We start from the raw sequence: 48,237 nt of genomic DNA on the forward strand, positions 1-48,237 counted from the left end.
AGCTAAGCGACTTCCATATCTCACAGGGGGCAACCCCCAACTACTTCCGGCGTTCTAGGGCTTAACTGCTGTGTTCGGCATGGGTACAGGTGTATCTCCTAGGCTATCGTCACTTAACTCTGAGTAATACCTACTCAAAATTGAATATCTATCAAATAATTAGAAAACCTCACGCTTCGTATCCTCAGTTACTTTGGATAAGTCCTCGAGCTATTAGTATTAGTCCGCTACATGTGTCGCCACACTTCCACTTCTAACCTATCTACCTGATCTTCTCTCAGGGCTCTTACTGATATATAATCATGGGAAATCTCATCTTGAGGTGGGTTTCACACTTAGATGCTTTCAGCGTTTATCCCTTCCCTACATAGCTACCCAGCGATGCCTTTGGCAAGACAACTGGTACACCAGCGGTAAGTCCACTCTGGTCCTCTCGTACTAGGAGCAGATCCTCTCAAATTTCCTACGCCCGCGACGGATAGGGACCGAACTGTCTCACGACGTTCTGAACCCAGCTCGCGTGCCGCTTTAATGGGCGAACAGCCCAACCCTTGGGACCGACTACAGCCCCAGGATGCGACGAGCCGACATCGAGGTGCCAAACCTCCCCGTCGATGTGAACTCTTGGGGGAGATAAGCCTGTTATCCCCAGGGTAGCTTTTATCCGTTGAGCGATGGCCCTTCCATACGGAACCACCGGATCACTAAGCCCGACTTTCGTCCCTGCTCGAGTTGTTGCTCTCGCAGTCAAGCTCCCTTATACCTTTACACTCTGCGAATGATTTCCAACCATTCTGAGGGAACCTTTGGGCGCCTCCGTTACCTTTTAGGAGGCGACCGCCCCAGTCAAACTGCCCGTCAGACACTGTCTCCGATAGGGATAACCTATCCGGGTTAGAGTGGCCATAACACAAGGGTAGTATCCCAACAACGTCTCCTTCGAAACTGGCGTCCCGATCTCTTAGACTCCTACCTATCCTGTACATGTGGTACAGACACTCAATATCAAACTGCAGTAAAGCTCCATGGGGTCTTTCCGTCCTGTCGCGGGTAACCTGCATCTTCACAGGTACTAAAATTTCACCGAGTCTCTCGTTGAGACAGTGCCCAAATCATTACGCCTTTCGTGCGGGTCGGAACTTACCCGACAAGGAATTTCGCTACCTTAGGACCGTTATAGTTACGGCCGCCGTTTACTGGGGCTTCAATTCATACCTTCGAGTTACCTCTAAGCACTCCTCTTAACCTTCCAGCACCGGGCAGGCGTCACCCCCTATACATCATCTTACGATTTAGCAGAGAGCTGTGTTTTTGATAAACAGTTGCTTGGGCCTATTCACTGCGGCTGACGTAAAGTCAGCACCCCTTCTCCCGAAGTTACGGGGTCATTTTGCCGAGTTCCTTAACGAGAGTTCTCTCGCTCACCTGAGGCTACTCGCCTCGACTACCTGTGTCGGTTTGCGGTACGGGTAGAGTATGTTTAAACGCTAGAAGCTTTTCTTGGCAGTGTGACGTCACTAACTTCGCTACTAAACTTCGCTCCCCATCACAGCTCAATGTTACAGATATAAGCATTTGACTCATATCACACCTCACTGCTTAGACAGACTCTTCCATTCGTCTGCTTTAGTTAGCCTACTGCGTCCCTCCATCACTACATACTCTAGTACAGGAATATCAACCTGTTGTCCATCGGATACACCTTTCGGTCTCTCCTTAGGTCCCGACTAACCCAGGGCGGACGAGCCTTCCCCTGGAAACCTTAGTCTTACGGTGGACAGGATTCTCACCTGTCTTTCGCTACTCATACCGGCATTCTCACTTCTATGCGTTCCAGCGCTCCTCACGGTACACCTTCTCCACACATAGAACGCTCTCCTACCATACCTATAAAGGTATCCACAGCTTCGGTAAATTGTTTTAGCCCCGGTACATTTTCGGCGCAGGGTCACTCGACTAGTGAGCTATTACGCACTCTTTGAATGAATAGCTGCTTCTAAGCTAACATCCTAGTTGTCTGTGCAACCCCACATCCTTTTCCACTTAACAATTATTTTGGGACCTTAGCTGGTGGTCTGGGCTGTTTCCCTTTCGACTACGGATCTTAGCACTCGCAGTCTGACTGCCGACCATAATTCTTTGGCATTCGGAGTTTATCTGAGATTGGTAATCCGGGATGGACCCCTCACCCAAACAGTGCTCTACCTCCAAGAATCTCTAATGTCGACGCTAGCCCTAAAGCTATTTCGGAGAGAACCAGCTATCTCCAAGTTCGTTTGGAATTTCTCCGCTACCCACAAGTCATCCAAGCACTTTTCAACGTGCCCTGGTTCGGTCCTCCAGTGCGTCTTACCGCACCTTCAACCTGCTCATGGGTAGGTCACATGGTTTCGGGTCTACGACATGATACTAATGCGCCCTATTCAGACTCGGTTTCCCTACGGCTCCGTCTCTTCAACTTAACCTCGCATCATATCGTAACTCGCCGGTTCATTCTACAAAAGGCACGCTCTCACCCATTAACGGGCTCGAACTTGTTGTAGGCACACGGTTTCAGGTTCTATTTCACTCCCCTCCCGGGGTGCTTTTCACCTTTCCCTCACGGTACTGGTTCACTATCGGTCACTAGGGAGTATTTAGGGTTGGGAGATGGTCCTCCCAGATTCCGACGGGATTTCGCGTGTCCCGCCGTACTCAGGATACTGCTAGGTACAAAGACTATTTTAAATACGAGGCTCTTACTCTCTTTGGCTGATCTTCCCAAATCATTCTTCTATAATCTTTGAGTCCACATTGCAGTCCTACAACCCCGAAGAGTAAACTCTTCGGTTTGCCCTTCTGCCGTTTCGCTCGCCGCTACTAAGGCAATCGCTTTTGCTTTCTCTTCCTGCAGCTACTTAGATGTTTCAGTTCACTGCGTCTTCCTCCTCATATCCTTAACAGATGTGGGTAACAGGTAGTACCTGTTGGGTTCCCCCATTCGGAAATCCCTGGATCATCGCTTACTTACAGCTACCCAAGGCATATCGTCGTTTGTCACGTCCTTCTTCGGCTCCTAGTGCCAAGGCATCCACCGTGCGCCCTTATTAACTTAACCTTATTTTCTGACCTTTCAGTCATAAACTCTTTTAATACTACAGCGTTTCGGTTTATTTTCTTGTTACTATTTGATATAGATATTCAATTTTCAATGTGCATTACTTGGTGATCTCTCACCAATGGAGCCTAGCGGGATCGAACCGCTGACCTCCTGCGTGCAAAGCAGGCGCTCTCCCAGCTGAGCTAAGGCCCCACAAGACCTCTCAAGACTAAACAAGACCAATGCGCAGTTCCTTATCCTTAGAAAGGAGGTGATCCAGCCGCACCTTCCGATACGGCTACCTTGTTACGACTTCACCCCAATCATCTATCCCACCTTAGGCGGCTGGCTCCTAAAAGGTTACCTCACCGACTTCGGGTGTTACAAACTCTCGTGGTGTGACGGGCGGTGTGTACAAGGCCCGGGAACGTATTCACCGCGGCGTGCTGATCCGCGATTACTAGCGATTCCGACTTCATGTAGGCGAGTTGCAGCCTACAATCCGAACTGAGACTGGCTTTAAGAGATTAGCTTGCCGTCACCGGCTTGCGACTCGTTGTACCAGCCATTGTAGCACGTGTGTAGCCCAGGTCATAAGGGGCATGATGATTTGACGTCATCCCCACCTTCCTCCGGTTTATTACCGGCAGTCTCGCTAGAGTGCCCAACTAAATGATGGCAACTAACAATAGGGGTTGCGCTCGTTGCGGGACTTAACCCAACATCTCACGACACGAGCTGACGACAACCATGCACCACCTGTCACCTCTGTCCCGAAGGAAAACTCTATCTCTAGAGCGATCAGAGGGATGTCAAGACCTGGTAAGGTTCTTCGCGTTGCTTCGAATTAAACCACATGCTCCACCGCTTGTGCGGGCCCCCGTCAATTCCTTTGAGTTTCAACCTTGCGGTCGTACTCCCCAGGCGGAGTGCTTAATGCGTTAGCTGCGGCACTAAACCCCGGAAAGGGTCTAACACCTAGCACTCATCGTTTACGGCGTGGACTACCAGGGTATCTAATCCTGTTTGCTCCCCACGCTTTCGAGCCTCAGCGTCAGTTACAAGCCAGAGAGCCGCTTTCGCCACCGGTGTTCCTCCATATATCTACGCATTTCACCGCTACACATGGAATTCCACTCTCCCCTCTTGCACTCAAGTTAAACAGTTTCCAAAGCGTACTATGGTTAAGCCACAGCCTTTAACTTCAGACTTATCTAACCGCCTGCGCTCGCTTTACGCCCAATAAATCCGGACAACGCTCGGGACCTACGTATTACCGCGGCTGCTGGCACGTAGTTAGCCGTCCCTTTCTGGTAAGATACCGTCACAGTGTGAACTTTCCACTCTCACACTCGTTCTTCTCTTACAACAGAGCTTTACGATCCGAAAACCTTCTTCACTCACGCGGCGTTGCTCGGTCAGACTTCCGTCCATTGCCGAAGATTCCCTACTGCTGCCTCCCGTAGGAGTCTGGGCCGTGTCTCAGTCCCAGTGTGGCCGATCACCCTCTCAGGTCGGCTATGTATCGTCGCCTTGGTGAGCCGTTACCCCACCAACTAGCTAATACAACGCAGGTCCATCTGGTAGTGATGCATTTGCACCTTTCAATCGATTATCATGCGATAATCCATTTTATGCGGTATTAGCTATCGTTTCCAATAGTTATCCCCCGCTACCAGGCAGGTTACCTACGCGTTACTCACCCGTTCGCAACTCATCCGCTCGGTGCAAGCACCAAGCTTCAGCGTTCTACTTGCATGTATTAGGCACGCCGCCAGCGTTCGTCCTGAGCCAGGATCAAACTCTCATTAAAAGTTTGAGTTCTCACTCATTTCTGTCACTGACAGATTTATTGTTTTTTTCATTGTTCAGTACTACAACATTAGTTGTAGTGCCCTGCACATTGGTTCGTCTTGTTCAGTTTTCAAAGGTCTTTGTCACTCAATCTCTCTCAAGCGACAACTATATTAGTATATCACAGCTGCTAACCTATGTCAACACTTTTTTTGAAACTTTTTTACTTTTTTCGTCCCTGTGATACACTCATAGTCCGTACGGGATTCGAACCCGTGTTACCGCCGTGAAAAGGCGGTGTCTTAACCCCTTGACCAACGGACCTTGAGCTTTTCAACTCTTTCTATTATACCTACTTTTCCTACTTTGTCAAGATCTTTTTTCAGTGAAGTTGATTTTTTCTTTTCTTCACTAACTTAACAACTGCTTCTGTTCGTGCAGTGTGGGGAAACATATCAACTGACTGGATATACTGGAGATCATAGACTTTTACCAGTTTAACTAAATCTCGTGCCAAGGTCGAAACATTGCAGGATACATAGACCATTTTTTCTGGAACATAGGTCAGAATGGCATCCAACAGCTTATCATCTAAGCCTGTACGAGGAGGGTCGACTATCAGTGCATCCGCTCGGTAGCCTTCTTTATACCAGCGTGGAATAATCTCTTCTGCTGTCCCCGCTTCGTAATGGGTATTGTCAAATCCCATTTTTTGAGCATTTCGCTTAGCATCTTCTATGGCTTCTGGAATAATATCCATCCCTCTGAGACTCTTGACCTTATTTGCGAAGGCAAATCCGATTGTCCCAACACCGCAATATGCATCAATCAGATGATCCTCTTCGCTGACATCCAGAGCCTTAACTGCTTCACTATAGAGAATTTCTGTCTGCTCAGGATTAAGCTGATAAAAAGCTCGGGGCGAGAGAGAAAACTCATAGTCAAGTACTCCTTCTTGAATACTCTCTTGTCCCCAGATAATTTCCGTCTTTTCACCATAGATTTCACTTGTTTTTGCTGCATTTGTATTGACTGCAACTGTGACGACTTCTGGAAAATCCTTGACTAGGTCTTTGACTAGTTGATTCAAATTTAGCTGGCGATTCGTGACGATGATTATCTGGACTTGTCCTGTTTTTCTTGCTCGACGTACCATGATGGTGCGAACGCCGAGCGTTTTTCTCTCATCGGTGATGGGGATTTGATGGTAAGTAAGAAGTTCAGCTAGGCGATTCGCAATTGTCTGGGTTTCCTTATCTTGCACCAAGCAGTCTTTCAACTCTACGAGGTAATGAGAGTTTTGCGCATACAAACCTGCCTTGACCTGATTTTTAAATTTTCGAGTCTGGAATTGAAGCTTAGCACGGTAGTACTTTGGTTCCTGCATTCCGATAGTTGGACGGATTTCATAGTTTTCATATCCTGCAGGAGCAAATTTTTTCAGGGCTTGATGGAGCAGATCCGTTTTAAACTCTAACTGTTTATCATAGTGGAGGTGCATGATTTGGCAACCACCACATTCATTATAAATGGTACAAGCTGGCACGACTCGAAATTTAGACTTCTTATTAACCTTTAGCAATTTAGCTTCGACAAAGTTACGTTTAATAGAAGTAATCTGACAATAGATATCTTCTCCTTTGAGGGCGCCAGGCACAAAAACGAGGGTTTTCTGGTAGAAACCGATTCCCTCACCATTGATACCCATCCGCTTGATTTTTAAAGGTATTTTTTGTTTGACTTTCAGATTCATACCCCTATCTTATCACATTTTAAGGTATAATAGAACTATGAAAATCACAAAACTTGAAAAGAAAAAACGCCTCTACCTGATGGAGCTAGATCATCAGCAAACCTCTTATATCACGGAAGATACTATTGTCCGTTTTATGCTGTCTCGAGATAAGGTCATTAGCAAAGAGGAACTGACCAAGATACAGGGCTTTGCTCAGTTTTCTTATGGTAAGAACCTCGCTCTCTACCATTTATCCTTCAAGGCTCGTACTGAAAAGGAAGTGAGAGAGTATCTGAAAAAGTATGATATTGATGAAACAATCACTAGTCAGGTTATCGCTAACCTTAAAGAAGACAACTGGATAAATGATCGTCAGTATGTCTACTCTATTATCAACGCAAATCAACTTTCTGGAGATAAGGGACCTTATGTGCTAGCTCAAAAACTGTCTCAAAAAGGGATTGTCAAATCAACGATTGAAGAGGTTTTAAAGGATTTTGATTTTTCAGAGGTTGCTCAACGTGTGGCGGAGAAACTTCTTAAAAAATACATGGGAAAGCTTCCCGCTCGTGCCTTGCAGGATAAGATCATTCAAAGCTTGACGAACAAAGGCTTCTCCTATTCTGATGCTAAAAATGCTTTTGATGACTTGGATAGTCAAGTCGGCCAAGAAACGACTCAAGAACTCATTTTTAAAGAGCTAGACAAACAATATGCTAAGTATGCTCGAAAGTATGAAGGATACGAACTTAAACAGCGTTTAACCCAAGTTTTAGCCCGAAAAGGCTATGATTTTTCGGATATAGCCAGCGCTCTCAGAGAATATCTTTAACATTTTCGTGTAAAATTCAAAAAAAATAGACCGATTTATGATATAATAGTAAACGATAAACTTATAAATTGTAGAAAGTTGGTTAGTTATGAAACTTCCAAAAGAAGGCGACTTTATTACAATTCAAAGTTATAAGCATGATGGGAGTCTTCACCGTACTTGGCGAGACACCATGGTACTAAAAACAACAGAGAACGCCATTATCGGCGTCAACGACCACACACTAGTTACCGAAAGTGACGGTCGTCGTTGGGTGACTCGAGAACCGGCTATTGTTTACTTTCACAAAAAATATTGGTTTAATATCATTGCTATGATTCGCGATAATGGGATTTCCTACTATTGCAATATGGCTAGTCCCTACTATCTAGATGAGGAAGCCCTGAAATACATTGACTATGATTTGGATGTCAAGGTCTTCACTGATGGTGAAAAGCGTCTCTTGGACGTTGAAGAGTATGAGCGCCATAAACGCAAAATGAAGTATTCTGATGATTTAGACTATATTTTGAAAGAGCATGTTAAAATCCTTGTTGATTGGATCAACAATGGACGCGGTCCTTTCTCAGAGGCCTATGTCAACATTTGGTACAAACGCTACATAGAACTAAAGAATCGGTAAAGTTGTCAAGCCGGGGTGAGAGCCCTGGTTTTTTTATTTGAAAAACCCAGCTTTTCGACTGGGTTGATTTCTATATATCTAATTTAGTCACAGTAAACTTGATGTGGGAATAGTCTTTTTCAACATCCTTATCCAACAAGAAAGCCGTGGCATCCTTCTTAACCTGAACAAGGTCAATGTTCTGAGCTTGAGCCGCATAGACGCATCCACAATAACATTGACGATAGATATCATACTCCTCGCACATCTCCACCGAGCGCTTATAGCCTTGATTTTTCTTGAAATCACTTGGAAGATAGTGGGTGGTATAAATCTTTTGCACATCGATTCCGATGCTGTTGATGGTTTGAGAGTTCTTATGGGGACTGATGGTCAAAGCTGAACCAAAGTAGTCAAAGCCCAAGTCCATAGCTACCTGTGCTGTTTTATCCAAACGGTAATCAAAACAAACCTTGCAACGATCGCCACCTTCGGGTTCTTCTTCCAGTCCTCTGACTAACTTCCGGTATTCATTGGGTTCATAAGGCGCTTCTAAATAGTGGACCGTATTTCCTGTCCTCTCATTGAAATCACTGACAAATTTCTTGGTGACGTAAGCTCGCTTGTGGTATTCTGCCTTGGGATGGATATTGGAATTGGCAAAATAGATAGTCACATCAGCGTATTTTGTCAGGTATTCTAGGGTGTAGGTACTACAAGGAGCACAGCAAACATGCATGAGAATAGTGGGACGTTCCTCATTTTTTTCCCAAACCTGAACCATTTTCTGCATGACACGGTCATAATTAATCTTCTGATTGGGATTCATCTTGCTCAGAATTTCTTCTACATCGATCATGTTCTTCTCCTTTTTCTAGTCTTATTTTATCATATAAGTTAGGAGAGCTCAATCCAATTTAGAAGTGATTATCATAAAAAGAAGGGATATGTATTCCCTTCTTTTGTGTTTTTTATAAGTTACTTTTACATCATCCCGCCCATCATGCTTGGATCCATTGTTGGAGCTGGGGCTGCTGGTTCCGGTTTATTGGCTACGACTGCTTCTGTTGTCAAAATCAAGCTGGCTACAGAGGCTGCATTTTGAAGGGCTGAACGGCTCACTTTAACTGGGTCGATGATTCCTTCTTCAATCATGTTGACCCATTCGCCAGTTGCTGCGTTGAAGCCTGTACCAACTTCAGCATTTTTCAAACGGTCAATAACAATAGAACCTTCGAATCCTGCATTGTGGGCAATTTGACGAACAGGTTCTTCCAAGGCACGGAGAACAATATTACGTCCTGTTGCTTCATCTCCTGTCAATTCCAAATCAGCTACGGCTGGGATGACATTTACAAGAGCTGTTCCACCACCTGCAACGATTCCTTCTTCCACAGCTGCACGAGTAGCGTTGAGGGCATCTTCAATGCGGAGTTTCATTTCTTTCAACTCAGTTTCAGTTGCAGCTCCGACCTTGATGACTGCGACACCACCTGACAATTTTGCCAAGCGTTCTTGCAATTTTTCACGGTCAAATTCAGAAGTTGTAGTTTCAATTTGAGACTTGATAATCGCAACACGGTGAGAAATAGCTTCAGGATTTCCAGCACCTTCTACGATAACCGTGCTATCTTTGTCCACAGTTACTCTCGCTGCTTGACCTAGCGCCTCAATAGTAGCGTCTTTCAACTCAAGACCAAGATCTTCTGTGATGACTGTTCCACCTGTCAAGATAGCGATGTCTTCTAACATAGCCTTACGGCGGTCACCAAATCCAGGAGCCTTGACAGCTACGACATTGAAGGTTCCGCGAATCTTGTTCAATACAAGAGTCGGAAGAGCTTCGCCATCTACATCATCCGCAATAATCAAGAGTGGACGATTGCTTTGAAGAATGCTTTCTAGAAGTGGCAAGATTTCTTGGATATTTGAAATCTTCTTATCAGTAATCAAAATGTATGGATTTTCAAGATCAGCCACCATTTTTTCGCTATCTGTCACCATGTACTGCGATAGGTAACCGCGGTCGAACTGCATTCCTTCAACAACTTCAAGTTCTGTTTCCATACCACGTGATTCTTCAATAGTGATGACACCATCTTTACCAACTTTTTCCATGGCTTCAGAAATGTATTCACCGACTTTCTCAGAACGAGAAGATACGGCAGCAACCTGAGCGATGGCTTCTTTATTAGCAACTGGAATGGCATTGTTTTTCAAGGCTTCTACAGCTGCGGCAACTGCTGCTTCAATCCCACGACGAATGCCGATTGGATTAGCACCTGCTGTGACGTTTTTGATTCCTTCGCGGACGATTGCTTGAGTCAAAACAGTTGCAGTTGTTGTTCCGTCACCTGCAATATCATTTGTTTTTGAAGCTACTTCTGATACCAATTTGGCACCCATATTTTCAAAATGGTCTTCTAATTCAATTTCTTTGGCAATAGTAACACCGTCATTGGTAATCAATGGTGAGCCAAATGATTTTTCAAGAACGACATTACGACCCTTTGGTCCTAAGGTTACTTTAACTGTGTCCGCTAGGATATCGACACCACGGACCATCGCTGAACGAGCATCAGATGAAAATTTAATTTCTTTTGACATACTTACTTTCTCCTTCTATTCTTCAATGATTGCCAAGATGTTGGCTTCGCCTACGATAATGTACTTTTCATCGCCATCTTTGACATCAATACCTGCATGAGCTTCAACTAAGACACGGTCCCCAGGCTTAACGCTTGGAGCAACCAAGTCACCATTCAAGGTACGAACACCTTGTCCAGTAGCTACAACTTGGGCTGTTTTTGTTTTTTCTTGGGCTGAGCCTGCAAGGACAAAGCCTCCAACAGTTTGTTCTTTTTCTTCGATTTTCAAGACCACACGGTCTCCTAATGGTTTCAACATCTGTTTTCCTCCATGATGAACTACATATTATTAGCACTCTTTGTAACCGAGTGCTAATTCATAGTTCTATTGTATCACTTGGTCAGAAATAGTCAAGAAAAAAGTCTGACTTTCTCAATATAAAAAAGCCTGAGACCAACTCAGACTTTTCAATGCTTAAAATGGCAATTCTTCCTCTTCCAAAACCAAGTCTGCCAAATCCTGTCCTGCGTTATTTTCACGCAAAGCACGTTGGGCGCGGCTTTCCAAAAGTTGGAATCCTGTGGCAAGGACTTCAGTCACATAGTTCATCTGGCCATTTTTCTCAAAGCGACGAGTACGAAGTTCTCCATCCACAGAGATAAGACTACCTTTAGTTGCGTAGCTTGCCAAGGTTTCAGCCAATTTTCCCCAAAGAACCAGATTGACAAAGTCAGCCTCACGTTCACCGTTTTGGTCTTTGTAACGACGATTCACAGCGATAGTTGCTCGCGCTACTGACTTGTCATTGTTGGTTTTGTGCAATTCTGGTGTAGACGTCAAGCGCCCGATCATGATAACTTTATTATACATATTTTCTTCCTCCTACTTATCTATTCGCAAGGAATCAAAAAAAGTTACAAAAATTTATAACTTTTCGAGAAAATTTTTTATTTTTTATGAACCATGAAACCTGTAGCTTGTTGATTGGCCATAATGGTCATATCTGTAATCTGCACACGACGAGGCTGACTGGTCACATAGACCACTGTATCTGCGATGTCTTGTGCCTGCAGGGCCTCAATTCCCTGATAGACGGTTGCAGCACGCTCTTTGTCACCGTGGAAACGTACCGCAGAAAAATCTGTTTCGACAATTCCAGGCTGAATGGTGGTCACCTTGATATCCGTTGCGATGGTATCAATTCGCAGTCCATCTGAAAAAGTCTTAACTGCCGCCTTGGTGGCTGAGTAAACAGCTGCACCCGCATAGGCATAAATTCCTGCGGTCGATCCCATGTTGATAATATGACCCTGATTGGCTTTTACCATTGCTGGCAAGAAACAGCGAGTAACTGCCATCAAACCCTTGACATTGGTATCCAACATGGTCAGCATATCCAACTCTTCATAGTCTTGATAGGGAGCCAAGCCAAGAGCTAGTCCAGCGTTATTGACCAAGATATCAATCTGCCCTATCGTTTCCAAAATATCGGAGCAGACAGTCTTGACCATGGTCATATCCGTCACATCCAGTGGAAAGGTCCAAACTGTTTGATTTGGAAAAGTTTCTGCAAACTCTGACTTGAGGGCCTCTAATCTGTCTGTCCGTCGCCCTGTTAGAACGACATTCTCCCCCTGCTCTAGATAAGCACGCGCAATCGCTTCACCGATTCCTGAGGTCGCTCCTGTAATCACTACATTTTTCGCCATCTTATCCCCCTCTATCTGGTGTATCAAATATTAACAATTTCCTAGGCCATCCAGTGTTTAGCTGGGTCAAATGGAGTTCCAACAACTTGGTCTTCTGATAATTCAATAACCCCACGTTTTTGCGGAGCATTTGGCAAATGCAATTCACGAGGGCTGCACATCATGCCAAAACTCTTTTCGCCGCGAAGTTCGCCTGGGAAAATGAGATTGCCTTTTGGCATCATAGCTCCAGGAAGAGCTACAATGGTTTTCAACCCAACACGCGCATTGGGAGCCCCTGCAACGATTTGCACTGTCTTATCACTTGCAACGGCCACTTGGCAGATGTTGAGGTGGTCACTATCTGGGTGAGCTACCATCTCGACAATTTCACCAACAACAAACTTAGGTTCCTTGTCATTGACAATTTCTTCCTCAAAACCTTCCGCCTGCAACTCTTGGTTTAAACGAGCGACTTGCTCATCTGTTAAAAAGACTTGACCACGCTCTGCAATTTCAAACAAACTTGAAACTTCGAAAATATTCCAAGCTACTGTTTCCCCATTATCTTTGAGAAAAACACGGGCTACCTTGCCTTTACGCTCCACGTCCAGTTTGGCATCTCCGCTGTTTTTCGCGATGATCATAAGGACATCGCCGACATGCTCTTTGTTATATGTAAAAATCATTCTTTCCTTTTTCTCCTATTTCAGTCCTGCTAAAAAGTCGTTAATTTGTTGCTTGCTTTTACGGTCACGATTGACAAATCGGCCGATTTCCTTGTCCTTTTCTAGCACAACAAGACTAGGAATGCCGTACACATCCCAGAGTTTGGCCAGATCCAGATACTGGTCTCGGTCCACTCGAATAAAGGTGAACTCTGGATTGGTTTCCTCAATCTCTGGCAAGGCTGGATAGATATAACGACAATCGCCACACCAGTCCGCCACAAAAAGGAAGACCTTCTTGCCATCTTGCTCTACAAAACCTGCTAGTTCTTCTATACTATTGGGAGTAATCATAAGACTTCCTCCTCATAGACCAGGTCTTCATTTTCATAGACAAAGGTATAGTGACGACCATCCTCGAAAACGACTCCTCCGACAAGTCGCTCTAGGCTACTCTCGTAGACTTGAACATAGAGAGTCGCAATCTCACCCATATCTGAGAAAAGTTCGCGCACGATAGCGGTCAACTCTTCCTGAGTCTTCATGAGCTTGTGATTATCTGCTGCTTTTTTAGCCCCCAAAGCAAGGGCACTTAGACCAGCCACAGTCAAGCCAGTCATCCATAATTTCTTAGCTTTCATACCATTCATTGTAACACAAAAAGGGCTCTAGGACAAATAGGGAAGCCGTATACGAGCAAGGAAAATCTCATCCATTACTGTAGAAAGAAAACTTCTGATTCTTTTCGCCAAGCGCCTGAGTTAACAAGAATTTCCTGAATGGATTAAAAAATCTCTGAGATTGCTCTCAGAGATTAGAAGATAACTAGTTACTATTTTCAACTGCTGCAGTGACAAATGCGGTGTAGAGTTCTTCTGGGCGGTTTGGACGGCTGGAAAGTTCAGGGTGATACTGACAAGCCACAAAGAATTTATTTTCAGGAATCTCAACGATTTCTACCAAACGATTGTCTGGAGAAACTCCTGAAAAGACAAAACCTGCTGCCTCAAACTGTTCACGAAAGGCGTTGTTAAACTCATAACGGTGACGGTGACGGCGTTGCACCACTTCTTGATTGTGATAAGCAGTCGCTGCCTTAGAACCACGTTTCAACTTAGATGGATAAAGTCCTAAGCGAAGGGTTCCACCCATATCTTCAACATCAACCTGGTCACGCATGATATCAATAATAGGGTATTTTGTTTCTGGCGCAAGCTCTGCAGAATTGGCCCCTTCAAGACCTAAAACGTTACGAGCAAACTCGATACAAGTCAACTGCATTCCCAAGCAGACACCCAACATTGGGACATCATTCTCACGCGCATAGCGGATGGCTTGGATTTTCCCTTCCGTACCACGTTGACCGAAACCACCTGGCACAATGATTCCGTCCGCATCAGACAAGAGCTCTGCTACATTCTCTGCTGTCACATCATTGGCATTGATCCAATTAATCTTCACTTCTGCGTCGTTGGCATACCCCGAGTGTTTCAAGGCTTCGACCACTGAGATGTAGGCATCTTGCAACTCCACATACTTACCGACAAGAGAAATCTTGACTTGTTTCTTCAGGTTCATGACCTTATCCACCATGGCTGACCACTCTGTCATATCCGCTGCTGGTGCATCTAGTTTCAAATGGTCACAAACAATTTGGTCCATGCCTTGAGCCTGCAAGTTCAATGGAATTTGGTAAAGGTGTTCAACATCCAAAGACTCGATAACAGCTTCTGGTGCCACATCACAGAACTGAGCTAGTTTGTTTTTAATGCCTTGACCAGCTGGTTTCTCCGTACGAATAACCAACATATTTGGCTGGATTCCCAAACCGCGCAATTCTTTTACAGAATGCTGAGTAGGCTTGGTCTTCATCTCACCAGCAGCCTTGAGATAAGGAAGTAAGGTTGTATGGATGTACATGACGTTATCTGCACCCACATCTGCCTTCATCTGACGAAGGGCCTCTAAAAATGGCAAGGACTCGATATCCCCAACTGTTCCACCAACCTCTGTGATAATAACATCAGAGTCAGTCGTTACAGCAGCACGCTTGATTTTTTCTTTCAAAGCATCTGTGATATGAGGAATAACCTGAACAGTTGCCCCAAGGTACTCGCCACGTCGTTCCTTACGAAGAACTTCACTGTAAATTTTACCAGTTGTCACGTTGGAATATTTGTTGAGATTGATATCGATGAAACGTTCATAGTGACCCAAGTCCAAATCTGTCTCAGCTCCGTCATCTGTCACAAAGACTTCCCCGTGCTGGTAAGGACTCATAGTTCCCGGATCGATATTGATATAAGGGTCAAATTTTTGAATGGTTACTTTGAGACCACGATTTTTCAAGAGACGGCCCAGACTTGCTGCGACAATCCCTTTCCCAATAGACGACACCACACCACCAGTTACAAAAATATATTTCGTAGACATAGATTCCTCTTTCTAAAATGCTCAAGGCCTTGTTAACTACGAGGGGAGATCGAAAACAAGACCCTTATGGATATCGACTTTTCAAGAAAACTTCCTGAAAAACAAAAATAGCTCCCTAGTAACTAGGGAGCCCCGACCTCTAAAAGAGGTGCCCGAACAATATGATACCTTAAAGAAGAACATTTGTCAACCCGAATTGGTAAAAGATAAAAAAAGAAGATTGTTTTCAGCAAACCAACTAAAAATCCGAATTCAAACGGACAACACGCTCAAAGAACAAAAAAGGAGATCAGGCGATCTCCTCTGTGAAGTCTTTTACTCTTCTTCACTCGTTTCAGCGTCATCGTCAGAAAACTCGTCATCTTCTTCGTTAAGATCCACATCTTCACCCAAGTCATCAGGAGCGATTTCGTTGATTTCTGCATCGTAAGCTTCCACTTCATTTTTCTCATCATCTGGATTTTCATCATCATATGAAAGAGCTGGATCGGCTTCGTATGCATCTTCGTCTTCTGGATCATCCGCATTGTAGTCAATGGCATCTGAATCACCATCCATAAAGGCATTGACACGTTTTTTCTTAGCTTTTGGAGCTACTTCATCGTCGTCACTTTCTTCAAGAGCGATGATTTCTTCGTCGATTTCGTCTACACCATACCATGAACGAAGGCCCCATTTGTTGTCTCCTAGTGAGATGAAGCTACCGTCAAAGTTCAACTCTGTGTAGAACAAAGGCAAGGCTTCACGGATATCGCTGTTTGATGTTCCAAGGTAGTTTTGAATTTCGTTTACAAGATCACTAAAATGCATCTCATGATCGCGACCACGAAGTTCCAAGATAGCACGCGCCACCTCAATCATAGATAGTTCACTTTTTTCTTGCCCAGCAAATACTTCTAATTCCAAAGCGTTTCTCCTCATTTTTACTACTATCGCCAGAGCGAACAGACTCTGACCTCATTTTATCATGTACTCTTTATTGTACGATAATTTTGCGGAATAGTCAAAGGTTAAGGGAGAGAAATCTATATCTTTTACTTTAGCTTTTATATGCCAAAAGACTAACTCTTGAAAAGAATAAATTACATTATGTTTATCTAATTCTTTCTAAGATTCATAATAATTCAATCTCTTACAATCAGTTTCTTATAAAATTTTGTTATTTATTCATTAATTCTTCAATCAGAGTTCGTGAGCTACCAAACTCATTTTCAAACATTTGATCAATAATATCTAAACACCTATCAGCAATATCGTCCCCCATATGTTTATCGTAAAGTTGCATCATCAATCTAGAAAGATATTCTTCTATTCGTCTATAATAATATGGTTCTAATTTCAATTTATTAGTTTTACTCACAATATTGCATACTGTTTCAAAAATGATGTTTTCATATTCTGAAATTGATTCTTGTTTTTCAAGAGATTCTAAAAAATAATAATATAATTTATCTCTATATTCAGAAGTTAGTAGATTAAATATTAAATCCTTATCTTCTTTAATATCTAATAAATCATCCCTGAATAGTTGTGGTAAAATTTTTTCTAAATTTGTAACATTCTTACCTAAATAATTCAGTACAATCTTCTTTGATTTGTCTTCATGGTTCTTTATCTTTAAATAATTAATAGCCATCTGACAAATACCTTCTACTTGAAATCCACTTCCACTATATACAGTTGATTCCATATCTCCTCTATTTAAGTAAATTTCTGTAATCAGACATGAAGCATTTTTTACAAGTAATATATCTTTTGAATCAAAAGCTAACTGCAATAGACATTGAATTTGTTCTTTCTCATCTTCGTATAGTCTATACAAAATGTAGTTACTATGCCAATGAGCTAACATCTTTTCATCCGTAAAAATCCCTCTAAATAACTCTCTAGCAAAATCCTTATCTAAATCCAAAATTATATACAGAAGAAAAATAGCATTTAAGCGTATGTAATCAGTCTTATCATTAGCAAGTGAAATGATAGTATTTTTGAAGTACGAAATGTTTGTTGGTGAATTTTCTATTAGTTTTGTTAAAGCATGTATTCCATGACCTCTTAAAGTTGAGTATGACTGTTGTAAATAATTTTCCATAGTTTGATTCTCGTTAAATTTATCAAGAGCATCTAAATCAGTTTTCTTAAGATAATAATTAAGCCTTTCCAAAACTTTCTCGGACCATTCTATGTTTGCGTGTTTCTCTATGACTCGGAAAAAATAATAAAGATTCTCCCAATTATTTTCATTTACAAAATTTAATAATATGAATTCAAGATCACTTAAAACAGTATCTGGAATTTTTTCTAAGTCTACAATCCCACCCAGTAGACCATCTATATAATGTTCATTGATTTTATGATTAGACGATAAGTTTAAAAATAAAGAAACGTACTCTTTAGGATTTTTAGAAACAGTACTTCTAAAATCAGTAGCCAATTCTCTAGGAGAAGACTCAATTAATATTTTTCTCTTACTATCCCATCTACATTTTGTCTCACCTTTTGGGCTGATAAGAATATTTCTCCAAGATTTAGCAGAAATATTCTTTCCTTGTAGCGGAGAAACTACACTTCCACAATGTGAGTCATAAAAAGAATCAGAAAAACTATTAGATCGTTCTAATACCTTTAGTAATTCGATAGCTTCTTTACTCATTCTTTTTTTCGGTAAAACTGATAGCAATCTATACTGTAAATCTCCCCAAAATGGCCAATAAACCCTATAATCATTTTGAGATTTATTTGTTTCAATTCTCCTTGCTAGTCTTTGTTTAGCCTTAGGTGAAACATAATGAATAATTTGTTCTTCAAGTTTATTATACATTTCTAACGAACATCTCTGTGAAACTTTTGAAATCAACCGTTTGGCTAAAAAAAAATTTGCTTGAATGGCCTTGAGATTTTTCAAAGAGTGTTTTATCAAAATCAGCCAGTAAATATTCAACACAAGTATTAAAATAGTTCGTAGGCAAGTGATACATTGAATCTAAAATAACTTCATTGTAGAGATAATCACCATTTCCCATATAATTACTATAAATTTCAAAAAAAATCTCAGGATGTTTCGAAACTAAACATTTATTTGCTTCATTTAATAAATGAAGGTAATATCTTTGTAAGCTATCGCGTTCTTTCAGGGTTGGATTGTATTTAGTAGAATTATTCTCGGAATACTTTTTAAGATAAGGCAATAATATTTTGACGATTTGTATACAATTTTTATCTATGTAATTATGGGAATCTTCGTCGAATTCCTTTGATTCACTATAAAATCTATTACTATTATCAGAGTCTTGAAATTTGTCAAGAAATAAACATATAATCTTAATTGTATATGCGTTTATATTTTTATAGAAGTCGTCCAACAAATCTGGTTCTTTTAGATAAGATTTCCAATAATGCAATCTTACCTTAAAAAATTCTTCTGAATCATTATGATAATCACTAAAGAAACAGCTCCGCCACTCATTTTTATTATTAGAATTTGCTATTGATAATTTGATAAATTTAATACTTTCAGTTGTGTAATTTGGAGAGATACTACTTAATAAATTAATTACTAATATTCTATTCTCATCAAACCACTTTTTAAAAATACCCTCTTCCACTAAAAAATTCACATATAATTGATGACTACTAATTACCGTTTGACACAAATGATTTCTATACTCTGTTTCCTGAATCAGCTCTGCTATATAATTTAAAATCTTTTTAGATGGTTCTTGAATACTTCCTAAGATTTCAAAAAAAACATATTTGAAATTAAACCTGACATTATCACTCTTTATTAATCTAGTTCCAAAATTTAAAAAATCTTTTTCTGATTCCTCTAATAATGATTGAAGAAAAATCTGAAATTGATAACGTCTTGTTGGATTCTGTTGTGTTTTATTTCCAAGAATGTCGTTTACATCAGAATTAGTATAGTAATCGAGAATCATTCGCTCTGCAACAAAACAGTCTAGGAATGACTGATGAACAAAAGAAACTTTGTTGGAATGTTCTGTTAACATCCCTTGACTAGTTAGATAACGCAAAGCCCTCTCATTACCCAGTAGTCTTCTCTTGCTAAATACAGTTTCACCTGTATCCGTAAATAGTTTTACAAATTTTTCTTTTAAATCACTCAGATTATCTTCAATGAGGCTAGCATCGTGACACTTCTCTGATAAATCTCTCCACCATTTATCTACTAGATTATATGTACTTGTTATTTGATAGTACTCCTCTTTATTATTAATTTGTTCCCATATGTAGAGATTGCTAGGAGTTCTTAGTAACTGTTTTAATTTATTTGGAAAGCTATGGTATTTACTTCCTAAAATTTCCTCAACCTCATTTTCCAATAATTCATTAACTTCAACTTTATGCCAAGATTCAGTATCATCTTTCGATTTATTTTCAAATAACGCCTTAATTCCGTTATCATTTTCTAAATCATAAGTTCTGCAAACAAAAATAATTGAGATTTTATTTTCTCTTTCCGAATTAAGGTTCCGTATCTCTCGAATCAACTCCAAACAAGTCGCAAGTGAACTTTTAGAATTTCTTGCTGTCCATCTTAATGCATCTAGTTGATCTAATATGAGAACAGTATTATCCTCTTTAGAAAAAGCGTTCAAACAATAACTTATGCTAGCAGGAAATCCTAACTTCTCCCCCCATTCTTGTGCTGTACCCTCAGGAATATAACAATCTAGTTTTAAATCTAAGTGTAAAATATTACTTTTATTACACCAATCAATAATATTTTCTGTTAAACCACTTTTACCATTCCCAGCTTTCCCGTGAATGATAATTGATTTTCCTTCTTGAATATATTTCTTACATTCATCAAATTGTTTGCGAATTTTTAGACCGGAATCCAATGTTTTAAAGCTGTTTTTATACTCATCATTTAAAATATTTATTCTAGGTATTATCCTATCATCACGTGCTAAATTTCTGAATTCAATTTTCTCATTTTTAATAAATTTCTCCAAATCCTGAAATGAAAGCCATCTTCCATAAATTTCACCTTGTAAAATTAGATTAATGAATTTTGACTTTATGCTAGCAGCATCACCAATAAAATATTGACTAATCATATCTTTTATAAATTCTTCATTTTCTGGAGATGGATCTTGTCTAATCACCGTTCTACTTAAAAAATTTATAATTTTTGGAATATCTTTTTCCTTAGAAAATCCCAAATTATTAACATAGTTATCAAATAAGTTTTTAATCTCTGAAGATGTATTAACTTGATAATCAATAAAAGACTGAGCATTATCATTAGTCTTAGCTCTATAAATTAAATCAGAAAAGTTTGTAAACGGAAGTGGACTAACTAATGAAACTTTAGTTGTCAAGTCTCTGCTTAGATGCAATTTCCAATATTTCAAAATTCCACGACTATTTAAATCTGATAAAGTCCAATAATCTTTACTAGCATTTCTTCCTTTACATTGTTGAGCTTCTGTTATTCCGTTAGAGTATCTAACCCAAACGTCCACCCCCACTTCTTCTTCACCTATAGCTTCAACTTTAATAGCATCTATTTTTTCGGAAATAATATCAATAAATTTTAAAACAATCCAGTTGAACTCATATTTATTACCTAATTTATCTGCTCTTCCACCTGATTCATAAGGCATATCTGTACCTCTTTTGGATAATTTATTTATACTGATTATACCAAAAAACACGGCTCATCACCGTGTTTCTGTGTTTATTTAACCAACTTCTTCATCTCATCAATACGTGCGACGGTCGCGTCGTACTTAGCTTGGTAGTCGGCTTGTTTGTCGCGTTCTTTTTGGACGACTTCTGGTTTGGCATTGGCTACGAAGCGTTCGTTAGAGAGCTTCTTGCCGACCATATCCAGTTCTTTTTGCCATTTAGCCAGTTCCTTGTCGAGACGAGCCAATTCTTCTTCGACATTGAGAAGTTCTGCCAGTGGCAAGTAGATTTCTGCTCCTGTGATGACGATTGACATAGCGAGTTCTGGTGCAGGGATGTTTGAAGCGATTTCCAAGTGCTCTGGATTTGTGAAGCGTTTGATATAGTTGACATTACTGTTAAAGAAGGCTTCCAAGTCGCTATCACTTGTCTTAACAAGGATGGTGATTGGCTTGCTTGGTGCTACGTTCACTTCCGCACGCGCATTACGAACGGCGCGGATCAAGTCTTTGAGGCTTTCTACACCAGTGTGAGCCGCAAGATCTTCAAAGGCTGGGTTGACAGTTGGGTATTCTGCTGTAACGATCGAACCTTCTGAGATTTGTCCAAAGATTTCCTCTGTCACGAATGGCATGATTGGGTGAAGGAGACGAAGGATCTTGTCCAAAGTGTAAAGGAGAACAGAACGTGTAATAACTTTCTCTTCTTCGTTGTCGCTATAAAGGACTTCCTTAGTCAACTCGACGTACCAGTCCGCAAACTCGTCCCAGATGAAGTTGTAGAGGATGTGGCCAGCAACACCAAACTCAAACTTGTCAAAGTTTTCAGTAACTTTTCCGATGGTTTCATTGAGGTTGTGGAGAATCCAGCGGTCTGTGACGTTTCCAGCTTCCTTGTTAACAACTTTTTCCACATTGGCAGTTGCTTGGTCAAGGGTCAAGCCTTCATTGTTCATGAGGATGTAACGAGAAATGTTCCAGATCTTGTTGATGAAGTTCCATGAAGCATCCATTTTCTCGTAAGAGAAGCGGACGTCTTGGCCTGGTGCAGAACCGTTTGAAAGGAACCAACGAAGAGCATCGGCACCGTATTTCTCGATAACATCCATTGGGTCAATCCCGTTTCCAAGAGATTTAGACATCTTGCGTCCTTGCTCGTCACGAATGAGACCGTGGATAAGAACGTTTTGGAATGGCTGACGACCAGTGAATTCCAAGGATTGGAAGATCATACGAGATACCCAGAAGAAGATGATGTCGTAACCTGTTACCAAGGTTGAAGTTGGGAAGTAACGTTTGAAGTCTTCTGATTCAACATCAGGCCAGCCCATGGTTGAGAATGGCCAAAGGGCAGAACTGAACCAAGTATCCAAGACGTCTTCGTCCTGAGTCCATCCGTCACCTTCTGGAGATTCTTCGCCAACGTACATTTCACCCTCAGCATTGTACCAAGCAGGGATTTGGTGACCCCACCAGAGCTGACGAGAGATTACCCAGTCGTGGACATTTTCCATCCATTGGAGGAAGGTATCGTTGAAACGAGGTGGGTAGAATTCTACCTTGTCCTCTGTGTCTTGGTTGGCAATGGCATTCTTAGCCAATTGGTCCATCTTGACGAACCATTGCGTAGACAAGCGTGGTTCAACCACCACACCTGTACGCTCTGAGTGACCAACACTGTGGACACGTTTTTCGATTTTAATGAGGGCACCGATTTCTTCCAACTTATCAACGACGGCCTTACGAGCTTCAAAACGGTCCATACCTGCAAATTCAAAGGCCAAGTCATTCATAGTTCCGTCGTCGTTCATGACGTTGACTTGTGGCAAGTTATGGCGTTGACCAACCAAGAAGTCGTTTGGATCGTGGGCAGGTGTAATTTTCACGACACCAGTACCAAACTCTGGATCAGCGTGTTCGTCTCCCACGATTGGAATCAATTTATTAGCAATTGGAAGGATGACATTTTTACCAATCAAGTCCTTGTAGCGTGGGTCTGCTGGATTGACCGCAACAGCAACGTCCCCAAACATGGTCTCAGGACGAGTAGTCGCCACTTCAAGGGCGCGTGAGCCGTCTTCTAGCATGTAGTTCATGTGGTAGAAGGCACCTTCCACGTCCTTGTGAATGACCTCGATATCAGAAAGGGCTGTGCGAGCTGCTGGGTCCCAGTTGATGATAAACTCACCACGGTAGATCCAGCCTTTCTTGTAAAGGTCCACGAAAACCTTACGAACAGCTTTTGACAAACCTTCATCAAGAGTGAAACGCTCACGAGAGTAGTCTACAGAGAGCCCCATCTTGCCCCATTGTTCCTTGATGGTAGTGGCATATTCGTCTTTCCATTCCCAAACCTTGTCGAGGAATTTTTCACGACCGAGATCATAGCGGGAAATGCCTTCACCACGCAAGCGCTCCTCAACCTTAGCCTGGGTAGCAATCCCAGCATGATCCATCCCTGGAAGCCAAAGCGTGTCAAAGCCTTGCATGCGTTTTTGACGGATGATGATATCTTGCAAAGTCGTATCCCAAGCGTGACCAAGGTGAAGTTTACCTGTAACGTTTGGTGGTGGAATAACGATTGAATAAGGCTTAGCTTTTTGATCGCCTGAAGGTTTGAAAACATCAGCGTCAAGCCATTTTTGGTAACGACCAGCCTCAACCTCGGCTGGATTGTATTTAGGTGAAAGTTCTTTAGACATGTGTGTGTCCTTTCTATATTTACGATATATGATTATATTTGTTTAAAATCAACAACGAAGTCTACGTTAATGGGGATATAAATTAATAGTTTTAACTTTAAGTAATACCAAATAGTAAAAAAACTATTTGAAAACATTATGGGAACTCTTATAAAAATATATTTCAAAAACTTACATTTTATCTTTTAAGTATTTCTCTAAATAAGTAATCTCTTTTTTATACAAACTCTTTTTCCATAAATTCTCCTTTTGTATGTCACTTATAACTTTTTCCCATTTCTCTTCAACTACCATGTCCTCCAGTTTTCTTGGATTTTTTTTAGCTAAAGATTTTTGAAAGCGACTAATATATTGATTTTTCCTAAGACCAGATGATTTATCTCCATTTTCAATTGCATTATTAATTTTCAATAAATTCTCAAAAATATCAGCGTTTTCCACAGCTCGAATTTCCTCTATGTATTGGCCTTTTTCATCGTCTATACTAAATAATAAGAATAATATTTCTAAAATAAATAACGATGCACGAATAATAAATACAAACTTTTCCTTATTAATATTTTCTAGAAAAGATATATGAGAGAGTGCTTCGATAGCATTCTCATTATATCGCTGAATAATTCCAAAGAATGGTAGTAAATAAAAGATTATAAATAAAATCATAAGAAATGAATTTCCATTTCTAAAAGACAATCTCACAGAATCTCTTAAAAAATAGAATATGAAAAACGAAGTTAAACACAAGACTATGCATATTAACGGTATCCAATGTGAAACAATATTTCCATTCACATCACACCAATTGGGTTTAATAAACCAAATTACTGATAGCACTGTACCTAACACTAAAGATATAAAGACAAAGGTCTCAAAGACTTTATATCTTACTTTTTTTCTACTGGAACTCAATTCATAATCTAATAGTAATTCTGAATAGGAAATTAATTTATCAATTAACTCTTTCGGTACTTTACCATTATTCTTTAGTTCACTCTCAATCTTATTAATCAGTACCCAAATATGACCATCTTTTAAATATGTTGAATAATCACAAACTATTCTTACTCGCTTTCCTTTTGCATCCAATAATAACTTTAATGCATTCAATGATTTTTGAATTTCCTCAAGTGAGTACAAATCTTTTATAATTGTCCTTAAGTTATTTCGATAATAGAGGTGTTCCTCACTCATATAGTCTAAACTACGAGACTTATTATTAGAGACAAACACTAAAATTGCACTCAAGATAGCCCCTAGACCAGCTCCACTGATTAGAGTAATAATCTGGCTTGTTTCCAATCTTCTAACCTCGCTTTCGAAATTTTGCAATACATCCCAACTGTTCGATTTTCTCGAACAGTTCAACTAACAGTTTAAACTCTCCCACTCACTCCTCAGCAAGCCATATATCAAACTATCACAGCGGTTGCCTTGGGCATCTTTACGGTCTCGGATGCGAGCTTCGAGGGTGAAGCCAAGCTTCTCTGCGACTCGTTGACTTTGGTCATTGTAGCCAAAGCAGACCAATTCAATCTTGTGAAGGCCTAAATCTTTAAAACCTAGGTTAATCAAAGCACGCGCCGCTTCGGGCACATAACCTTGACCCCAATAGTCTGGGTGCAAGGTATAGCCAAGTTCTAGCACATCGTCTTCGTGCCGATTGTTGAAATCGACAGAACCAATGATCTTATCGGTTCCTTTAACGACAATTCCATAGCCAGCTGGGAGATTTTCTTTTTGATTGCGTTCTGGAAGGATATGCTCCAGATAATAAATCTCATCTTCCAAGGTCTTGACGGGGTGAAATGCCGCTGGATAGGCGACCTCTGGGAGACTAGCGTAGGCATGGATATCCTCGGCATCAGCGACTGTGCGGACTCGTAACACGAGACGTTCTGTTTTCAAGCGTTCTGGCAGTTCAGCTCTTGTCATCTTCCAACCTCGCTTTCTACAAAAAATCGCCCCTGTCATCTACATGACAGGGACGAATATGTTTATCCGCGGTACCACCCAATTTCGGGCAGCGCCCGCAACTCTTGTCTTTGAAGGATATACAAAGACACTTTTATTTCATTTTTCATCATCAGCAACCAGTTTTGACACATTTGTGGACTTCTCAGCACCGCCACTTCCTGTAAAATGTGGGATTCAAAACACCTCTGATGGCTTTATTGTAGCAAGTTTTTCACGGAAATGCAAGGGACAAGAAAAATTACTTGAAGCTGATTCCGTGTTCTTTTAATTTCTTAATCGTAGCTGGGCCGATTCCTTTCAAGGCAAGGAGTTCTTTTTCAGTCCAGTTTTTGAAGTCAGAAGCTGACTTGATGCCTTCATCATAAAAAGTCTTAGCGCGGTCAAGTGGAAGTCCACCCAAGTTTGCTGCGAAATCTTCTACTGAATTCGCCACTTTTTGAGCCTGTTCTTTGGTCGCTTCTACTGCTTGTTCCACTTTTTTAGAGACAACTTTTCCTGCTTGGCTGGCAGATTTTTCTGCATGTTTCACGACTTTTTTGGTCTCTTCGACAACCTTGGTCACTGTAGTTGAAAATGCACCTGAACGACGAAGGCTATTTCGCAATTGTTTTTTACGTTGGAGTTTCTTTGACATGATAAAATCCTTTCAATAAAAAATCCCTGCTCTGACAAGGATTTAATAAAGATATTCTATCAAGATTTTGGCAAAAAATCAAGAAAGTATCTGTATTTTAATAGTTTCGCTCACCAAACAAGCCCTCTGGTAGATCATGGAATCCCTTTCCTGCTTTGAAATTTTCAAACTTACCCAGCAAAAACTTGTAGGCATCCAAGCGGCTTTCGTAGCGAATCATGGCATCTTTGGCACGCTCGTCTTGGTCTTCTTCGTAAACCTTCTGACTTTCCTTATGCGCCATGTCGTTGATCATGATCTGGGTATTGATCCAAGCTTCAAATTCCTTCATAAATTCCTGTTCGTAACTCATTGATTCTCCTTATTCTAATCCACGAAAATAGTCCGTATCAATCTCACGGTAGGGCTGGATATCCTGAACATACTCTAGCACGCCTTGGAATTCCCCGTTTTCATCGTGTACCGCAGCATAGGTGATGTGGACAAACTTGCCTCGCGACTCCGACTTGAACCACATTTCATACTTGTCTTTTTGACCTTCACGAAGACCTTTCATAACGGCCTTCACCTTGTCTAGGTACTTAGGCGGATGGCAGAGTTCAACATTGCGCCCGACTTGGGACGGCGTCCGTTTGAAAATCATCTCATCAGCTGGCACATTGTCATTGTAATACTGGAAAATATCGTCTTTATTGACAAAGGTGATTTCCATAGGAAGGTGATTGAGGATGAGGTTGGCCTGCTCGACCGAGAGATAGCCATTGCCAAAAGCCTGTTGACTATGGCGGTCCAGCACCGCTTCCTTTTCCTTAGGGGTAAAGGTGATGGTGAACTGGCCTTCTGGTGTATCGATAACTTGCTGAACTTGACCTTCTGCTATGTCTAGTTGCACGGGCTCCTCTGCACTCTTTTCCTCAACAAAGCTCTGTCGCTCAGGCACCCATTTCTCTGACGGACGGATGATGGCATAGCCGTAGGCATCGCTCTCCTCCGCAATCTGAATCCAGTCATCCTGGGTGAAAGACTCAAGGAGAATCATGAGGAGGATGGACTCTTCCTTGAAAATCATACTTTCAAACTCTGTCGCAAAAGCTTCGAAAGTTTCCTTTACACTGCTAATCGACACTTCTGGTAGTGACTTGGCTGTCGCTAGAGCTGTCTGAAAGAGTTCCCTAATCTGATCATCCACTCCCCACATGACTTTAGGGGGTGAATCGTGACCATAACGCTCCATGATGGGGAAAAAGAGCTCTTCCTTGCGCTGGTAGTGGACATCAAATTGCCCCAAAAGTCCCATTTGACGAACCAAACCCTTGCGCATCTCTGCCAGCATTTCCTCGTCTTCCATAGACTCATAGGTATCTAACAACCTCCGAATGCGAATCAAAGCTGCACGGAGAGCCAGATTTTCATCCTTGAAGACGCGAACTGGATGACCAGGATGCTCGGTATCCTCTACTTCGACGCCCTTAACAGCGTTTTTAAAAAGATTGGCATGGACATCACAGAGCTCCATGACATCTTCAAATGTGACACCCGAGTCTGAGTTCATCAGCTCGTGCTCCATGAGAGAAATCTCGATGGCTGAAACACCTGTAAAAGTCGCATCAAAACGCTCCTGAACCGACTCAGGAGAGGCGCCATTATGCAATTCTAACAAAATATCCCGTAGGATATGAATCCGTTCATCTGCCATTAGTCTAATCCAATCACTTCATAGCCGTTCGCTTCTAGCGTGCGGACAATCTTGTCCATAGGCGTTCCTTCAAGTTTAGAACCCTGCTTCAGCGATACTTTGCGACCGACTGTGTTGCGCATCAAGGGATTAGCAAGTGGTTTAAAACCCAGCTCCACTAGGATTTCCAAGACTTCTGGATGCTTGTCCACCACTTCTGCAACGGGAATTGACACATCGATGATATTGTCCATGACGACCTCCATGTATGTTCTAATACTCAATGAAAATCAAAGAGCAAACTAGGAAGCTAGCCGCAGGCTGTACTTAAGTACGGCAAGGTGAAGCTGACGTGGTTTGAATTTGATTTTCGAAGAGTATAAAATGATTTTACTGCTTATATTATACCATATGGGAAGAGATTAAAAAACTAGCAGCGGAGTTCCTGCTAGTTTCTTTCATTTCAAGTTATTCCTTATCCTCTGGTTTTGCGAGCCACTGGGCGACATCCATCAGTTTGTCAGCAAGCAGTACTTTCCCGAATCCTACTAGAGCATTGTCGTCTTTTTTCATGTTCTTCAGAACTTTGACGCTTTGCATCATGAAAAAGTAATTCCCGTAAGTTTTAGCTAGAGTTTTTATAAGTCCCATATTATCTTTCCCCGTTTAACTACACTTTCAAAATATTAACGATACCAGTCTTGCTGGCTATTTCTATGAAATCGTTATATCTTACTCTTCCCAATTACTATAATATCATACAAGCTGAATTTTATAAAGCTTTTTAATAATGTTTAACTCTAAGAAGATCCCCCCAGCATGTTTTATACTCAATAAAAATCAAAGAGCAAACTAGGAAGCTAGCCGCAGGTTGCTCAAAGCACTGCTTTGAGGTTGTAGATAAGACTGACGAAGTCAGCTCAAAACACTGTTTTGAGGTTGCAGATAGAACTGACGAAGTCAGTAACCATACCCTACGGCAAGGCGACGCTGACGTGGTTTGAAGAGATTTTCGAAGAGTATTATAGTCATTTACCTATCAAAAAAGAGGGTTCCCCCTCCTTCTTAGTTCTTATCCAGATTGCGTAGCATCTCGTCAATCTTGTTTCCATACTCGATGGACTCGTCTTTGACGAAGGTCAAATCTGGAATTTTGTACAATTTCAAATTGCGACCAAGTTCACGTTTGATGGTCCCAGTTGCTTTCTCAAGCCCGATTTGAGCTTTTTGGTTATCCGAAGCAAGGTTACTCAAAATAGTGTAGTAAACTTTGGCAACGGATAGGTCACCCAGCATCTGAACATCTGTAATGGTCACACCTTGAACACGCGGATCACGGACTTTCTTTTGCAAAATCTCATTGACTTCGCGCTTGATTTCCATGCCTACACGATCCGTACGGAAATGATTTGCCATGATATTCCTTTCTCTACTTTGAACCAAAAGCTAGGCCAGCAGACCTAGCTATTTTCTAATAGATAGAGGAACTAGAGCCATTTGAATCTAGGAAACAAGCCTTTGATAGAACTGAAGTTCATCAAGGCGCTGTTGACAACGAGTCAAATGAGCTATCGTTTCTCTATTATCGTTTGATTTCTTCCATGATATAGGCCTCAATCACATCATCCGTCTTGATATCATTGTAGCCCTCAATCATCAATCCACCTTCACGACCGTTCGTAACTTCTTTGACGTCGTCTTTGTAGTGTTTCAAGCTTGCGAGTTCACCGTCAAAGATAACAACACCGTCACGGATAACACGGACTTTAGAGTCACGGGTAACTTTACCACTCGTAACCATGAATCCACCGATGGTTCCCACTTTAGACACCTTAAAGGTTTCACGGATGATTGCTTCACCGATAATTTTTTCTTCGAATTCAGGATCGAGCATCCCTTTCATGGCTTCTTCCATCTCTTCGATAACCTTGTAGATAATGCTGTGGAGACGGATTTCTACATCGTCAGCTTCGGCTTGTTGACGCGCTTGTGGTGTAGGGCGTACGTTGAATCCAACGATAAAGGCATTTGAAGCTTCCGCAAGCGTCACATCAGATTCATTGATAGCACCGACTGCTGAGTGAACGATAGTAACTTTCACACCTTCCACATCAATTTTTTGAAGTGAGGCAGAAAGGGCTTCAACTGAACCTTGTACGTCGGCCTTGATGATAACGTTAACTGATTTGAGTTCACCAGCTTTAAGCGTATCAAAGAGGTTTTCAAGGCTGACACGTTGGGTAGCTTGACGTTGCTTCATAAGAGCACGTTTCGCACGTTCTTCACCTGCTGCACGCGCAGATTTTTCATCTTCGTAAACAGCAAAGTGGTCACCCGCCATTGGTGCTTCGTTCAAACCTGTGATAGAAACCGGCGTTGATGGGCCTGCGACCTTGACACGACGACCAAGGTCATTGGTCATGGCACGGACACGACCGAAGGTATTTCCGACAACGATAGGGTCTTGCACATTCAAAGTACCTTGTTGCACAAGAAGGGTTGCGACCGCACCTTTCCCTTTATCCAAGCGAGCTTCGATAACCGTACCGATAGCACGCACTGTTGGGTCTGCCTTGAGTTCTTGAATTTCAGCCACAAGAAGAACTGTTTCCAAGAGTTCATCGATATTTTGGTTGAATTTAGCTGAGATTTCAACAAATTCAGAATCTCCACCCCAAGCCGTTGACATAACCCCATGCTCAGCCAATTCACCGATAACACGTTCTGGATTGGCACCTGGTTTATCAATCTTGTTGATGGCAACGATGATTGGAACGTTGGCCGCTTTTGAGTGGTTGATGGCTTCGATAGTTTGAGGCATAACACCGTCATCTGCCGCTACGACCAAGATGGTGATATCGGTAACAGAAGCACCACGCGCACGCATCGATGTAAAGGCTGCGTGTCCTGGCGTATCAAGGAAGGTAATCTTCTTGCCATTTTCCACGATTTGGTAAGCACCGATATGCTGAGTGATACCACCCGCTTCACCTGTCGCAACACGAGAATTACGAAGGGTATCCAAAAGTGTTGTCTTACCATGGTCAACGTGTCCCATGATGGTGACAACTGGTGGACGCTCAACCAATTCATCTTCATTGAGATAACCATCTTCGACAAAGAAACGTTCGATGTCGGCATTGTCCACTTCAACCTTTTGTTTGGCTTCGATACCGTAATCCACCATGAGGAGTTCAATGGTTTCTCCATCCAAGGATTGGTTTTGTGTGGCCATAATCCCCATCATAAAGAGTTTCTTAACGATTTCAGCTGGTTCACGTTTGATACGTTTTGCGATTTCCGCAACAGTCATACCATCTGTATATTCGAATTCTGTTGGCAATTCATGGAACTTGCGCTCTGTAACAGGTTTTGGAGCCTGGTTACGGTTGTTCTTGTTATTGCCTTTTTTGTTCTTCTTATTGTTATTCCAGTTACTATTTCTTTGATTTCTCACTTGATTTTGACTACTTCGATTCTTTTGTTGTTTTCTAGGACCATCTTCTTCGTGATCATAATCATCACGTTCTTTGTCTGGTCGAGCTTGTTTTTTACGACGTATATCCACTGGCGCTTCTTTCGCTACAGGAACTACTGTTACCGCTGGTTGCGTTTGTTCAGCTAGCTTAGCAGCTTCTTCAAAGATTTCCTCTGGCTCCTTGCGCTTGTTGGCTTGAGCCAAGGCTTCTTTGGCAGCTTGCGATTGTTTGAAGCGCTCCTCGCTTGAGCGTGCGTACTCTGCATTTTGCTCTGCTTTTAGGGCTGCTGCACGGGCTTTAAAGTCAACACGTGGTCCAGCTGGTTTTGGCTGGAAGTCTTGTTGCTGACGGCGATTATTGCCACGATTCCCTTGACCTTGTGGTTTTTTCCCTTGGTCGTTAAAACGGCGGTTGTCGCGGTTCCCTTGACCAGGTTTACCACCATTACGGCCGTCGTTTTTCTGACGGTTGCCGTTTTGTTGTTGGTCACGGTTGTTGCCCTTGTTTTGTTTGCGTCGATCTGCCTGCTCTTTGGCACGCGCCTCACGCTCCGCCTTGAAGTTTCGACTTTGTGGTCTCGCTGCCACTACTTTTTCTTCCTTAGGAGCTGCGGGTGTAGCTGGTTTACTTTCTTCCTTAGCAACAGCTGGTTTAGCTGATGCAGGCTTTTCCACCTTCTTTTCTACACTTGCTTTTGGTGTCGCAGGTTTTGCTTCTGCCTTAGGAGCAGGTGCAGGCTTAAAGCTCGCTGCGATTCGCTCAGCAGCAGCAGCTTCCACGCTCGATGAGTGGCTTTTCACATCCAAGCCCAACTCTTTTGCACGCGCTACAACTTCTTTACTTTCTTTTCCAAGTTCTTTTGCGATTTCGTACAATCTTTTCTTAGACAAATCATGTCCTCCTCTTCTATTCCATAAGAGACCTCATTTTCTTTGTAAATCCAGCATCAGTCACAGCCAAAACCTTTCTTGATTTTCCGACTGCTATGCTTAATTCCAGTGTTGAAAACACGGTTATAACTTCTACTTGATAATAGTCACTTTTATCTTGAATCTTCTTGGTTAGATTAGGACCAGCATCATGTGCTAGAAAGACTAGCTTGGCTTTCTGGTCTTGGATAGCCTTGACTACCAATTCCTCACCCGATATGATCCTACCTGCTCGTTGAGCAAGACCCAAGAGATTGCTTATTTTTTGCTTATTCAAGTCCTAACTCTCTTCTTTTTACTTTGTGATCCACATAGGCGATCAACTCGTCATAAAAGCTTTCTTCAACTTCCATGTTAAAGCTGCGGTTAAAGACTTTCTTCTTTTTGGCCTCTAGGGCTTCTGCATTGTCTAGCTTGATATAAGCGCCACGGCCATTGGCCTTGCCTGTCGGATCGATAAAGACCTCTCCTTCTTTGTTCTTGACAATGCGGAGCAAATCACGCTTGTCAATCACTTCGTTGGACACAACAGACTTGCGCAAAGGGATTTTTCTTGTTTTCATCTTTCCCTCCTCTAGCAGCTTTTATTCTTCGATCAATTCGTCCGCAGTTGCGTAATCAATTTGACCTGCTTCTTCCATAGCTTCAAACTCACTGGCAGACTTGATATCGATACGGTAACCTGTCAAGTGAGCTGCCAAGCGAACGTTTTGTCCACGACGACCGATAGCAAGAGAAAGCTTGTTATCAGGTACAACGACCAAGGCACGTTTGCTGTCATTTTCATCAAAGATAACTTGGTCAACCTCTGCAGGTGCGATGGCATTGTAGATAAACTCAGCTGGATCCGCTACCCACTCGATAACGTCAATGTTTTCTTCAACAGGAATCATACGGTCGCTCTTAGCATCATAACGAGCTGGGTGGAATTTGCTGGTGATTTTCTTGATATTGGCACCACCACGCCCAACGATTGTCCCGATAGCGTCCACATTTGGATTGTGGCTACGAACAGCAACCTTAGTACGGTCACCAGCTTCGCGGGCTACGCTCATGATTTCGACAGTTCCATCGTAAACTTCTGGAATTTCTTGCTCCATCAAGCGTTTGATCATTTCTGGATGGCTACGACTGACAAAGACGTTGACACCACGAGGGTTGTCTTCAACCTTATAAACATAGACTTCGATACGGTCATGGGAAGCAAAGACTTCTCCAGGGATTTGGTCTTGTTTGGACAATTGGGCTTCGATGCTGCCAAGATTGACATAGATGAAACGGTTGTCAAAACGTTCTACTGTACCAGACATGATTTCTTGTTCATGTTCTTTGTAAGTATTATAAGTGATGGCACGTGTTTGCTTGCGCATTTTTTCCATGATGGTTTGTTTTGCAGATTGGGCTGCTACACGACCAAACTCAGCTGGTGCTTCTTCAAACTTGATTTTATCACCAAGTTCATAGGCTGAATTAATGGCAAGGGCATCTTTCAAGCTGATTTCCAAACGGCTATCAAATACTTCATCAACCACTTCACGAACAGTATAGACAGTAAAGTCACCTGTTTTTTCGTTGAAGTCAATAGCTACGCTATCTGATTGACCATAGCGTCTGCGATAAGCGGAACGAAGCGACTCTACAACTGCGTCGATGATGTCTTCTTTTTTGATTCCCTTGTCTTCTTCCAAAATGCGGAAGGCCTCTAGCATTTCTTTACTCATGTTCTTTTTACTTTTGAATCCTCAAAAGCTATCCTTTCTTTTCTATAGTTTTACTGCTAAACGTGCTTTTGATACTAAACTGTATGGAATTTGGACAGTTTTCTTACGTGTTTTGTCCATATACTCCATAGTCAACTCATCCTCTTCAAAGGATAGCAAGGTTCCTTCAAAGACTTTTTGCTTATCGATAGCTTGGTAGAGCCCGACATGAATGTATTTCCCAACAGCTCCAGCGACAGCATCCTTAGTTTTCAAAGGACGTTCCAAGCCTGGACTGGTGATTTCTAGGAAATATTGTTCTGGGAAGGGATCAGGCTTGATAGTATCAAGAACAGGACTGATGATTTCTGTCAGGTCTGCCGTGTCGTTCAAGGTAATTCCTTCGGGTTTATCTACAAAAATACTGAGAATCATGTCACTTCCAATCTTTCCATACTCGATATCCACGAGCTCGAAAGGCGCTTGGATGACAGGTTCTACAACTTCTCTGACTAATTCTACGATTGTTGCGATTGGGTCCACCTCCTCATAAGCAAGAGGCGAAGATATTTCCCCGCCTCTCTTTCTCATATTCTAACTATCAGTATAGCACGTTTGTCAATTTATGTAAAGCATAAGCACTCAAACAGCTGGTTTTCAAGCTATTTCTTAAAATTCTACCTCAACTCGGTAGATCACTTTACCTTTGCTGGAGAATTTTTGCTCATACTCCGTCATGACATTGCCTTCAAAATCACTGGCATGCAAGTCCAGCCAAACACCATTGAGTTTCATCCCATACTGAGAAAAGCTCACTAGACTGTACTCAAACAAGCCACGGTTATCTGTCTTGAAATGGATTTCCCCATTCTCAGGCAAAATACGCTTAAAGGTATCCAAGAAACTCTTGTAAGTCAAACGACGTTTTTCATGGCGTTTTTTAGGCCATGGATCTGAAAAGTTTAGGTAGAGACGATCAATTTCACCGTCTTCAAAGTAGTCTGTCAAATCTGAACCATCTACCCACAACAACTTGATATTAGGAACTCCAACTTCTAATACCTTATCCAAGGCATAACTTAATACCGACTTTTGGATATCAATCCCGATGTAGTTGATGTCAGGGTTTTGCTTGGCCATTCCTGATACGAAGGCTCCTTTCCCACTTCCAACCTCAACATGAATAGGATGATCATTTCCAAACAAGTCTCGCCATTTCCCTTTAGCTTCCAAGGGATTGAGGACAACATACTGGGGATTAGCCTCTAGTAACTCTGTCGCCCCTTTACGATTTCTAACTCTCATCTCTTCTTTCCATACTTATCACGGAAGACGCGCAAGGCATAAATCTCCCGGTTTACATTGTCTAAATCTTGATTTTCACAGTATTTGGCAATCTGGTTCAAGTAAGAATACTGACCATACCAATACAATTTATCTAACACTGTCTGATTGTACTTATAGCCATAGTCTCTCAACCATTGGCGCCACTGATAATCTGGAATGTAGTGGCATAGCAAATGCGCCACATCAAACATACGATCCGTCAGGCGAACCGAATCCCAATCCACTAGATAAACGAGTCCACTCTCTGTCTCAATCCAATTACTATGGCGAAGATCCCCATGCACAATTGTTGCATGATCTTCCCTAAAGCCTGGAACCGTCTTACCTAGCTCAGCAATCACACTGTTCAAATAGTGATTCTGCTTCAAGATTTCTGGAACTCCTTGTTGCCAAGAACGTAGCAAATCAACTGGTTTTTCCATGGTATATCCCAAACGACTCAACTGCTTCATCAAGGGACGCGAGCGGTGAAGGCGGTTCAAGATATTGATAATCTGCTTGCGATTCATGTCGTAAGGGGTCAAGATTTTGCCCGTCAGCCATTCCTGAGCACACATATCACTGCCATCTGGCAAACGACGAGTCCATAGTAATTGAGGAGCGATTTGTTCTCTGGCTAGGCCAGGTAGGATTGGAGAGGTGTTCATTTTTACAAAAACGCGCTTCCCATCAGGGTAGCTTCCCATATAAGCCTTGCCGCTCTTCCCAGGGATAGGGGTCAGCGTTAGCTCATTATCACCCAAGTCCATTTCTTTCCTCCGTATAAAGTTTCCTTACTATTCTACTAGTTTTTAGTCTATTCGTCAACCAATCTTTTTAGTTGGTAAGGCAAATAAAACAGTTGTAGGAAGAGACTAGCCCCTACAAGAGCCAACAAGGCTATTTTTTCTTGAAAAACCACTGCTCCGACCAGCAATTCTAACAAAAGAACTGCAATTCCCACACCGACTACAATCTGTTTCAATCCCCTCTCTTTCTCCCCTTTTTCTAATGGAAAGAGCTGGGTCAAGTATTGGTAGTCAAAGGCATGATAGAGGGCCAGTAACTGGAAGAGCAAGAGGTAGTTAAATAGAACTACCACTGCCGTTGCGATCCAAACTTGCTCGATAAAGAGCAAAGCTAACAAGGATAGGAACAAGAGGCGCAAACTGAGAGCAAAGAGATCTCCATTTCGCAGGTAAGAACGAAGGTAGAGGTTTTGCCAGATCTTGCCAGGTACCTTTTGAACAGCCTTTAGGATAAAGTCCAGATAGGCCCGACGCTTGACACTATTTGAAACGCCCTTGACCTGAGTAAAGAGAGCAAAGAAACGAAGCAAGACTTGCTTGCGCTTGCTTTCTTGGGCAATCACATAGTCCCAGTCCAGTCCAGTTTCAGTGAAAAATTTGCTGGCTTTTTGACGAAAGACTAGGTATTTCCCAGCTCCTAATAAAAGCACATAGGCAAGAAAGACTGGCAAACCATAGCCCATGGCTAAAAATAAGGGCGCAAATAAAAGAAAGAAAAGGGTTTGGACAAAGAGCCAAAAGGCCAGTGAGCGTACCGTCTGCTCTTTGAGATGGGACTTAACCTCTTCTTCACTGACTAAGAGAAAGAGCTTGTCAGGTGCCTCCATATATGTGGCAATCCCTCCCCAAGCCAAAAGCAAGGTAGATACAATCCCCAAAAACAAGAGGATGGGCCAATGATTTTCAGGAAAATCTTGCAAGAGTTGACTGTACTGGTAAGATAGAAAACCGATGAGAACTAGTAGGAACAAGACAAAGTGGTCATTGAGAACATAACGCAGATAACCTACACACTCCTTACGAAAAGCCTGCTTTCGCTTTAAAAACAAGTCTTTCATAACTCCTCCTCTTTGGTCAGAGCCAAGTAAATATCATTCAAACTCGCTTCAGGCATGTCAAAGGCTTCGCGGAGTTGCTGGAGGTTCCCCTGAGCCCTCACCTCCCCCTTGTGGAGAATAACAAAGGCGTCACACATCTTCTCCGCCGAGTCCAGCACGTGGGTACTCATGAGGATAGACTTGCCTTTTTGCTTTTCTACTTCCAAAAGCTGAATCAAGTCAGAAATAGCCAGCGGATCGAGGCCAAGAAAAGGCTCGTCCACGATAAAGAGGCTCGGATCCACGACAAAAGCACAGATAATCATGACCTTCTGCTTCATCCCTTTGGAGAAATGAACTGGAAACCAGTCCAATTTTTGGTCCAAACGAAACATTTTCAACAAAGATTCTACTCGCTCAAAAGCGACTTTTTGCTCAATACCATAGGCCATGGCAACCGTCTCGATATGCTCTCTGAGGGTCAATTCCTCATACAAGCTAGGCGTTTCTGGGATGTAGCCAATCTGTTTGCGGTAGTTGGTCGCATCCTCTCGCAGGGTCAAACCATTAATCTTAATTTCCCCACTATAAGGCGTCAAAAGACCGATAATCTCATTGATAGTCGTTGATTTTCCAGCACCGTTAAGACCAATCAAACCAACCAACTGCCCACTTTCAACTGTAAAGGACACATCTTTCAAGACAGGGACGTGAACATAGCCTCCTGTCAGGTTTTTAATTTCTAACATATTTTCTCCGAATCTGGTATAATGTAGCTATATTATATCAAAATTCAATACAGTAGAGGTGGATTTTATGCCAGATTGCATTTTTTGTAAGATCATCGCAGGGGAGATTCCTGCTTCAAAAGTATACGAGGATGAGCAGGTTCTTGCCTTTCTTGATATCTCTCAAGTAACGCCTGGACACACGTTAGTCGTACCAAAAGAACATTATCGCAATCTTTTGGAGATGGATGCAACAAGTGCCAGCCAACTCTTTGCACAAGTGCCAACAGTGGCTCAAAAAGTCATGAAGGCTACCAAAGCTGTCGGCATGAATATCATTGCCAACTGCGAGGAAATTGCTGGTCAAACGGTCTTTCATACACACGTGCACCTCGTACCTCGCTACAGTGCAGAAGATGACCTTAAGATTGACTTTATCGCCCACGAACCAGACTTTGACAAACTCGCCCAAGTCGCTGAAACCATTAAAAATGCTTAAGGAGTTGCCATGAAACTATCCAATCTATTGCTATTTGCAGGAGCTACAGCTGGAAGTTATTTTGTCGTGAAAAATCGCCAAGCCATTCAGGATGAAGTGCTAGATACAACTGACCGCATCGAAGCTATCAAAGATGATTTGGATATCATCCAAAACAGCCTACAAATCATCGACCAACAAAAATCCCTTATCAAGGAATACCAAAAAGATTTAACCTATAAATTCAAAGTCTTGGAAAAGGATTTCCAAACTAGAATGGCGGTCCTCCAAGAAGAAAAACAAGAATAAGAGAGCCTCCAAGTTTCCTTAAATCCTTTTTGGGTTACTAGATTCGAACAGAAAAGGGAGGGAATGAAAGTGAAACAGTTTTTAAAAGTTCTAGCGAAGGTCATCGCGATCCCTTGTGGCTGTCTCTGCCTTCTGACGGCTCTAGCATTTCTACTACTGATGAATCTTTTCAAGGCCTCACCGAGTGACATCCAAAAAGGGAATGAATCCTTAAAACAAATATTTATCTCTCTTGACATGCCTCCTGAGAAAGTAGAATCAGATGGAAGGTATCAATTTGAAGGTGGAGGCTTAAATTTTTATGTTACTTTCTCAGATGAGGTTGTCAATAGCCACCCCGTCCTAAAGGAAAGTCCAAAACTCACCAAAAACCGACTTAAAGTCTATGTCCTCCAGACAGGAGATATTTCCTACTATAAAGTAGGAGACAACTTATTCAATCGTGGTTTAATACAATTTTTAGAAAAGGAAAGTGAGAAGTATTTCCAAGAAAAAGGAAAGAAATCAAATTCTTCTTACACAATTCTAACTTGGAAAGATCAGGAAAGTCTTAAAAAGGGAATTGCATTCTATGAAAAAGCTTTGACTTTGGTGGATATTCAGGATAATTCGGCAATCAAACACATTGATACCGTCACCGTTAAGCCAGGTAAAGAAGCGGAAATCAAGCAACTCATCCAGGACATGGATGCAGCTGGCCTGCTTACTCAAAAGTATAAATAGTCGGCTAACTGGAAAATGATTTTTCGACGCTAAATTTTCAAAGATAACACAAAAAAGAGCCAGTCGGCTCTTTTTACTTTATTCACCCTCAAAGGCATCTTTTATATGGTCAAAGAAGCCTTTTTTCTTTGGATTGACTTTCAAGTCACCTGCAGCTGCGAATTCTTTAAGCGCTGCTTTTTGGCGGTCGTTCAAGCCTGTCGGAGTCACGACATTAACTGTAACGTATTGGTCACCAACGGCACCACCACGAAGGCTAGGTGCTCCCTTGCCACGTAGACGGAATTTCTTGCCAGTCTGAGTTCCCTCTGGAATGACCAATTCAACATCACCATGCACAGTTGGAATTTCCACAGTATCTCCTAGAGCTGCTTGGACAATATTGAGATTCAACTTGTAGAAAATAGTTGTTCCTTCACGTTCAAACTTATCACTAGCTTCAACTGAAACCACCACGTACAAGTCCCCGTACGGTCCACCATTAAAGCCTGCTTCACCTTGACCAGCTAGGCGGATTTGTTGTCCAGTTTCCACACCAGCAGGGATTTTTACATGTACGCTATGAGCTTGCTTTTCATGACCTGTTCCGTGACAAGTTGTACATGGATCTTTAATTTCTTTTCCGCGACCATGACAGACATCACAAGTTACTTGACGACGCATCATACCAAGAGGAGTCTGCGTATCGACATTAATGACACCAGCGCCATGACAGCGTCCACAAGTGACTGGACTTGTTCCTGGCTTAGCACCAGAGCCATTACATGTACGACAGCTTGCTTCACGGTTGTATTTCACTTCTTTTTCCGTTCCGAAGATAGCTTCTTCAAAGGTCAAATTCACACGGTATTGGAGATCATCCCCTTGACGAGGAGCGTTTGGATTGCGCGAAGCACCGCCTCCACCAAAGAAACTTGAGAAGATATCTTCAAAACCACCGAAGCCACCTGCTCCATCAAAACCACCGAAACCGCCAGTACCACCAAAGCCACCGTTTGCACCCGCGGCACCATATTGGTCGTAGGCTGCACGTTTTTGGTCGTCACTCAAAGTCTCATAGGCTTCTTGAACTTCCTTGTACTTTTCCTCAGCACCAGGCTCCTTGTTGATATCTGGGTGATATTTTTTCGAAAGCTTACGATAAGCCTTTTTGATCTCATCTGCCGAAGCGTTTTTTGACACCCCCAGACGATCATAAAATTCAGTATTGTTCATACAAGATACTAAGAGCGAACAGAAAGCGACTGAAATTTAGGAAACCAACAAGAAATCCTGATTTCTTAGGAGGTTTATCTAATTTCTAAGCTTTCCGCTCGAGTTCAATTACGAACACCCTTATTCCTTTCTATTAATATTGCGGAACGAAACCACGATTTAGGTCGGGTTCAATTCCTTTCTTTCATATTTATGAGATAAAACCCAAACTACTCAAGTCCTATCCCTTTTTACCGAAAAACAGAGGCTGAGTTGCAACCTCTGGATTTCTTCTTATACTTACAACGCAAAAGTCAGCATAGCGATTGCCGTAGAATGACAATCACTTTAGTGATTCCTCATTCTTAACGACCTCGCTCTCTGATTTTCAAGCTCGGGATAAAATAGTCCACTGGACTATTTTACTTCTCCGTAAACTCTCCGTCTACGACGTCATCGCCTGCGTTTCCTGTTGCTTGTGCGCCTTCTGCTCCTGCTTGAGCTTGTTGAGCTGCTGCAGCTTGTTCGTAAAGTTTAACAGCAAGTCCTTGAGCTTTTTCGTTCAATGCTTCAAGTTTTGCTTTCATTTCGTCCAAGTTGTTGTCTTCTTGAGCTTTCTTAAGGTCATCAAGGGCAGCTTGGGCAGCATCGCGTTCTGCATCGAAGCCTTTGCCTTCAGTTTCCTTGATGGTCTTTTCAGTCGCAAAGATCGCTTGGTCTACTTCGTTACGAAGGTCAACTTCTTCTTTACGTTTCTTATCTGCTTCAGCATTAGCTTCTGCATCTTTCATCATGCGGTCGATTTCTTCGTCAGTCAAACCTGAGTTAGATTGGATGACAATTGTTTGTTCTTTTTGAGTTCCAAGGTCTTTGGCCTTAACAGATACGATACCGTTTTTATCGATATCAAATGTTACTTCGATTTGTGGGATACCACGAGGTGCAGCTGGGATGTCAGTCAATTGGAAACGTCCAAGAGTCTTGTTATCTGCGGCCATTGGGCGTTCACCTTGAAGAACGTGGATATCAACGGCTGGTTGGTTGTCTGCTGCAGTTGAGAAGACTTGTGATTTAGATGTTGGAATTGTTGTGTTACGGTCGATGAGTTTTGTGAAGACACCACCCATTGTTTCGATACCAAGTGACAATGGTGTTACATCAAGAAGGACAACGTCTTTCACATCACCAGTGATGACACCACCTTGGATAGCAGCACCCATGGCAACTACTTCATCAGGGTTTACTGATTTGTTTGGTTCTTTACCAGTTTCAGCCTTAACAGCTTCTACAACGGCTGGGATACGAGTAGAACCACCAACAAGGATAACTTCGTCGATTTCTGACAAGCTCAAACCTGCATCTGAAAGGGCTTGACGAACTGGAACCTTTGTACGTTCTACAAGGTCACGAGTCAAATCGTCAAATTTGGCACGAGTCAAAGTCATTTCCAAGTGAAGAGGTCCAGATTCACCAGCAGTGATAAATGGCAAGCTGATTTGAGTTGAAGTTACACCTGAAAGATCTTTCTTAGCTTTTTCAGCCGCATCTTTCAAACGTTGAAGAGCCATCTTGTCTGTTGATAAGTCAATACCATTTTCTTTCTTGAATTCTGCAATCATGTGATTGATGATTTTTTGGTCAAAGTCGTCACCACCGAGTTTGTTATCCCCTGCAGTCGCCAATACATCGAAGACACCGTCACCCAATTCAAGGATAGATACGTCAAATGTACCACCACCAAGGTCGAATACCAAGATTTTTTCTTCTTTGTCAGTCTTGTCCAAACCGTAAGCAAGTGCTGCTGCAGTTGGTTCGTTAACGATACGTTCTACTTCAAGACCAGCGATTTTACCAGCGTCTTTTGTTGCTTGACGTTGAGCATCGTTAAAGTAAGCTGGAACTGTGATAACTGCTTTGGTTACTTTTTCACCAAGGTATTCTTCAGCGTAACCTTTCAAGTATTGAAGAATCATAGCTGAGATTTCTTGTGGAGTGTATTCTTTTCCGTTAGCAGAAACTTTTTCAGAAGTTCCCATCTTAGATTTGATAGAAATCACTGTATCTGGGTTTGTGACTGCTTGGCGTTTTGCTGCGTCACCAACGATGATTTCTCCGTTTTTGAATGATACTACAGATGGAGTTGTGCGGTTTCCTTCTGGATTTGCGATGATTTTGCTTTCAGTTCCTTCAAGAACTGCTACTGCTGAGTTTGTTGTACCTAAGTCAATACCGATAATTTTAGACATGTGTTTTTCTCCTTAAATTTTATATTCTATTTTTCTTTTTGATACTCTTCTTAGATGGCGGCGCTGTCAGAGCTTGACTTCGTCAATCTCTTTAACTAAACTTTGAGCCTAAGATCTCAAAGTTTGCGCAAATAACGCCACGGCGAAGAGTATCGTCTTTAGTTCGCTTCGCTCACTATTGCAAAACTGAACTACCTTTTTATCTTTCTTCATAGTTTATTGTCATTTCGGACAAGTTTTCAATGTATATATGTTGCGACACGAGGAGTCGAAATCGATATTATTTCGACGATGAGTTGCTTCAGCAACCGTCAGAATTGCCGAATCGAACACGCCCTAAGCTCTGGGTAAAAAAGATAGATTTTCTTGTGTTCATCGAACACTTCGTCAATCTCCTATTTTTACTATGAGCTTTTTACGGGCTTTGTATCTTAATTATACACTACCACCATGGCTGGGCGTAGGATACGGTCATGGAGTTTGTAGCCTTTTTGGAAGACTTGAGCGATGGTGTCTGCTGGGTGCTCATCGTCTGCTGGGAGAGTTTGAATGGCCATATGATAGTTATGATCAAATTCGCCGTCAGCTGCGATTTCTTCGATTCCTTCTTCTTTCAAAGCGTGAATCAAGCTCTCTTGCACCATCTCCAATCCTTTCTTCACATCATCTGTCAAACCTTCAACTGCTAGTGCACGTTCTAAGTTGTCGAGCGATGGTAAGATTGCTTTTGCTAGGTCCTGGCTACGGTAACGTTGCAAGTTTTGACGTTCTTCATTGGCACGGCGCTGGATATTTTGCATTTCCGCATGAGCACGAAGGTATTTGTTTTCGAACTCATCCGCACGTTCATTTGCCAAGTCCAACTCAGACTTCTCAGGAGTTGTTTCTTCAGTTGTTTCCACAACTTCCTCTTCTTTCATTTCTTCGTTTTTTTTATCTTGGGCCATTTTCGCCTCCTTTAATGATTTCAAAATTAATTTACTTCGTAATGATTACTGCTGAGGTAGCGATAAAAATCTGTCAACTTCATGGTCAAAACACGATTGACCACATTGACTTGGTTGACCAATCGCTGGTAATCCAGATTGACCGGACCGATAATCGCTAGAATTCCAAAACCTCGATAAGGAATGAGGAACTTGCTACTAATAACCGCTAGGTCTGCTAGACAGGACTCTTGACTGTCCGCAACACGGACATTTTGCATCTGATCTTCATGCAGACCCTCACGAATCTCCAAGGCTACCTTTTGTGGCTGATCAAAGAACTGATAGGCTGCCAGATTGGCAAAATTCAAGAGATTGACCTTGCCCGCCACCACAATGTTTTCGTTGAACATTTCCTTAAAGATGTGTTCAAAGAGATCCATAACATTGTCCGTTGTTGTGAAGTAACGCTGGATAATCTGCGGAATCTCCGTTCGAATCTTGTAGTGAATATCTAGAACTGTGTGACCGAGGAAACGTTCCTGAATGATGCTCTTCAGTTTCAGCAAATCTTCCTGCAAGAAGTTCCTTGGAATCAGAAATTGACTGGTAACCGTTCGCGACTCGTCTAGGGTGAATACTGCCAAGGCTGTATGTTGCCCTAGAACAACGATATCAAAAGCTGTCAACCGTTGCCTGCTCGGCTCAACATCCAGTGCCACTACCGTACAGCCACTCAACTCTGTTAGTAGATTAGCAGCCTCTTGCAGAATATCCTCTAGCTTGAAGAATTCCTGATCAAAGGCTTTGACAATCTCATAAACCTCATTTTCAGCCAGTCGGTCAAAATCCAGTGAGTGTTTCACATAGTACTGAAAACCAGCAACACTTGGCATCCGACCACTTGAAGTATGAGCCTTCTCAAGCAAACCTTGCTTTTCTAGAGCCGCCATATCATTACGAATGGTAGCACTGCTAGAGTTAATAGACTCTTGTAGCGCCTTGGATCCGACAGGTTCGTGCGTTTTGGTAAAGATGTCAATAATCAGATTTAAAATATCCTGCTGACGCTCTGTAACCATCTCATCACTCCTCTCTGTCCGATTGATTAGCACTCTATGCACTCAAGTGCTAACTCATGATTCTATTATACACCCTTAGAAGAGAATGTCAAGACAAAAACTCAAAAAATTAGCACTCTTTTACCAAGAGTGCTAAAAATCAGTCTGAAGACCTAGAACCTTGCTACTCATCTACCTGGTATTTCCTTTTAAGTCTGAAAAAACCATAGATTAGATAAGAAATTAAGCAAGTGTATAAAACGAAAATAATAAAGAAAGACTGAGACAAGTTCTCTCGATACAAACTCATGCAAACAACAAGACCACCTGAGAAAGCGGCTATACAGGAACGAAGTCTAGACCGCATAGCTTCCCATCTAAGAGCATTACGCATATAGACTTTCTCCTCTGAAAGTATATCAGAAGTTGGTTTACGAAGAATTGAATAAAAACCTGTTTCTATCAATTCCCAACCGCTATTTCTAAAATCTTGCAGTTCATGCTTATACTTTTTAAGAAATCTAGAATCATAGATATGATAGATGACATCATCTGGTTGGCATTGTTCAAAATAGAAAAAACCAAAACGGTTAGTTCTATATCTCCAACCTTTCAAGTGCATCTCATGTAAATATTCTTCTTCCTTGTCCAAATCAACAATGGTGAAAATCCTAAATTGTACTTTGCTATTCATTGTCTTACCTCCAAATTAGAAAACAGGCATTCTTTCATTTATCAGATAATTCTTTCCACTTTTGACTCAATTTCCAAAAAATATAAGAAATCTGAATCGCAAAAACTATCAATAAAATCCAATCTATTATGAAAATCAAAAATACTTCCCATCTGAAAGAGCTAGCTCCACTGACAAACTTTGAGAAAACCGGTAGTAGAGCTAAAAATAGAATCAAAATAGGAAGCATCCGCATTATTAAAATCCGTTTGATCATAGCTAACTTCCCTGTAGCGTCATTATAGATTTCAAACTCAGTATCCGATTCAATTTCAGAATGCGCTTTTCTAAAATAGGAAAAACTATTAAAGTCTGTAATATGCTCCCAGCCACAGTCTTTAAATAGTTGTAAATAGGAGGCTCTCTCTGATTTTTTCATGGGATAAAAGTCCAACTGATAAGACACCTGCTCCGGTTGGCACTTTTCAAAAGTATACTTAACCGCAACTACTAAGTTAGAGTAGCTTACTTCCTTAAGTTTCCAGCCCTTAGCATGCATTTCCCCAAGGTATAAAGCCTCTTTATCATAATCTGCAATTGTAGATATTCGATATACAACCTTCTTTTTCATCATACTTCCTCCCGACTATTTCTATAGAGCCGTTCAATACGTTTCAATTCAATATCTAAGACTTTTCGTCCCAAGTCTGTGATCTGATAGATTTTACGTTTTTCCTCTTCCCGGATAAAGGAAATCAAGCCATCCTTTTCCATCTTTGACAAGGTCCCATACATAGTTCCAGGACTAATCGAAACTTGCGAATCTGTCATCTCCTTGACCTTTTGTGTGATACCATATCCATGGTTCTCCTTCTGTAAACAAAACAAGATATAAAAACCTGTTTCAGTCATGGGAAGGTAAACACGCCTGATTTTATCTGTTAATTCCATTTATTCACACCTCCTATTCAGTTCGATATATCGCATCTCGTTATATAAACTATATCACAGCTCGATATAAAATGCAAGAAAAAGAGAGAACGATTTCTCGTTCTCTCTTCTTAGGGTAAGAAATTAAGATGTCAATTTCTTATTCACTAAGAGCATCTTAGTCTTTCTTGCGAAGGACAAAAACTGCTAGGCTTGCAAAGGCAAGACCAATGATTGAAAGAAGACCAGATACTGCTGAGCCTGTGTTTGGTAACAAGGCCTTAGTTTGACTACTTCCTTCTTCTGGTTTGCTATTATTTCCAGAATCTTTATTTGTTGCCGGGGTAAATTCCCAAGTACCGACGAAGTGGGCATCCGCTCCATTGATGGTTTCTGATGCCTTGTCGTAGGACTTGAAGCTCCAAGTGCCTTCTGCTGTCTTCACTTCTGTTTGACTTGGTTGAGTTGGAGTCGCTTGACTACCATCTTTCAAGTCTGTTTGGTCTGCTGGAAGCAAGGATTTCACTTCTTGTGGAAGCTCTTTACCTGGAGTTCCGCTGACAAACTCATGAACCGCTTTATGAGTCACTGTTGGAACTGGAGTTGCTGTAAATTCCCATGTACCTACAAACTTAACATCTGCTCCATTGATGGTTTCAGATGTCTTGTCATAAGACTTGAAGCTCCAGGTACCTTCTGCTGTCTTCACTTCTGTTTGACTTGGTTGCGTTGGCGTTGCTTGACTGCCATCTTTCAAGTCTGTTTGGTCTGATGGAAGCAGGGATTTCACTTCTTGTGGAAGTTCTTTACCTGGAGTTCCGCTGACAAACTCGTGAGTTGCCTTATAGGTTGGGGATGGGGTGAATTCCCATGTACCTACAAACTTAACATCTGATCCATTAATTGTTTCCGATGTCTTATCATAGGACTTGAAGCTCCAGGTACCTTCTGCTGTCTTCACTTCTGTTTGATTTGGTTGCATTGGAGTTGCTTGACTGCCATCTTTCAAGTTTGTTTGGTCTGCTGGAAGCAAGGCTTTCACTTCTTGTGGAAGCTCTTTACCTGGAGTTCCGCTGACAAACTCGTGAACCGCCTTATGAGTCACTGTTGGAACTGGGCTTGCTGTAAACTCCCATGTACCTACAAACTTAACATCTGATCCATTAATTGTTTCCGATGTCTTGTCGTAGGACTTGAAGCTCCAAGTGCCTTCTGCTGTCTTAACTTCTGTTTGACTTGGTTGCGTTGGCGTCGCTTGATTGCCATCTTTCAAGTCTTTTTGATCTGCTGGAAGAAAGGCTTTCACTTCTTGTGGAAGTTCTTTACCTGGGGTTCCGCTGACAAATTCATGTGTTGCCTTGTAAGTTGGTGCTGGGGTAAATTCCCAAGTGCCGACGAAGTGGGCATCCGCTCCATTGATGGTTTCTGATGCCTTGTCATAAGACTTAAAGCTCCAAGTGCCTTCTGCTGTCTTCACTTCCGTTTTACTTGGTTGAGTCGGAGTTACTTGACTACCATCTTTCAAGTCTGTTTGGTCTGCTGGAAGCAAGGCTTTCACTTCTTGGGGAAGGTCTTTTCCTGGCGTTCCGCTGACAAATTCATGTGTTGCCTTGTAAGTTGGTGCTGGG

General features: G+C 41.9%; 44 protein-coding genes, 2 tRNA genes and 3 rRNA genes. 5 read left to right on the forward strand and 44 right to left on the reverse strand.

The window, feature by feature from the left end; translation table 11 throughout:
• Position 1: 1 nt before the first annotated feature.
• From rrf to rlmD, 6 genes are all read right to left on the reverse strand, one after another.
• Positions 2-117 (reverse strand): 5S ribosomal RNA (rrf, locus tag AC4ME5_RS08840).
• Between the two features lie 76 nt (positions 118-193).
• Positions 194-3,097, reverse strand: a 23S ribosomal RNA gene (locus AC4ME5_RS08845).
• A 122-nt stretch (positions 3,098-3,219) separates the two neighbouring features.
• Positions 3,220-3,292 (reverse strand) — tRNA-Ala (locus AC4ME5_RS08850).
• Between the two features lie 51 nt (positions 3,293-3,343).
• Positions 3,344-4,892: ribosomal RNA gene (locus AC4ME5_RS08855) — 16S ribosomal RNA — on the reverse strand.
• The 16S, 23S and 5S rRNA genes sit together here with 2 tRNA genes alongside, the layout of an rRNA operon.
• 233 nt (positions 4,893-5,125) lie before the next feature.
• Positions 5,126-5,197, reverse strand: a tRNA-Glu gene (locus AC4ME5_RS08860).
• Between the two features lie 58 nt (positions 5,198-5,255).
• A complete protein-coding gene (gene rlmD / locus AC4ME5_RS08865; protein ID WP_491800535.1) occupies positions 5,256-6,626 on the reverse strand; it encodes a 23S rRNA (uracil(1939)-C(5))-methyltransferase RlmD in 1,371 nt (456 codons plus the stop codon).
• A 37-nt stretch (positions 6,627-6,663) separates the two neighbouring features.
• On the opposite strand from rlmD, the gene recX reads away from it, so the two are divergent.
• Together recX and ntdP are read left to right on the forward strand one after the other, a co-directional pair.
• Complete coding sequence (gene recX, locus AC4ME5_RS08870) at positions 6,664-7,440, forward strand: recombination regulator RecX (protein WP_000705078.1); 777 nt, start codon at positions 6,664-6,666, stop codon at positions 7,438-7,440.
• 88 nt (positions 7,441-7,528) lie between these two features.
• Positions 7,529-8,062, forward strand: coding sequence for a nucleoside tri-diphosphate phosphatase (gene ntdP / locus AC4ME5_RS08875; RefSeq protein WP_000775318.1), 534 nt, complete (start codon positions 7,529-7,531; stop codon positions 8,060-8,062).
• Positions 8,063-8,132: 70 nt separating this feature from the next.
• Here ntdP and AC4ME5_RS08880 read toward each other — a convergent pair whose 3' ends face one another.
• The 30 genes from AC4ME5_RS08880 to AC4ME5_RS09025 all read right to left on the reverse strand — a co-directional run bounded on the left by AC4ME5_RS08880 (position 8,133) and on the right by AC4ME5_RS09025 (position 38,090).
• On the reverse strand, positions 8,133-8,900 hold the full coding sequence (locus AC4ME5_RS08880) for an epoxyqueuosine reductase QueH (protein WP_033583681.1): 768 nt from the start codon (positions 8,898-8,900) through the stop codon (positions 8,133-8,135).
• A 125-nt stretch (positions 8,901-9,025) separates the two neighbouring features.
• On the reverse strand, positions 9,026-10,648 hold the full coding sequence (groL, locus tag AC4ME5_RS08885; RefSeq protein WP_167266715.1) for a chaperonin GroEL: 1,623 nt from the start codon (positions 10,646-10,648) through the stop codon (positions 9,026-9,028).
• Between the two features lie 15 nt (positions 10,649-10,663).
• Complete coding sequence (groES, locus tag AC4ME5_RS08890) at positions 10,664-10,948, reverse strand: co-chaperone GroES (RefSeq protein WP_000917326.1); 285 nt, start codon at positions 10,946-10,948, stop codon at positions 10,664-10,666.
• A gap of 156 nt (positions 10,949-11,104) precedes the next feature.
• Positions 11,105-11,500 (reverse strand): single-stranded DNA-binding protein, encoded by a 396-nt coding sequence (locus AC4ME5_RS08895; RefSeq protein WP_000282458.1) that lies wholly within the window; start codon positions 11,498-11,500, stop codon positions 11,105-11,107.
• Positions 11,501-11,577: 77 nt separating this feature from the next.
• Complete coding sequence (locus AC4ME5_RS08900) at positions 11,578-12,339, reverse strand: SDR family NAD(P)-dependent oxidoreductase (protein ID WP_084939579.1); 762 nt, start codon at positions 12,337-12,339, stop codon at positions 11,578-11,580.
• A 41-nt stretch (positions 12,340-12,380) separates the two neighbouring features.
• The gene (gene ytpR, locus AC4ME5_RS08905) at positions 12,381-13,007 is read right to left on the reverse strand and encodes a YtpR family tRNA-binding protein (RefSeq protein ID WP_000578268.1); all 627 of its coding nucleotides are present in this window, start codon (positions 13,005-13,007) and stop codon (positions 12,381-12,383) included.
• Positions 13,008-13,022: 15 nt separating this feature from the next.
• A complete protein-coding gene (locus AC4ME5_RS08910; RefSeq protein WP_033583674.1) occupies positions 13,023-13,340 on the reverse strand; it encodes a thioredoxin family protein in 318 nt (105 codons plus the stop codon).
• A complete protein-coding gene (locus AC4ME5_RS08915) occupies positions 13,337-13,636 on the reverse strand; it encodes a DUF4651 domain-containing protein (protein WP_033583672.1) in 300 nt (99 codons plus the stop codon). Before AC4ME5_RS08915 ends, AC4ME5_RS08910 begins: the two co-directional genes overlap by 4 nt.
• Before the next feature lie 175 nt (positions 13,637-13,811).
• The gene (gene pyrG, locus AC4ME5_RS08920; protein WP_109290302.1) at positions 13,812-15,419 is read right to left on the reverse strand and encodes a CTP synthase; all 1,608 of its coding nucleotides are present in this window, start codon (positions 15,417-15,419) and stop codon (positions 13,812-13,814) included.
• 315 nt (positions 15,420-15,734) lie between these two features.
• Positions 15,735-16,325 (reverse strand): DNA-directed RNA polymerase subunit delta, encoded by a 591-nt coding sequence (gene rpoE / locus AC4ME5_RS08925; protein WP_000418415.1) that lies wholly within the window; start codon positions 16,323-16,325, stop codon positions 15,735-15,737.
• Positions 16,326-16,578: 253 nt separating this feature from the next.
• Entirely contained in the window at positions 16,579-18,240 is a 1,662-nt protein-coding gene (locus AC4ME5_RS08930; protein WP_491800536.1) for a hypothetical protein, read from the reverse strand.
• Positions 18,233-21,052, reverse strand: a complete 2,820-nt coding sequence (locus tag AC4ME5_RS08935) for a hypothetical protein (RefSeq protein WP_491800537.1) — start codon at positions 21,050-21,052, stop codon at positions 18,233-18,235. The genes AC4ME5_RS08930 and AC4ME5_RS08935 overlap by 8 nt, the downstream gene beginning before the upstream one ends.
• A 74-nt stretch (positions 21,053-21,126) precedes the next feature.
• Entirely contained in the window at positions 21,127-23,778 is a 2,652-nt protein-coding gene (locus tag AC4ME5_RS08940) for a valine--tRNA ligase (RefSeq protein ID WP_491800538.1), read from the reverse strand.
• Between the two features lie 171 nt (positions 23,779-23,949).
• The gene (locus AC4ME5_RS08945; RefSeq protein ID WP_155718544.1) at positions 23,950-25,077 is read right to left on the reverse strand and encodes a hypothetical protein; all 1,128 of its coding nucleotides are present in this window, start codon (positions 25,075-25,077) and stop codon (positions 23,950-23,952) included.
• A 66-nt stretch (positions 25,078-25,143) separates the two neighbouring features.
• A complete protein-coding gene (locus AC4ME5_RS08950) occupies positions 25,144-25,710 on the reverse strand; it encodes a GNAT family N-acetyltransferase (protein WP_491800539.1) in 567 nt (188 codons plus the stop codon).
• 280 nt (positions 25,711-25,990) lie between these two features.
• Positions 25,991-26,386, reverse strand: coding sequence for a helix-hairpin-helix domain-containing protein (locus AC4ME5_RS08955; protein ID WP_061588764.1), 396 nt, complete (start codon positions 26,384-26,386; stop codon positions 25,991-25,993).
• A gap of 97 nt (positions 26,387-26,483) precedes the next feature.
• Entirely contained in the window at positions 26,484-26,738 is a 255-nt protein-coding gene (locus AC4ME5_RS08960; RefSeq protein WP_491800540.1) for a DUF1912 family protein, read from the reverse strand.
• A gap of 9 nt (positions 26,739-26,747) precedes the next feature.
• Positions 26,748-28,082, reverse strand: a complete 1,335-nt coding sequence (locus AC4ME5_RS08965) for a DUF438 domain-containing protein (RefSeq protein WP_491800541.1) — start codon at positions 28,080-28,082, stop codon at positions 26,748-26,750.
• The gene (locus AC4ME5_RS08970; protein WP_000368739.1) at positions 28,082-28,315 is read right to left on the reverse strand and encodes a DUF1858 domain-containing protein; all 234 of its coding nucleotides are present in this window, start codon (positions 28,313-28,315) and stop codon (positions 28,082-28,084) included. The genes AC4ME5_RS08965 and AC4ME5_RS08970 overlap by 1 nt, the downstream gene beginning before the upstream one ends.
• A gap of 214 nt (positions 28,316-28,529) precedes the next feature.
• Complete coding sequence (locus AC4ME5_RS08975; protein WP_491800542.1) at positions 28,530-28,712, reverse strand: hypothetical protein; 183 nt, start codon at positions 28,710-28,712, stop codon at positions 28,530-28,532.
• A gap of 414 nt (positions 28,713-29,126) precedes the next feature.
• Positions 29,127-29,477, reverse strand: a complete 351-nt coding sequence (gene rbfA, locus AC4ME5_RS08980) for a 30S ribosome-binding factor RbfA (RefSeq protein WP_001273601.1) — start codon at positions 29,475-29,477, stop codon at positions 29,127-29,129.
• A gap of 166 nt (positions 29,478-29,643) precedes the next feature.
• Positions 29,644-32,430: a translation initiation factor IF-2 gene (gene infB / locus AC4ME5_RS08985; RefSeq protein ID WP_491800543.1), complete on the reverse strand. Its 2,787-nt coding sequence runs from the start codon at positions 32,428-32,430 to the stop codon at positions 29,644-29,646.
• A 16-nt stretch (positions 32,431-32,446) separates the two neighbouring features.
• Entirely contained in the window at positions 32,447-32,746 is a 300-nt protein-coding gene (locus tag AC4ME5_RS08990) for a YlxQ-related RNA-binding protein (protein ID WP_001041396.1), read from the reverse strand.
• A complete protein-coding gene (rnpM, locus tag AC4ME5_RS08995) occupies positions 32,739-33,032 on the reverse strand; it encodes an RNase P modulator RnpM (RefSeq protein ID WP_006144965.1) in 294 nt (97 codons plus the stop codon). Before rnpM ends, AC4ME5_RS08990 begins: the two co-directional genes overlap by 8 nt.
• A gap of 21 nt (positions 33,033-33,053) precedes the next feature.
• A complete protein-coding gene (nusA, locus tag AC4ME5_RS09000) occupies positions 33,054-34,190 on the reverse strand; it encodes a transcription termination factor NusA (protein WP_033583648.1) in 1,137 nt (378 codons plus the stop codon).
• 42 nt (positions 34,191-34,232) lie between these two features.
• Positions 34,233-34,712 carry a ribosome maturation factor RimP gene (gene rimP / locus AC4ME5_RS09005; RefSeq protein ID WP_491800555.1) on the reverse strand — a complete coding sequence of 160 codons (480 nt, stop codon included), beginning with the start codon at positions 34,710-34,712 and terminating at the stop codon, positions 34,233-34,235.
• A gap of 126 nt (positions 34,713-34,838) precedes the next feature.
• Entirely contained in the window at positions 34,839-35,474 is a 636-nt protein-coding gene (gene trmB, locus AC4ME5_RS09010; protein ID WP_491800544.1) for a tRNA (guanosine(46)-N7)-methyltransferase TrmB, read from the reverse strand.
• Positions 35,471-36,265 carry a cell cycle regulator CcrZ gene (ccrZ, locus tag AC4ME5_RS09015; protein WP_491800545.1) on the reverse strand — a complete coding sequence of 265 codons (795 nt, stop codon included), beginning with the start codon at positions 36,263-36,265 and terminating at the stop codon, positions 35,471-35,473. The genes trmB and ccrZ overlap by 4 nt, the downstream gene beginning before the upstream one ends.
• A gap of 47 nt (positions 36,266-36,312) precedes the next feature.
• On the reverse strand, positions 36,313-37,362 hold the full coding sequence (locus AC4ME5_RS09020) for an ABC transporter permease (protein WP_491800546.1): 1,050 nt from the start codon (positions 37,360-37,362) through the stop codon (positions 36,313-36,315).
• Positions 37,359-38,090 (reverse strand): ABC transporter ATP-binding protein, encoded by a 732-nt coding sequence (locus tag AC4ME5_RS09025; protein WP_491800547.1) that lies wholly within the window; start codon positions 38,088-38,090, stop codon positions 37,359-37,361. The genes AC4ME5_RS09020 and AC4ME5_RS09025 overlap by 4 nt, the downstream gene beginning before the upstream one ends.
• A gap of 67 nt (positions 38,091-38,157) precedes the next feature.
• On the opposite strand from AC4ME5_RS09025, the gene AC4ME5_RS09030 reads away from it, so the two are divergent.
• From AC4ME5_RS09030 to AC4ME5_RS09040, 3 genes are all read left to right on the forward strand, one after another.
• The gene (locus AC4ME5_RS09030) at positions 38,158-38,568 is read left to right on the forward strand and encodes an HIT family protein (RefSeq protein ID WP_491800548.1); all 411 of its coding nucleotides are present in this window, start codon (positions 38,158-38,160) and stop codon (positions 38,566-38,568) included.
• A gap of 9 nt (positions 38,569-38,577) precedes the next feature.
• Complete coding sequence (locus tag AC4ME5_RS09035; RefSeq protein WP_491800549.1) at positions 38,578-38,856, forward strand: hypothetical protein; 279 nt, start codon at positions 38,578-38,580, stop codon at positions 38,854-38,856.
• A gap of 63 nt (positions 38,857-38,919) precedes the next feature.
• Complete coding sequence (locus AC4ME5_RS09040) at positions 38,920-39,579, forward strand: hypothetical protein (RefSeq protein ID WP_491800550.1); 660 nt, start codon at positions 38,920-38,922, stop codon at positions 39,577-39,579.
• 78 nt (positions 39,580-39,657) lie between these two features.
• Here AC4ME5_RS09040 and dnaJ read toward each other — a convergent pair whose 3' ends face one another.
• From dnaJ to AC4ME5_RS09080, 8 genes are all read right to left on the reverse strand, one after another.
• Positions 39,658-40,794, reverse strand: coding sequence for a molecular chaperone DnaJ (dnaJ, locus tag AC4ME5_RS09045; RefSeq protein WP_125844491.1), 1,137 nt, complete (start codon positions 40,792-40,794; stop codon positions 39,658-39,660).
• A 401-nt stretch (positions 40,795-41,195) separates the two neighbouring features.
• Positions 41,196-43,019 (reverse strand): molecular chaperone DnaK, encoded by a 1,824-nt coding sequence (dnaK, locus tag AC4ME5_RS09050; protein ID WP_491800551.1) that lies wholly within the window; start codon positions 43,017-43,019, stop codon positions 41,196-41,198.
• Between the two features lie 431 nt (positions 43,020-43,450).
• Positions 43,451-43,966, reverse strand: coding sequence for a nucleotide exchange factor GrpE (grpE, locus tag AC4ME5_RS09055; protein WP_000046057.1), 516 nt, complete (start codon positions 43,964-43,966; stop codon positions 43,451-43,453).
• A 26-nt stretch (positions 43,967-43,992) separates the two neighbouring features.
• Positions 43,993-45,027, reverse strand: coding sequence for a heat-inducible transcriptional repressor HrcA (hrcA, locus tag AC4ME5_RS09060; RefSeq protein ID WP_491800552.1), 1,035 nt, complete (start codon positions 45,025-45,027; stop codon positions 43,993-43,995).
• 163 nt (positions 45,028-45,190) lie between these two features.
• A complete protein-coding gene (locus tag AC4ME5_RS09065) occupies positions 45,191-45,700 on the reverse strand; it encodes a DUF2812 domain-containing protein (RefSeq protein ID WP_001086360.1) in 510 nt (169 codons plus the stop codon).
• Positions 45,701-45,734: 34 nt separating this feature from the next.
• Entirely contained in the window at positions 45,735-46,310 is a 576-nt protein-coding gene (locus AC4ME5_RS09070; protein WP_491800553.1) for a DUF2812 domain-containing protein, read from the reverse strand.
• Complete coding sequence (locus tag AC4ME5_RS09075) at positions 46,310-46,630, reverse strand: PadR family transcriptional regulator (protein WP_000423978.1); 321 nt, start codon at positions 46,628-46,630, stop codon at positions 46,310-46,312. The genes AC4ME5_RS09070 and AC4ME5_RS09075 overlap by 1 nt, the downstream gene beginning before the upstream one ends.
• A gap of 157 nt (positions 46,631-46,787) precedes the next feature.
• Positions 46,788-48,237 (reverse strand): SHIRT domain-containing protein (locus AC4ME5_RS09080; protein ID WP_491800554.1); only part of this gene is annotated, 1,450 nt, incomplete at its 5' end.

This window comes from Streptococcus sp. A69 (assembly GCF_058556195.1).

What these genes read in the sequence shown, in the direction of transcription:
- rlmD (WP_491800535.1), bottom strand. Translation starts at nt 6,626, where the DNA reads ATGAATCTGAAAGTCAAACAAAAAATACCTTTAAAAATCAAGCGGATG.
- recX (WP_000705078.1), top strand. Translation starts at nt 6,664, where the DNA reads ATGAAAATCACAAAACTTGAAAAGAAAAAACGCCTCTACCTGATGGAG.
- ntdP (WP_000775318.1), top strand. Translation starts at nt 7,529, where the DNA reads ATGAAACTTCCAAAAGAAGGCGACTTTATTACAATTCAAAGTTATAAG.
- AC4ME5_RS08880 (WP_033583681.1), bottom strand. Translation starts at nt 8,900, where the DNA reads ATGATCGATGTAGAAGAAATTCTGAGCAAGATGAATCCCAATCAGAAG.
- groL (WP_167266715.1), bottom strand. Translation starts at nt 10,648, where the DNA reads ATGTCAAAAGAAATTAAATTTTCATCTGATGCTCGTTCAGCGATGGTC.
- groES (WP_000917326.1), bottom strand. Translation starts at nt 10,948, where the DNA reads ATGTTGAAACCATTAGGAGACCGTGTGGTCTTGAAAATCGAAGAAAAA.
- AC4ME5_RS08895 (WP_000282458.1), bottom strand. Translation starts at nt 11,500, where the DNA reads ATGTATAATAAAGTTATCATGATCGGGCGCTTGACGTCTACACCAGAA.
- AC4ME5_RS08900 (WP_084939579.1), bottom strand. Translation starts at nt 12,339, where the DNA reads ATGGCGAAAAATGTAGTGATTACAGGAGCGACCTCAGGAATCGGTGAA.
- ytpR (WP_000578268.1), bottom strand. Translation starts at nt 13,007, where the DNA reads ATGATTTTTACATATAACAAAGAGCATGTCGGCGATGTCCTTATGATC.
- AC4ME5_RS08910 (WP_033583674.1), bottom strand. Translation starts at nt 13,340, where the DNA reads ATGATTACTCCCAATAGTATAGAAGAACTAGCAGGTTTTGTAGAGCAA.
- AC4ME5_RS08915 (WP_033583672.1), bottom strand. Translation starts at nt 13,636, where the DNA reads ATGAATGGTATGAAAGCTAAGAAATTATGGATGACTGGCTTGACTGTG.
- pyrG (WP_109290302.1), bottom strand. Translation starts at nt 15,419, where the DNA reads ATGTCTACGAAATATATTTTTGTAACTGGTGGTGTGGTGTCGTCTATT.
- AC4ME5_RS08930 (WP_491800536.1), bottom strand. Translation starts at nt 18,240, where the DNA reads ATGTATAATAAACTTGAAGAACAAATTATTCATTATGTTTCACCTAAG.
- AC4ME5_RS08935 (WP_491800537.1), bottom strand. Translation starts at nt 21,052, where the DNA reads ATGCCTTATGAATCAGGTGGAAGAGCAGATAAATTAGGTAATAAATAT.
- AC4ME5_RS08940 (WP_491800538.1), bottom strand. Translation starts at nt 23,778, where the DNA reads ATGTCTAAAGAACTTTCACCTAAATACAATCCAGCCGAGGTTGAGGCT.
- AC4ME5_RS08950 (WP_491800539.1), bottom strand. Translation starts at nt 25,710, where the DNA reads ATGACAAGAGCTGAACTGCCAGAACGCTTGAAAACAGAACGTCTCGTG.
- AC4ME5_RS08955 (WP_061588764.1), bottom strand. Translation starts at nt 26,386, where the DNA reads ATGTCAAAGAAACTCCAACGTAAAAAACAATTGCGAAATAGCCTTCGT.
- AC4ME5_RS08960 (WP_491800540.1), bottom strand. Translation starts at nt 26,738, where the DNA reads ATGAGTTACGAACAGGAATTTATGAAGGAATTTGAAGCTTGGATCAAT.
- AC4ME5_RS08965 (WP_491800541.1), bottom strand. Translation starts at nt 28,082, where the DNA reads ATGGCAGATGAACGGATTCATATCCTACGGGATATTTTGTTAGAATTG.
- AC4ME5_RS08970 (WP_000368739.1), bottom strand. Translation starts at nt 28,315, where the DNA reads ATGGACAATATCATCGATGTGTCAATTCCCGTTGCAGAAGTGGTGGAC.
- AC4ME5_RS08975 (WP_491800542.1), bottom strand. Translation starts at nt 28,712, where the DNA reads ATGGGACTTATAAAAACTCTAGCTAAAACTTACGGGAATTACTTTTTC.
- rbfA (WP_001273601.1), bottom strand. Translation starts at nt 29,477, where the DNA reads ATGGCAAATCATTTCCGTACGGATCGTGTAGGCATGGAAATCAAGCGC.
- rnpM (WP_006144965.1), bottom strand. Translation starts at nt 33,032, where the DNA reads ATGAAAACAAGAAAAATCCCTTTGCGCAAGTCTGTTGTGTCCAACGAA.
- nusA (WP_033583648.1), bottom strand. Translation starts at nt 34,190, where the DNA reads ATGAGTAAAGAAATGCTAGAGGCCTTCCGCATTTTGGAAGAAGACAAG.
- trmB (WP_491800544.1), bottom strand. Translation starts at nt 35,474, where the DNA reads ATGAGAGTTAGAAATCGTAAAGGGGCGACAGAGTTACTAGAGGCTAAT.
- ccrZ (WP_491800545.1), bottom strand. Translation starts at nt 36,265, where the DNA reads ATGGACTTGGGTGATAATGAGCTAACGCTGACCCCTATCCCTGGGAAG.
- AC4ME5_RS09020 (WP_491800546.1), bottom strand. Translation starts at nt 37,362, where the DNA reads ATGAAAGACTTGTTTTTAAAGCGAAAGCAGGCTTTTCGTAAGGAGTGT.
- AC4ME5_RS09025 (WP_491800547.1), bottom strand. Translation starts at nt 38,090, where the DNA reads ATGTTAGAAATTAAAAACCTGACAGGAGGCTATGTTCACGTCCCTGTC.
- AC4ME5_RS09030 (WP_491800548.1), top strand. Translation starts at nt 38,158, where the DNA reads ATGCCAGATTGCATTTTTTGTAAGATCATCGCAGGGGAGATTCCTGCT.
- AC4ME5_RS09035 (WP_491800549.1), top strand. Translation starts at nt 38,578, where the DNA reads ATGAAACTATCCAATCTATTGCTATTTGCAGGAGCTACAGCTGGAAGT.
- AC4ME5_RS09040 (WP_491800550.1), top strand. Translation starts at nt 38,920, where the DNA reads ATGAAAGTGAAACAGTTTTTAAAAGTTCTAGCGAAGGTCATCGCGATC.
- dnaJ (WP_125844491.1), bottom strand. Translation starts at nt 40,794, where the DNA reads ATGAACAATACTGAATTTTATGATCGTCTGGGGGTGTCAAAAAACGCT.
- dnaK (WP_491800551.1), bottom strand. Translation starts at nt 43,019, where the DNA reads ATGTCTAAAATTATCGGTATTGACTTAGGTACAACAAACTCAGCAGTA.
- grpE (WP_000046057.1), bottom strand. Translation starts at nt 43,966, where the DNA reads ATGGCCCAAGATAAAAAAAACGAAGAAATGAAAGAAGAGGAAGTTGTG.
- hrcA (WP_491800552.1), bottom strand. Translation starts at nt 45,027, where the DNA reads ATGGTTACAGAGCGTCAGCAGGATATTTTAAATCTGATTATTGACATC.
- AC4ME5_RS09065 (WP_001086360.1), bottom strand. Translation starts at nt 45,700, where the DNA reads ATGAATAGCAAAGTACAATTTAGGATTTTCACCATTGTTGATTTGGAC.
- AC4ME5_RS09070 (WP_491800553.1), bottom strand. Translation starts at nt 46,310, where the DNA reads ATGAAAAAGAAGGTTGTATATCGAATATCTACAATTGCAGATTATGAT.
- AC4ME5_RS09075 (WP_000423978.1), bottom strand. Translation starts at nt 46,630, where the DNA reads ATGGAATTAACAGATAAAATCAGGCGTGTTTACCTTCCCATGACTGAA.